This window comes from Brumimicrobium glaciale, from assembly GCF_004152935.1.
GTDB classification, from domain to species: Bacteria; Bacteroidota; Bacteroidia; order Flavobacteriales_D; family Crocinitomicaceae; genus Brumimicrobium; species Brumimicrobium glaciale.
The window spans coordinates 807,402-864,493 of record NZ_SETE01000002.1 but is presented as its reverse complement, the minus strand read 5'-3'; the positions used below and the strand labels follow the sequence as shown (position 1 = coordinate 864,493).

Here is a 57,092-nt window from a genome sequence, read left to right as displayed (position 1 = left end):
GGCCGTGGAAGACTACCACGTTGATAGGCTATAGGTGTAAAGACAGTAATGTCAAAGCCAAGTAGTACTAATAACCCGTAAACTTATAGTTATCTACTGTTACTATTTCAATCACCCAATATTTTCTAACTTAAGACATTAGAAGATAGACAAAAAGACAAAAGAGTAAACAAGCATTGCTTGTCTAACATCTTTTATCTGATAGTCTAATATCTTCGACGATTTTCGGTGTCTATTGCAGCAGGGTCCACCTCTTCCCATTCCGAACAGAGAAGTTAAGACTGCTTGCGCTGATGGTACTGCCCTTTTAAGGGTGGGAGAGTAAGACGACGCCACTTTTAATAAAAAACCTCATACATTAACTTGTGTGAGGTTTTTTTTGGTTAATGGTTTTTTAATCTCGAGCAGATTGTTCTGTCCGTCAGGTGACGGAGGGGTTTGTCCGTCCACTGATGGAAGAGTAAGATGCCGCCACTTTTAATAAAGAACCTCATACATTAACTTGTGTGAGGTTTTTTTTGTTAAAGGTTTTTTGATGGAGCTGCGGCTTCGCTGCTTTCAAAAATTTGGTTGAACTTCGGAGGTTTTTGGATATTAAGGGCTGTTGAAACAGAGAAACCATCCAGTCGCCACCAATGAAATTTGTTAATGTTCAAATTAGTTCATTCACCAACTAGACTTTCCGCTACAAATGAAATTTGTTATTTACAATCACTATTGTTTGATTAAAACAGTTTTTACTTTACCAGAGTTCGATTTGACTCTAAACCTACTTCTCTTTTCATTTTTTATTCAATTCCTTAAGTGCCTTTTAAAGGTTTTTATGAATCAGCTTTGCGTGGTTTCTTGATGAATAACGAAATATAAATCAATTCGATTTCTTAAGTGTTTAGATAGTTATCGGAAGCAGCGTGCCATGAGATAAGCTTCGCTGCTAATTATGCTCCTTTTTTTATTATAGATTATTTATTTTCAAGAATTTCTATTAGGGCGATGCGCTTTGAACCTTTTTCAACGAAATGAAATTCTACTTGAAAACTCATGTTTAACTTAATCCCAAGCCCTCGGATTTGAGCATTTATGAAAATCAAATCTATATTTTAAAAAAAAATAATCTGTACACAGGTAAAAAACCGATTCTTGGTCGAGTTAATATTTTTAACAGGACTACAATAATTTACAATAAAAACAACTCAACTACCAAGAATATCAATTGACAAACTACAAAGGGGACCTGATAATATGTTCATTAAATTTTTATGCTATGTTTCATTCTGCAATTAGCAAGTTACTGCTTTTCCTAAACATGAACATTCTTTCTATAATGTAGTATTTGATTGATTAAACTTTTTAATTTATTTTAAAGAATTAATATAGGCCTTACAAAGCTATCTAGAGAATAATTAATTCAATTATATTTTGAATTAGAATTAAAAGTCGAGGAAGTATAGAAGTGATTTCACGAACAAGAGAAGATTCTAACAGAAGCTATATTTTCTATACAATATGTTGAGTCTGTTATTAATTGGATAATCACTCAGCTCAGTTAGAACGATTGCTTAATATGAAGGAAGGCTGAACATTTTGAGGCTGATACAAATTCATGAGAAGGTTGATTGAAGAGAATGCCACAGAAGAAGAAAAGTAAGAAGAAACTCTAGTTAAAGATTTAGTCAAATAAGAATTTACAAATGCAGTCGATTTTCTGAAACTATTGCTCTTGTTTTAAATATTTATTATCCAGATGAGGATATTTATTAGATATAGGGAAACAGTCTATGTTCATATCGTTTTGAATAGTTTGTATTTATTGTACAACTTTCATCAAAATATAATCAAAAATGCCTATCTTAAAACATGAATTAATTGTCATCCTAAGAATTATTTACATCACGATAGAATTTTGTGGCAGCCAATTTAAAGGAATACAAATCAGTATTAGTAAATATGCCGTTGTAACCGATGAATTTAATACTGAAAGAAATAGATTGAAATGATACTGATAATTTAACTTCTTCATTTAATTTGGAATGGTAATAGTTTATTCTAATATTTATGCTTAGCCGCTTGTAAACCCAAAGTAGCTTTTCAAAGAAGTGTTATCGAAAGTATTATGGTCTTTTCTTTTTATTCAAAAGTGTTTATCTTTATAGTGTCCACTAGCTAGCTTTGCGTTGGTTGGTATTGGACATTCGGCGAGCTCATTGTCCACCCAGAAAAGAAATACAAAAGTCTAGCGCCAGATATTGTTCATTCAATTCTTAAAACGTTTCATTTAGTTTCATAAACTTACTTCCCTGCGGCCCTTGACTCCACTTTAAAAAGGCGATAATATTCGCATTGAAAAATCGAGATTGACAAGTTTTTGTCTCTGCTCTATCGTTTGGTTTTCAAGATCAGTGCTTTTTCCCAACAATTAATAGCGTTATATAGCACGCTACATTTTCAAAAAAACATAAAGCATGTCCTATATCAACTTACTTTTAGGTGTCGACTATTGGTTAGTAATCTATGTCTATTCTTTTCAAATAACGATTATCTAATTAACTATTTTAAAAGAGAGATGTAATTTTATCCAAGTTGCTCTCGGTAATCTTTTAGGGTAATCATTTGGATAAGCATTTTATTATTTAACTTCGTCTTATATCCTCTAATGAAATAAATATGGCCAAAGCTGAATATTCTGTTTATGTAATAGAATTATCGAAACGTGTTTTTACCGACAATGCAAAGTTCAGAAATGCGAATCCACAGTATAACGGAAGTATGCAATGTGTTTATGTTGGAATGACAAGTAAAACGCCAGCAGAACGATTTGAACAACACAAAACTGGATATATCAGCAAGAAAGGACACAAAATTTCTGCTAACATCGTAGAGAAATATGGTAAATATCTTCGGCCTAGTTTATACAATCATTTGAATCCGATGAAAACTCAAGCTGAAGCATTGAAGATGGAGGAGCAATTGGCTTTTGAGTTAAGAAGACAGAAGTATGCTGTATGGTTCAATTGAGAGAATTAGATAATAGTCAATTACGAATTAATGTTTAGCGAGGCTTTAATATTTAAGATTGAATTGGTATGAAAATGAATTTACTAAGCAAATATATAAATCTAGTTTTTAATGAACTTTTAAGCTTTGAATACGTTAAGTATAAAACAAAATTATCGCCATGTTCGGATTATTCAAAAAGAAAACAGAGAGAGAAAAATTAGAAGAGAAGTATGATAAACTTTTGAAAGAAGCGTATACTTTATCTACCACAAATCGAAAGATGAGTGACCAAAAAACTTATGAAGCTTCGGAAGTATTGAAAGAGATAGATAAATTATAGTCAATTAATGTAATTACGAATTATCAATTACGCATTTTTAAAACTTAGTCAAGGATTAGATCTTTTGATTTATAATTAAAGGCTGCTGCCCAATTCGTAATTCGTAATTTTTGTAATTCGTAATTGACTTTCTCGAATTCGTAATTGTTTTTCTTTAATTTTAAATTAATGAAAGTCCGTTCTCATCTGTTGTCAAAACGTCAGTCATATAATCAAAGTAAGGTCTAATTGCTTTGAAGGCTTCATTTACTTCATTGATGAAGTCTGGGGATATTACCTCTTCGTCTGTGAAGTTTTTTGTGAATACAAACTGCTTCTTTCTGATTAAATCAATATTTTCATGTTCTTTATTAAAGCCTTTAGGTGCAGTTTTTAATTCTTCTCCTTCTATCTCTCCCCAAATCGATTTAAGCTTTTTACCTGCTAGAATCTCTCTGATTTCTGAAGAATCCATTTCAAACTCTTTTCTGATTCGTAGTAAGTCATCCTTTTCAGGTGCCCAAAATCCGGTTGCTATAAAACTTGCTCCTGGCTGGATATGTAAATAATAGCTTCCTCTTAAATCTGGCTTAATACGAATGTAGTTTCCACTGATATGAATTTTGTATGGTTCTTTGTTTTTAGAGAAACGAACATCTCTATAAATCCGAAACATCTTTAGTTTTTCCAGTTTGTCGTAGGATTGCATTTTTAATAAAAGTTCGTTGAAGAACTCTTTTACTTCACTTTCAATAGCTTTGTATTCAGGTTTGTTTTCATTGAACCAGTCTCTATCGTTGTTTTTCGCTAATTTATTTAAGAAAGTAAATGCTTTTTGAGGAACTGTATTTGACATGGTTTGTTTTTTTGCTAAAGATAAGAAACTTATTATTTTTGATTCAACTCAAAATGCTAATGAATCTAAAGAATTCGAGATTCACCTTGTTTAGAAATAATGTTACCTAAGACTTTTCTTTATTCATTTTATTGGTGACTAACTTCAATACGAAGAGTCCAATTGCTCCGCCAATTAAAGAAACCAACATGTTAATTGTAAAAAGTATATAGTTAACATCACCAGTCTCCATGATTGCGAATGGATTAAAACCTAACCTTCCAAATGACTTGATAAAGAATATTCCTCCAAAAACGCCAGCAAGCGTATTTCCAGTGAATCCCATAGAATATTTCTTCTTGAAGATAGCCAGTAGATTTGCACCGGCTATTCCTACAAAAATACTAATCATTGAAATTAGAGTAAGGGTCATATCAAAAATAGATTTTGAAAATAATTAATGATCTCCGTAGCCAACATCGTCCATTTTTCCTTTGAAAACGCGGTATTGAACAAACATATATATGGTTACTAAAACTATCGCTATTACAAACCAGTAAACTCCTACAGAAAGTCCATATTCTCCTGCAGCTGTATTGTAAATTGTTAATGATGGAACAACATCATTGGTTGAAGGTAGAACTTTTGGGAATATTGATGCTACAGTTGAAGTTAATCCTCCAAAAAGGAACAATGACGAGAATAAGAATCCTAATCCATCTTTTTTAAATGTTTTTACTTTAAACATTCCGAAAATTCCAATGAAAGAAATGACTGGGAAAATCCACATCCAAGGATGCGCCATGAAATTATGAAAGGGATTAGGCTCAATAATATGCCAAACCGATAGAGAGATAATTACTAAGGCTAGCAAAACAAAGTTTAAATTGAAAACTACCTTTCTCAATTTAGGATTTAATTCTGAATTTGTTTTAAAGATAATCCAGTTCGCTCCGTGCATCAATAATGCTATAACGCTAACCACTCCTAAAAACAGAGTGAACCAATCAATAACACCTAAATGTTCAGCTGTAGGGCTAAATGTTGAATTCCATAATGGTAAAAAGAAATAGGGTGCTTCGGTTGTAGCAGCTCCTTCTGTTACCATTCCCAAATTTACTCCTCTCACGACGTTTCCTAAAGCAACACCGAAAAATAAAGCCAACAATAAACTAGAGATTCCAAAAGCTTTATCCCAGATGGTTTCCCACATAGAATTTTTAATTTGTCCACGTAATTCTAATCCGATGGCTCTAAAAATAAGTAACCAAAGAATCATTATTAAGGGTAAATAAAATCCACTAAACGCAACGGCATAAAGGGTAGGGAATGCAAAGAATAAAATCCCACCTCCTGCAACTAACCATACTTCATTGGCATCCCAAAAAGGTCCAATTGCACTTGTGATTGCTTTTTTGTCCTTTTCCTTTTTAGCGAAAAATAAATGGACAATTCCTGCTCCAAAATCATATCCATCTAAAATTATGTAAATGGTTAGAATGGTCATTAAAACGATATACCAGAAGATTTCCATAATTAATTAAGTTTTATTTGTTCAGGACCTTTATTGATGATTTTACCAGCCAACAATAAGAAGAGTAAGCCTAGTAAAAAGTACAAACCAATAAATCCGAGTAAAGTGAATAAGGTGTTTCCGGATGAAACAGTTGGTGAAATTCCATCTACAGTTCTCAATAAATCATAAACTAACCAAGGTTGTCTTCCTAATTCTGCGGTGTACCAACCTGTCGTATTTGCAATGTATGGGAAAGGAATCATGAATAATAATGACCAGAGAATCCATTTTGTTGTGTAGAGTTTCTTCCTGAATAATTGAATTGTCGCCAATACCATAAGCCCAATGAATATTGTACCGAGACCAACCATGATGTGATATGCGTAATATAATCCAGGGACATTTGTTGGGTGAACGCTTTCATCAAATTCATTTAAACCTTTCACTTGTGTGTCCCAATTTTGGTAGGTTAAGAAACTCAACACATTTGGAACTGCAATTTTATTATCCAACCTTTTATTTTCCATGTCTGGCTGGCCAATTAGAATTATTTCTGCTCCACCTTCTTCTGTTTCGAAAATTCCTTCCATTCCTGCAAAAGCTGCGGGTTGATATTTAGCTACATTTTTCGCTGTCCAGTCTCCTGTTGGGAAAGCCACCAAAATACTTGAAACCAATCCGAAAATAACTCCTGTTTTCACGAAAAGCTTTCCAAATTCACTGTGTTTGTTACTCAATAAATAGAATGCTCCAATTCCAGCAACTACAAAAGAGGAAGTGATTACAGATCCCATTTGATTGTGTAAAAATGCTGGCATCAACCATGGATTGGAGAATAATGCACTGAAATTAGTCAAAACATAGCGTCCGTTTTCTAATATTTCGTATCCTACAGGATGTTGCATCCATGAGTGCGTTGCGATGATTAAGAATCCACTTGCCCAAGAGCCAAGGAAAACCAAGAATCCGGTTAAGAAATGAAGTCTTTGACCCAATAATTTTTCACCGAATAAGAAAAGTCCTAAGAATGATGATTCAAGGAAAAATGAAAACATTCCTTCCATGGCAAGGGTTTGACCAATAATTCCTCCTGTGAGTTCTGAGAATTTTGCCCAGTTGGTTCCAAATTGAAACTCCATTGGGATTCCTGTCACAACTCCCATAGCAAAATTCAAAGCGAATATCTTCATCCAGAATTTCGCAGCTTCGTTATATTTTGCAACTTTAGTTCTGAGGAATTTCCATTTGAAATAAACAATCATCAGGGAAAGTCCCATGGTTAATTGTGGAAATATATAGTGAAAAGTGATAGTAAAGGCAAATTGCATTCTATCGTAAAAGATCATTTCTTCCATCAATCAGTTTTTTGTGATTATTGGGTGAAGGTAGTCATTCCGATAGAAAAAATCGGTAACATTTGTTGCTTAGATGAGTGGTTAATAATGGTTCTAAATAGTTAGCACAGATTTAAAGTATTTCAAGCCTTTTCATGGGCATAGGGTTTAAATAAATAAGTCTTTCAGTCCAAAGGCTTAAAAATGTTTTTTTGATAATTCTTGCGAGAGCTTTAAAATTGAGGCCATAGATTTTACTCATCATAATCGGGAAAGAAAAACTTAGCTTCTGCGTTGGGATATGTTAATGTGTCTTCTGGGAGCATAAGTTTTAGACTATCGACAACATATTGATTTAAGATTTTGTAATTTCTAATTTGTTTATCAAAATAAGTTTTACGATCTCCACCGTTAATTTCTGAAATACTCAGTTTTTGTCCAATTTTATAAACTTTATCATTCATTAAAAGCGTGTCGTTCTGAATTACACCAATAACATCACCATTAAATCGACCTATAAATTTGGGTTGAGAAGCGGAAAGAATGTCTTTTGTACTTAATCCATTTCCTACCCAGTGGGTGTGTTGTGGAATTTCTTTTTGATTTAAATAAGGGGAAATCAAAGTGGTTAAACTATGAGGAATGTCTGTGTGCGCAACAATATCCTTAAAAGTTTTATTCTTTTTTAAATTTGGGCTAAAGATTGCCAACGGCACAAAATGAGAGTCAAGTTCAGATCTCAATGGCAGTGTGTTTACATTGTGATCCCCAACAAAAACGAAGATGGTATTTTCGTATTCGGGTCTCTTTTTATATTCCTCCATAAAGTTTCCTAAAGCTTCATCTTGATAGATAATTGCAGCTATTACTTCTTTATAATTTTCATAAAGCATTTCTCCATTTTTAATATTCTTCAATCTTTCTTTGGCAATAGCTCTGTACCTGTCCTCTTCTGGAATATTGAAAGGACTATGCAGGCTTAGTGTGATGAAAATATCGAGAAATGGTTCATTATAACTTGTGTCTTTAAATTTGAAATATAAATCTACCATCTTTTTATCGTGAAATCCCCACGAGAATTCATCTTCTTTCTTTTCAATTTGAGCAATATCTTTCTCTATAATGACCACTTTATCGCGAATGCTTTTAACGTAATTCATTCGCAGATATGGTTCAAAATTATCGAAATAGCCCCAACCTCCATAAGTAAACGAAGAAGAATAACCATTTGAAATTAATAGTTTGGGAATCGATAAATGTTGTGGAAATGTCGACTTTAAATTAAGCATTCCGCGGACACTACCATGAGGTAGAGAAGATAAAGCATTTGCAAAAACACCATGCGTTCTATCAGTATTACTAATTGTATTTGGCCAATAGAGGCTTTTAGCATATAATTCATCAAGGTACGGAGTGAGACTTTCCAAAACTGCATTTGGTCCAGAGAAAGTTGAGCTTAGTCCTTCACAAAATACCATTACAACATTAGGAGCTTGGTCAAATGTGTTGAAGTATTCGCTTAAATTATTTTCTTCGTTTTCAAATTTTCGTGCGAATGGATATTCAATTTGATGTGCAGAAGCTTTCCATCCCATGAAATTTCTTAATTCACTTACTGTTGTAAAAAACTCTTTTTCATTTAAATTTTCAAGTTCATTCTTCTCTCCCAAATGTGATATTATGCTTGAAAATATATATTTAGGTTTTGAAGTGACTATTGTTTTTTGCTTTTCTGTGAGTTTATCATTCTTGGTCATGAAATTTACACCCAATACTACCAATAAAATAGCGAAAATTGCTTTAGTTATTTTTAATGAAATGATCTTTGTGATGATGGCTTTGTTAAATATCAAAGCCAAAACTAAAGCTAAAATAGGAAGAAAATAATACCAGAAATATTGATTTGCTAATCTTCCCGTTTCACTTGCAGCAATTTCTAATAATTCATCTAATGTGAAAAATAAGATAACATGATCCAAAATTAAATAGGCAGTATGATAATATTGTGATGTAACAAGATAAACGAAGAGCAACAATAGGGAGGAAAGTATGGTTAAGAACCAATATACAGGTCGTGATATTAATTTGATAAAACTTAATAAAAGGCCCATCGTTAAGAGATAGATAACGATAAATATTAGCTCTTTGTAAACAATAATCGCAAAGATTCTTAGCATTTCTCCATCCGTTTTAAATGGCTCTTTTTCAAAAATAAAGAGATCGAAAAACTTGATAATTAGAATAGAGGGAAATAAAATTATAGCTTGTTCAGTTAGTGCGTTGAGAATAGGCTTTAATTTAGTGGGTAACATTTTCATAAACATAGTTTAGATGTAGAAGAGCTAAAAATAGTTATTATTTCAAGAAACGGTACAATGGAATTATAGATTACGATTTTATGAAATTGATTTTATTTTCCTATTCATAAAAAAGGCCGATAGAATTTCTTCTATCGACCATTTACAGAGATCGTCATTAAGCCCATCATAACACTACTTACTCTATTGCTTAACGATTCTCTCTATTTTTTCAATTCCATTTATTTTGTATTTGAATAAATAAACTCCACTTGCGTAAGGCAAAGGAACATATGTTGATCCGTTGATTTTATGTGATGAAATTTCTTTTCCTAGTAAGTTATAAATGAATATTTCAAACTCTTTTTCTGCGCTACTATTTAAAGAAACAAAAACACCTTCTTTTGTTGGGTTTGGATAAATGCTAATCTCAAAGTCTCCAGAACAATTAGATGAAATGGTCTTTAAGATTTCTACCGTTCCATCAAAGTCTGTTTGTGAAAGTCGGTAATAACTAATGCCCATTTGTCTATCAAAGGCATGATATTCGTAATTGCTGGCTGTGCTTTTATTACCTTGCCCATCAATTAAAGCAGAAGTTTCGAAATCATAACCATCAGTAGATTTTTCTATAGTAAAGAAATCATTGTTGGTTTCCGAAGCTGTTGTCCATTTAAGATTAACAAATCTGCTTTCACAGTTCGAACTAAATTCTGTTAATTCTACAGGAAGTGGTGTTGCACTTTTAATTGATCCAATGGTAAAAAAGCGTGTTGCATTATTAGGAATATGCGTTGTGCTAATTCCTTTAACTGAAATTGTTCCACTCGCATAGCTAATTGCAAATCCTGATGAACTTCCATGAGCATAAGCTACTGTGTTTCCATTTGCGAAATTATCATCTGTATCGACTAAGAATCTTAAATCTGAAATATCAACACTGCCAGGGATTCCACAACCAGCCAATCTGATGTCAATATTGAATGTTTCGTTCATGTTGGTGCGTGTGATTCTCCATTCTCTTTCCAGTTTAGAGAAAAGACCTAAACCTGGAGGAAGTTCTGTGTTGGAGTTATCTGTTGCACATAGTCTTCCGGTGCTAGCTCCCATTACTACAAAAGATCTATCGTTAGCAAACGTACTTGGGTTTCCTGAGTTCGGAGTGTTTAAATTACCTTTATAAATACGTACACTGTCATCAAATTGGTGTGATTGTTTTTGTAATAAATTAGAGTTTTGGTCTTTTCCTATACCGATAATATTGCGTTGGTAAGCTGAATTTCCTGCCCAAATCGTAGTTCCTAATGAAGAATTGTAGCTGATTGGTGTGGCAGTAGTTCCTAATGTTATACCATATTTTATTGCTAGGTAAGAATTAACTCTATTAATTTCTGCATCTGATAAGTCTACATTGTAGAAAATTGTCTCAGATAAATAGCCGGAGAAATATTCTCCATAAACACTAGGAGACATTTGTTTAGCGCCAAGTGTTAGGCCGGTAACCATTAAGGCGGAAGATTCAAACGTGGTGCTTTGTATTGAACCGTCTTTCATGGCGCTCATCGAAGTTGGAGATGATTTATTTCCTTTATAAGAGACTAACATTTGTTTTCTATTAATTGATGGAGTGAAGTCTCTTGCTCCATTGTGATCATCACCAGCACCAATTGCTATTCTACCCCATCCTCTCATTTGAACTCCATCTGAGCCATTCTTATATGTTATTACACCATCACTTGCGCCACTCGATGGTTGAGCATAGACAACAAAGAATGTTCCCTTATCACCAGCGTTTTGGTTTTTCAATAAGTCTATTCCTGCAGTGGTTTTTAAAATCTTTAGATTACTACCGCTATTCCCATTGAAATCTATAACTTTTCTGTAGTTAAAAATTCCATCAGCAGGGGTTTCTGTAACTTGAGAGTAAGGAGCGGCATCATCGGTGACAGAAATTATTTGGCTTCCAATTGGATGTGTAGTTGACCAAGAAGTTAAGTTCCCATTTGTTAATCCGTCAGGCTCCCACCATGCAGTAAGATTTTTAGTTCCTAGGCCTCCTGGCTTTGCACAAGCAACTATAGTTCTGTTAACTGAAGGATTAGGAATAGTTGGATCTTGAATAGGAATTACTCCACCAAATGAAATTTTATTACATCTTGCATCTATTAAATCACCAATATTTGCACTTGTATTTATATCATAAACCACCCAAAAGTAATTGGTTCCTTCAGCCAGGGTTTGCGATCCTGTTATGTCTACAGCAACCCCCGTAAATTCTGGTGGTTTATTCCCGAAATGTGTTGTTGGTGCAAAAGTTGAATTTGTACCAGTATAGTAAATATCAACATTTGATACATTAGTTAAAATACGACTATTGGTACTTCCATTTGTTTTTATTCTAAACATTGTAGCAGCAAGTGGTGAAGTTGTTCCACTAGTTACAATTTGAATACCAATTATTTCTTGATTTTCTGAACATGTGAGCACATCTGATGTGTTGTTTTGCGTTACGGTGCTGGAGGTGTAGGTCATTGGAGTTGCAGCGATAGCAATAATATTTACTGTATAATCTTCTGTTTCTCCCCATTGATAACTTCCATTACTACATGGGTCTGTAATACTAGCTTCAGAAATCGTAGTTCTCATTCTGGTTTGTCCTAATGTTGCAGTAGTTGGGACAGTGAATGTATAGGTATGCGTATATCCATCAACATTAGAAAAGGTTGTTCCAGTTCCTAACATTTCTGATGCATCAACAAAATCGTAATCCTTATTGTAGTCGATCCAAGCATTTGCAAATCTATCGAAATCTGTTCCACATGTTCCTTGGGTGATTTCAACAGTATATGCTACTCCTCTTACTAAATCAGGTATATTTTGACCTGAGGTGAAATCACTGTATCTATTACATGATGTTCCTATTGTTGAATTGTTAAGCGTAATTGAATTTGCTATGAGTTTTATGTTATCAATTTTACTGTCGATATTGCTTGAAGGGGCAGAAGAGCAATAAGGATTAGAAATTGGGTCTATAATATCAACCCAATACTCTTCGGTCTCACCAAAAGTGTAACTTATACATGGATCTGTTAGATTAGAAGAGCCTTCAATCAGAATTATCCTCATTTTTCTATTTCCTAATGTTGCTGTCATAGGAACTGTAAATATAAATGAATGAATAAAATCTGCTGTGGAGTTACTTGAAGTTCCATTGCTTAAAGCTTCATTGCCTCCAGTAAAGTCATTGTTATTATCGTAATCAATCCAAGCATTTGCATATCTATTGTATTCTCCGTTGCAAGTTCCTTGTGTAATATTTAATGTGTAGGTATTTCCTCTTATTAAATCTGGGATATCTACTCCTGTATAAAACTCAGTTCTTGTAACACATACTGAAGTTGATGAATTATTATTGAGGTTTATCGAGTTTCCGGTTAATTGAACAATGTCTATTTTACTATCAGCATCGTTACTTGCTTCTGATGTACATTGCCCCTCCACATTTAAAGAGACAAACAAAAATCCAACAAGGCAAAGTTTCTGAAAAAGTAGTGTGCTTTTCATAAAAATAGTTTTTAAAGTGTATGGTTTAACTCTTCAAAAATACGCTATTGTTGTGTAAAAGACACTATTTGCAGGGGGTACATCAAGGGTACTTAGGTAAAAAAATATTTTTATTTTAGGTTTTCCAAGAATTTTGTAATACTCTCTTTTTCAGATAATGGAAGTTTTTTTCTTAGGCGTTGTCTGGCTTTTTTGACTGCATTAGGGGTGACATTCCTAAAAGATGCAATGTCTTTTGTTGATAATTTCAATAAAAGCATTCCACATAATTCTCTTTCATTTTGTGTTAGTTCAGGGAATTGCTTTTCTAGTTTGGAAAAGAATTGGCTATTTGTTTTTTCGAAGTCTGTCTGTAAAACAGCTAAGTTTTCATCGCTATTTTTAAATCTTTTAAATTCATGAGATAAGGATATAATTTCAGACTTTATATTTTCAGGAGTAGCCTTTTGAATGTTTTTAATTTTCTCTAGCGCTTCATCAATAAACTTTCGAATAAAAGATAAGTTGCTGGCTACATTGTTTAGATCTTTCTTTTTGTTGGCTATTTCTAGCACCATTAATTCAGTGTTTAATCGCTGGATTTGACTATTTCTTCTTTGTCTATTAAAGTATGCTATAATTATTACAAGAATTAAAAGAATGAAAATGATTAGTAAGTAAGTAGAAAAGTTCACTCTTTGTTTTTTGGCTTCTATTAGTTCAATTTTGGTGTTAGAAACCTCCAAATCCTTTTGAATATTACTTAATTTATAATTTAACACCTCTTTATAGAGACTTTCATAAGTCAATTTATCCAAGGAAATACTGTCTTTTAGATTAAAGTACTTGTTCATATACTCCAAGCTTAAAGCACTTTGATTTAGTTTAGCGTAACTATCCATATAAAGCTTATACGTTTTCAAAACTGAATGAGATCCAATTTTCTTGAAATCGTTACTTTTAAATTTCTTTAGCCCATCAAGTGTTTTAATTGATGATTTGTAATCTTCTAAGAAATAATAACATTCACTTTGTGAGTTTAATGCATTATAATAGGAAGTTAAATCTCTATTCCAGTTTAATTCTGCATCAATTTTTAAATAACGCAACGCTGTTTTATAATCTTTTTTGGACATATAAACAGCACCTATATTCCCCATCGCTAAACCAATTATTCCAGAAAATCTTTCGGTATCAATATCGTATTCAACTATCTTTTTGTAGTAGTGAATAGCTGAGTCTAGCTGATTGTCTTGGTAATAAATAAATCCTATATCATTATACAATTTTAGAATTGTCAGCGTGTCTTTACTAATTCCAATACCTTGCTTTTTATAGTCAATCGCTTCCTGAAATTTACCAACTTTAATATAGTATGATGCTATCCATTTAGAATTTTGAAATTTTTCATTCTTTTCGAAAGCGCGATCCACAGTATGAATCGCATACTCGGCATATTCTAGCGCTAATGGATAATTGCTTAAAGCATCTAAATTATAGGCCAGTATTTGATAAGTGTGAAAACTGTCTATTGCAGATAATTGAATATTGGAAGCTAAAATTTCAAACCCTTTTCTTAATGATTGATCGATATATCCTTTATGGTGGAGGATTTTGGCATCTACAACATCAAGATTTGTCATTTCACCTTTGAAGGTTGTTCTGTAGTGATTTAAACTATCAGATTGCGAAATCACAGTCAAGCTGAGAAAACAAAATAAAATGCTATTTAAAATCGGATTACGAATGGTCTTTGGTTTAGTACACTTTTGTAAAGATAAATTTATTTGTGATTATAATAGATAGATTTATTATTTGGAAATATTTTATTGATCTAAAACAAAAAGTCTGCTTCAATTAAGAAGCAGACTCAGATGAATCATTAAAAAATAAAGGTTCTACCACGAATTTAATGGAAGTCTATAATGAGTAAAAGTTCCAAAAATTGTTTAAAAGAGATTCCTCGGCATTTTCATTCTTCCGAAAGAATGAAAAATTTGTCGGAATGACAGCACGTTGGGTAGGTTTTCGGAAAAAATGCTCCTCAATCTCCGCTTGAGGAGCATTTTTTCCGATTTACAAAACTAAAACCTTGTCATTCCGACAAAGTGAAACGCCGAGGAATCTCTCCTTTTTCAATGTTACAGTTTATAATCGCTTAGAAATCTCATATGATAAATACCCATTAAAATAAGGGTAGAACCAAAATAAATAATTACTCTTTGATGAATTGACTTGTAAAAGTTTTTTCACCATCCATAATGAATAAGTAGTACATTCCGTTATCAAGTGTTTCCACGTTAATAGTATTCAAATTCATTTTATCATTTTGCACCAACATTCCTGCAGCGTTAACGATTTTGTATTCTGCATTTTCAAAATTCTCAACTTTAATTAAAGAAGTTGTAGGATTTGGATAAACAGCTATTTGGTTCATCTCTAAATTCTCAACTGATGCTGTTCCAGGAACTAATATTTTATCAATAGCATGAACAACTCCATTGTCTGCATCAACATCTGCTAAAGTAACTGCAGCATCGTTAATCATTACTCCACTAGTGATGTCAACTAGTACGTCGGCACCATTTAGAGTAGTTACCAAACCGTTTGTCAAATCATTAGACATTACTTCCATTCCTAAAACGTGGTATAAAAGTATATTTGCCAGTGCAGGACTAGCTAATAAGTCAGCTTCTGAAATTCCTGAATTGGTAATATATGTTGTAAATGCCATATTAGAAGGAGCAAAAACAGTTAATTCTAAAAGAGGGTTTGTTAAAGCTGGTAATAATCTTGCTTCAACAACCGCCGTTACTAGAGTACTGAATCCATTGTCGATAGCTACATCAGCTACCGTTTCGTCCGCTAAAAGAACTGCATCAATTGAATGAACTACACCATTGGTAGCACTAATATCAGCAACATCAACCTTAGCATGATTTATAAAAACCTCTGGAGTCAACGTTACGGTTAATTTTAAAGTATTCATTGCATTTAAAGGAGTTACGATATCTCCATTCATGATGTCGGCAGCATTAACAGTACCAGCTAAAACATGATAAGTTAAAATATCGTCTAAATCTGCACTCGCTAACAATGCAGGTGCTGTTATCCCTAACGAATCTAATAATGTAGAGAAAGCATCGTTGTCAGGTGCAAAAACCGTAAAGTCACCCATAGGATCATCTAAAGTTGGTTGAAGTCCCGCTGCATCAATTGCCGCCTTAAGAGTTGTGTGATTTGGACTGTTAGAAATTACTCCATAAACCGTTTGTCCGAAGGCTGTTACACCCATCATGGCTAATGCAAGTGTTAAACTTACATTTTTCATTGTTTTTGATAAAATTGTTTTCATAATATTTAGTTTTAGTTCTATCATAAAACATTTTGTTTAACTAATTGGTTCAGGAGATTAAACAAAAAGAATTGATTTGTCTTTGTTTTGACTATGTTTTAAAGTAGTGATGCCTTTATTGGTTTCGTAAATAGTTGATAATATTAGCTTTAGTGTGTCTAGCTTTCGCTTCCAAAAACCTTTATGGCAAACATTAGATTTTAGATGTTAGAAAAAAGACAATAAGTCTAATGTCTAGTATCTAAATATTTCACTAGGTATAAAATTTTATTCTCAAATGAACCTATGGCACTATTCGTATTTATTGGTTCAGTTAAAATTTAATTTAACTACCTTAAATTGGTTTCTAATCAAATTTTCACAACTTTCTCAACATGTTCTTCTCCATCAAGAACATATTTGATTAAGTAAATTCCATCTTCGTTTGGCAATTGAAGCCACGCAGATCCATGAACTTCATTTCTCGATATTACTTTTCCTGATAAGTTATATATAGTAACTTCTAAAGATTTTTCAGAATTATTTAAGGTTAGATAAACTCCATTATTTGTAGGGTTAGGATGAATGACAACTTCTAAATCTCCTTCACAATTTGAAGAAATAGTTTTCAAAGCTGTTTCTTTTCCATCAAAATCTGTTTGTGATAAGCGATAATAGCTAATTCCAACTTGATTTGTATAATCAGTTAAGGAATATAAGGAAGCTGAATTTTTATTTCCTTGCCCTTCTAACTTGGCCAAAGTTTCAAAGTTTACGCCATCATTAGACTTTTCTATTGTGAAATAATCGTTGTTGGTTTCAGATTTAGTTTCCCAAATTAGTTCTACATTTGTGCGACTACATTCTGCAGTGAAAGATGTTAATCCTACTGGAAGAGGTGTTCCTCTGTAGTCAGAACCAATAGAAATATAACGAATATCATCATTTGGAATATGATCTATACTTATATCTTTAAATGTAACAATCCCATTGGCGTAAGAAATATCTAATCCATCATCTCCTTTGGCGTAGCATCCTTCCCAACCATTCTCAAAATTATTATCTTTATCTACAAGTAATCTTAAATCATTTACATCTATTAAATTTAGCTTTGCAAACTTATCTAACTTAATATCTATATTAAATTTATCTGGCATATTTGTGCGTTGAATTTTCCATTCTCTTTCTATTTTAGAAAATAAATGGCATGGACTTTTAGCCATTCCTTCATACATTATTGCGTTTGATTTATCTGTTGCGTAAAGCTTTTTTTCATTTGAACCCATCACAACATAAGATTTGTCTTGATAAAAAACACCAATGTTATCTTTATTTGTTTCTTTTATATCTCTTAAATAAATACGTACTGTATCATCACGTTGGTGAGATTGCTTTTGGTTTAACTCAGATACTTTATCAAAACCAATTCCTATTATGTTGTTTTGGTATACAGCTTCTGCCTTCCAGATTCTTTGTGGATTTTGCGCATTGGATGAAGCATAGTCTACCGGATTTGATTGTGAACCCATTGTTACTCCATATTTTATTGCTAAATATGATTCTGATCGGAGCCTTTCTTCATAAGAGATGTTTTTTGCAAAGACAATGACTTCGGCTATAGAACCGTTGAAGTGTTGAATGTTACCAGTTGGAACTTCCCCAACTGAAAAGTATGCAAGACCTGAATTACTTAATATTCCACCGCCGTTATTGTTATAAGAACCAGCACCGTTTGGTTTATTATTATAATAATTTTTTAATCTTCCCTCGCTGTGAGAAAATTGAGAAGTGTAAATAGATGGACTAATTCCAATTTCTATGGTGTTAATTGCATCAGCAGCATTCCAATAGTTGTTGTGTGCCCGAAAATAGGAGAGATTTTTAAGAATTGAAAATTCATCACTATTAGCTCTAAAATATCCACAAACGCCTCTATCTGCGTTTCCAGCACCAGTATATGTTGCAATAGCAATCATAGAACCATCTTTTGGGGTTAGTATGTCCGAAAGATCATCCACATAGTTTCTAAACCCTTTCTTACCAGCTGTACCATTAAATCTCAACGTAGGATTATAATTCCATAGTTCACCATTTCCTGGTCGATTTCCCGTTGTTATTTGTTTTAAATTTGTATTTGTTGCAGAGTTAAACCAATCGTAAGAACCGATAGTTTATTTATCTACTTTAAACCAGGCTTTTAAACGTGGTTGATCAACATTCCCTGGAGAATTCTGTGCAAAAGAACTTGAGACTATAAAAAATAGACAAGCAGAAAGTAGTAATATTTGTGATTTATGATTTTTCAAAATTCTTTAGTTTTCGAATAAATAATCTACAAACATAATGGATATAGTCATTTACTCCAAATGTTTGAATATCTTTTGGCTTGTAATTATTGGATTCCTATTAAGTTATTTAATGAAAACCATGCAAATTGTTAGAAACAATTCTTTTAAGGTGATTAATTCTAACACTCATCTATGATTGTATCAATCATTATATTTCTTTAATACTTCAAAACTTCAAAATCGTTTTTAAAGTTTTCTTTAGTTGTAATTTAAAATATGGATATTTGCATTCTTAAAATTATAACTATGAAATATACCCGTCTCTCTTTACAAGATTTAAAAGACCTCGAAAAGGAATTTGTTGAGTTTTTGGTTCTTAATGGAATTCCAGCGGATGATTGGGAACGCCTAAAAGTAAAGGACAGTGACAAAGTAGAGGATATAATAGATCAGTTTAGTGACGTGATTTGGGAAAGTGTTTTGAGGAAAACTGAAATGGTAGAGCACCGCAGGAGAGATAAATTGACTATTTGTCGTGTTGCCAAGGGTGAGTTAGTTACACTTCTTATTCGTTCTTCAGACCGAGATTTGGATTTCACAAAACCCGAAGATTTAGCGAAAGTTTTAAAGGATATTGACAAGCATGAAGTGAGTATTCATAACGATAAAATTGAAAAGCCAGAAACAGAACAATTGTTTGAATTGCTACAAGTTGGATTTTATATTAGTAAAGACCCTGAATATGTTAAGCTACTAGATGAAAGAAAAAAGTAATGTTTATTGAACCCGTTATTAGTTAGAAGAGCACTTTAGTGCACTCTGAATGTCTATTGTCTATTGTCTAAAGTCTAACATCTAATGTCTTCCTTTCTAATGTCTTCTTTTTAGTCTAAACAACTACAAGGATTATCAAATTCCACTGCAGTATTAGGAAAAGCCAAAGTCCATTTTTCTACAAATGATACGGCAAAGGTAGTTCCTCTAAAATCTATAAATTCCAATTGTTGAAGTTCAGCAAACGATTCATCGATTTTTGTAAATCTATTGTCCCAAACATCTAAATACTTTAAATTGGTTAAGTTTTTAATTCCCGCCGGAATGGAGCCGATTTTATTTCTGCTGATATCTAAATAGAGTAGGGAGGAAAGATGAAAAATTTCTGGAGGGAAGTGAGTAAACTTGTTTTTGTCGATATATAAGAATTCAAGTTGATTAAAGTTGGAAAAGAATTCCGGCAATTCCTCAAGTTTGTTCTTGGTTAATTTTAATCCTTTCAGATTTTTGAATTGTTCGAGTTCTTTTGGAACTTCTGTTAATCCTTCCTTATATAGATCAATTGCATAAATTGTATCGACAAAAGCGTTTTTAGCTTCCGATAAAGTATAATAGCGATTGGTATCTTTTGGAATTTGACTCCAAGCAGAACTACCAATTATAATCAACAATCCAATTGCGAAGGCGTTCTTCATCATTTTTCATTTCTGTGATTAATTCATCTAAACTATCGAATTTTTTCTCGTCTCTAATGCGTTTTAGCAGTTTTAACTGTAATTGTTCACCATATAAATCGTCCTTAAAGTCAATTAAATAAGCTTCAATTGTAATTTTTCCAGAATCATCAACTGTTGGACGTTCACCAATACTTACCAATCCAAAGTATTCTGAATCGTCTTCTCTAACCACGCGCGTTGCATAAACTCCATTTTTTGGAATGAGTTTAACGTCGTTGTTAGTTTCGATATTTGCAGTTGGAAAGCCGAGTTTTGTTCCCAGTTTCTGACCATGTCCCACAATTCCATTAATTTGAAACTCTTCACCTAAATACGTGTTTGCTAATGCAACATCACCTTGATTCAGTGCTTCACGAATTTTAGTAGAACTTACATTTACTTCATCAATATCTTTAGCTCCAATTTCAATTACTTCAAAATCATAAATAGGAGCAAGCTCTTTTAAAAGTTCTATGCTGCCTTCTCTATTTTTTCCGAATTGATGATCGTAACCAATGACAATTGTTTTGATGTTGAGTTTGTTCACTAAGTAGTCACGGACAAATTCAATAGCGGTTAAGCGAGAGAATTCCTGTGTAAAAGGGTGAACAATAATGTTCTTTAAACCCATTCTTTCGAGTTTATCTAATTTCTCAACTTGTGTTTGAATAAGCTTTAGTCCATGAGATTCTGGAAATAAAACCATTCTTGGATGCGGATAAAATGTGAAAAGAACAGATTCACCACCAATTCTTTCGGCTACTTCATTGAGTTGCTTAATTATTTTTTGGTGACCAATATGAACTCCGTCAAATGTTCCAATCGTTAGAACAGGATGTGGAATTTTAGCCATTTCATTAAATCCTTGAAAAACTTTCACTATTGCATTACTTTTTTTCAAAGATAAAGAAATCTAAGTGTTGAGCGTTTTATTTATGAATTTTCAACTTTAAATTATTAAAAATTGAAAACCATACTTTTGTATGCTTGCATAATAAAGAAAAATCTTATATATTTACAATTGAATAATAACGGAAAATCATAAAACTATATTAATATGTCAGAAACTAAAGCGATTAAAGGAGGTGAGTTTATCATTCGTGATACAAAGCCACAAGATATTTTCATTCCAGAAGAGTGGACAGAAGAGCAATTAATGATAGCCAAAATGTGCGACGATTTTATTGCAACTGAAGTTGAACCAAATCTAGATAGAATTGATGAAATGGAGGAAGGCTTAATGCAGTCTATTCTAGAAAAAGCAGGTGAACTTGGTTTATTGAGTTTATCTGTACCAGAAGATCTAGGTGGAATGGGATTGGATTTCAAAACAACTCTTTTGGCAACAGAAAGATTAGGAAAAGGATATTCATTTTCCGTAGCTTATGGTGCGCATACTGGAATCGGAACTTTACCAATTCTTTATTATGGAACGCAAGCGCAAAAAGAAAAATACATACCAAAATTAGCTTCTGGAGAATGGAAAGCTTCTTACTGTTTAACTGAACCTTCTGCTGGGTCGGATGCAAACTCAGGAAAAACAAAAGCTGAATTAACTGAAGACGGTAAGCATTATATTGTTAATGGTCAGAAAATGTGGATTACCAACGCTGGTTTTGCAGATGTGTTGACTGTTTTTGCAAAGATCGAGGACGATAAAAATTTAACTGCATTTATTATTGATGCAGATTCTGAAGGAATTACTTTAAATCCTGAGGAGAAGAAAATGGGAATTAAAGGTTCCTCTACACGTCAGGTATTCTTTAATAATGTAAAAGTACCAGTTGAAAACATGCTTTCTGAACGTGGAAACGGATTTAAGATAGCATTGAACATTCTTAACATTGGTCGTATTAAATTAGGTGGTGCAGTATTGGGTGGAGCTAAAGCTGCCATTAATTACTCTATCAAATATGCAAATGAGCGTGAGCAGTTTGGTCGTGCTATTTCTAAATATGGAGCAATTCGTCACAAAATTGCTGAGCAAGTAATTAAATGTTTTGTTGTTGAATCGGCTACTTATCGCGCTGGACAAAACATAGATGATGCAATTCTTTCTTATATTGAAGGAGGAATGGACAAAGAAGAAGCGACACTTAAAGGAATTGAGTTGTTTGCACCAGAATGTGCAATTCTAAAAGTTGCAGGTTCAGATTGTTTAGATTTCGTTGTTGATGAAGCAGTTCAAATCAATGGAGGAATGGGTTATTCTGCAGAATCTCCTGTTGAAAGAGCATACCGTGATTCAAGAATCAATAAGATATTTGAAGGAACAAACGAAATTAACAGAATGTTGATCGTAGATTTAGTGCTGAAAAGAGCAATGAAAGGTGAACTTGATTTGATGGGACCTGCGCAAGAAGTAGCGAACGAATTAATGAGTATTCCAGATTTCGGAGAGCAGCCTGAAGGGGTTTTTGCTGAAGAGTACAAAGCATTGAAAGGATTCAAGAAAGTAATTTTAATGGTTGCAGGTTCTGCAGTTCAGAAATTAATGGCGACGCTTGCTAAAGAGCAAGAAGTATTAATGAATATTGCAGATTTATCAATTGACACTTATCAAGCGGAATCAGTATTGTTGAGAGTAGACAAAATGATTTCTATGCGAGGTGAAGAAGCTTGTAAAGATGAAATCGCAATTGTAAAGACTTATTTCTATGATGTTGCAGACAAAATCAACAAATATGGTAAAGATGCTATTAACGCATTTGCTGGAGGAGACGAAGCGAAAATGATGTTAATGGGATTAAGAAGATTTACGAAAATTGAAGGATTCAATTCTAAAGAAGCGCGTCAGCAAATTGCTTTACGTGTTATTGAAAAAGGAGAATATAATTTTTAGGCATGCACGTAGGCTTGCCCTACTAGGCATGCATACAGCATGCACACAAAAAAAAACAAAAAAAAGGGCGCAATTTGCGCCCTTTTTATATTTCATAAAAACAAAGATTATTTTACCAACTCAATTCCGTCAGCAATAAAAGTCATTCCATATTTTACTTTTGTAATTGCATCTATATCTTTTTGAGGTGCATTTGCATCTTCTAAAAAGTGTCGTTGCATTTCTACAGAAACAGTATCTTGAATGGCTTTCCCGGACATGTATGCATAAGTTCCAACTTTCGTATCAACAGGAATAGTGAAATGATCCTTAAATCGAACCATGAAAGTTTCGCCATTTTCTTTTTCAATGTTTATCCAACATCCAGCTTTAGAGCATGTTTCATTGATTTTCGCTTTGAAAGTAGCGTCCATTTCTGTTTTCCCTTTGAATTGAGCCAATAACTCCTTCGTAGAAAGTGCATTTGTCGTATCTACTTTGTTTGGTCCAAAAGAAGTTTGGTTAGGATCAACCATTTCTTCTTCATTTTCCTCAACTACAACTTCTGTTGTGTCCATTTCGTTAGTAGGTGCTTCATTGGTTTCAGATGAATTTGTACAGCTAGTAAAAAATCCTGCTGCAATCAATCCAATCATTAAGTGTTTCTTATTCATGTTTTTAATTTTTCGCTAAACTACGGATTTTGTATTTGAAATGGGAAAAAAATATTTTTTTCCCATTTCAAATACAAAATAGTAAAGAGTTTTGAGTAGGGAGTAATGAGGCGCTTCGAATTAGAATTTTTCACTTTCCCTCTGTTTTCCCTCTCCTTTCCCAGCATCTTTATCATCGGAAACTCTGTTTTAGCAATCACTCCAGCGCTTTCTTCTCTCATTCTCATTCTATATTTTGAAATTTATTTTAAAATATACAGTACCTTGTATTGCATAGTACTATATTATTTATATATTTGTCAAAATAATTAATGAATCATGAAAGTAGAAAACACAAAAGCACAAATGAGAAAAGGAATTTTGGAGTATTGTGTATTGTCTATACTCTCGAAAAAGGAATGTTATCCTTCTGAAATCATTGAACAATTAAAAGCAGTAGAATTGATTGTTGTGGAAGGAACGCTTTATCCATTGCTCACACGATTAAAAAATTCAGACTTATTAGATTACCGATGGGAGGAATCCAATGCCGGGCCACCACGGAAATATTATGAACTCACAAAAGCGGGTGTTTCTTTTTTAACAGAATTAAAGACAACATGGGGCTTATTAAGTAAAGCAGTTAACCAATTAGAAAATAAATCACTATGAAAAAGACAACAACAATAAATTTGGCAGGTATGGTTTACCATATTGAGGAAGACGCTTTCCAAGTTTTAAATCAATACATCGCCGATATTAAACGCGTTTTTTCAAACCAAGAAGGTGTTGAAGAAATGGTTGCCGATATTCAATTTAGAATTGCTGAATTGTTTCAGGAACGTTTGAATAAAAATAAGGAGGTTGTTACCTATTCTGATGTTCAGGAAGTCATGGCAATTATGGGTTCTCCTAATCAATTTGATGAAGATTTTGAAGGAAATGAGGAGGAACAAACCTATCAAGAAACTTCTTATGAAGAAATTCCAAAACGTTTGTACAGAGATACAGACGAAGGAATGTTGGGTGGAGTTTCAGCTGGAATGGCAAACTATTTCAATATAGATCCAGTGATTATTCGTGTTTTGTGGATTGTCTTAGTTCTCGCTGGTGGTTCCGGAGTTTTGATTTACATTATTGCATGGATTGCGATTCCAGAAGCGAAAACAACTGCTCAGAAATTGCAAATGAAAGGTCAATCGGCTAATATCGATAATATAAGAGCTTTTGCAGATTCAGTAAAAAACGAAGCTAAAACGGGTTTTAAACGTGCTTCAAAATCTGTTAAAAATACTTTTAAAAAAAAAGATAATCCTATCTCAAATGTTGCAAAAGCGATAGGACGTGTTATAGGTTTTGGATTATTCCTTGGAGGAATTTTAGGTTTGGTGTTTTTAGTATTGTTTTTTCTAGCTGACTTTAATTTCTTCTTTATAAATAACGAGTTTATCGATGGAGATGTTAATTCATTAATTGGATTGTTTTTCACTACAACGGTGCTGGCTTCATGGTTAATTTTCGCAGTTTCTATAATTCCTCTGATCTTTTTAATTATTGCTGGCGGAATGTTATTGTTTAATCAAAAACCTAAATCTAGGGCGCTAATTTTAACTTTATTAATCTTATGGTTTGTCGCTATTGTTGGTTTATCATTCATCGGAATTAGAACTGGTTTAGACTTTAAGGAGACTTATAAATCACAAGAAAAAACGTATGTCGAAGGAAATTATCCTGAATTACAAGTCAATATTTTCGAAGATGAAATGATGATTACCAATGCGATGGATTATGATTTCGATCGCTATTTGTCAATTTCGGAAAATGAAGTAAAGCTGGGTTATGCTAGAATTGAGATTTTACCAGCTTCGGATTCTTTGTTTTATTATTCAGTTGAAAAAAGGAGTAATGGAGGTACACTAAAATCTGCCAAAGAAAACTCTGAGGAGATCAACTTTGACATTGAACAAGTTGGAAATGTTTTGAATGTTTCAGCAAAGTATGGTTTCCCGAAGAAAAGTAAAATCCGAGGTCAAAAAGTAGATGTCAAAATTTATGTTCCAGTAGGAAGGAGAATTATTCTGAATGGAAATTTAGAAGACTATCCAATTAGATTACAAACTAAAGCAAGATTTAATGATGATTTATTGGAGCAATCTTCAATTTGGGAATCTTCAAATTTAGGAATGGAGTATAAAGGATTTTTGGAGTAAACAGCTTTGAGTAATAAGATACATCGAGTTGTAAGTTTTTGATATGCTGAGAATGCTCTATTTCTGCCTTTATTTTAATGAGTGTTCTTGCTAATATTAGAGGGTTAATCTTTTCAAGTATGATCAAACCTCACAAATCTGAACTGTTACTTATATTGAAGTTTTTTAATTCAAATAGTATCTTTCAATTCAAAAAGTGAGGATGATTAGAACTAAGTCCTTGTGAGTAATCTTGGTGGTATTGAGGTTGAAATCTTATTTGTATTAGATAACTAAATTCAATAAATGGTTCCTTTGAAATTCAGGGCAGAACGTGATCGTTTTAATAGCAATCCATTAAAATCCTGCCCTTTTCAATAAACTTCTCAAGTGGTTCCATTTTTTCTTCTTCGAGAATATTTTTCAATTCCTCTAAAACTCCGTCTCTCATTTTAATAGAACCGCAAATCATAATACTGCCTTTGTTCTGGAGTAAGTGGACAACTTCTTCCTTATTTTCGTTCACTAAATCCTGAACATAACGATTATTGTCTTTCTCTTTGGACAATGCGAAATGCAAGGTATTGAACAAGTCTGTTGATTTATTTTGCTGGATTATTTTATGGTATAATTTGAAGCTTAGTGGATTTCTTCCTCCCAGAAAAAATGTTTTCTTTTGCTTGGAATACATAGATGTCATTCCTAAGAAAGGCGCTATTCCTGTTCCGTTGGCAATCATTAAAACATCTCCTTTTTTAGGCAGATGGAAAGATTTATTTTCTTTAACGTAAGCTGAAAGATCATCACCAACTTCTTGAGCTAATAAATAGGAAGAACATTCTCCTAAATCATGCTTTTTGATGCTGAGAAGTATATTTCCTCCTTCTGTTTTACCAATCGAATAATAGCGGGCCAAATCATCTCCTGGTGGTGCGACTGCTAATAAATCACCTGATTGGAAGTTTATATTTCCTTGTGGACTTAATTCTAAAGTGAAAGTTAAAACATATCCATCATCGACTAATTGCTTTTGTTCGACTTTAAAAGTCGATAAAATAGCGGGTCTCTTTTGATCTTCGTTGGGAAGTTCCAAATCTATAGAATGACGCTTTTTCCATTCTTCAATCGATAACCCAAAACTAATGTATGAGCGTCCATCAATCAATGTTGGCAGTGCTTTTAGTATAAATTCTTTATTCTGATTTAGCATTTCATAAACATCAATAGCAAACTGACAAAACTTTGGATAAATCATAGAACCGAACCCAATAACATGCGTTTCCAGCGTATTCAATTGCTTTAATTCATTTACTTTTGAAAGAAAGTTCCTCGCTTTAAATGGCGCTTCTCCATCGCCATAAGTTGAGGTCATGATTATTAAATGTTTCGCTTTTGGAAATACTTGATAGTAATTCATGTCGGTAGTAAAAACAGATTTTCCTGATTTCAATAATGCGTTATGAAGAATATTAGCGAATTTTCGTGTTGAACCGTTCTCAGAACCTACCAAAATGATAAACTCAGCTACTTCTGGACCCACTTTGTTCCGCGTTTTAGAAGACAGTCTTTTCCATGTAATCTTAGTTCCTGAATACATGAAATAAAGCAGATTTATTGAAATCAATCCCAATACGATAGACCAAACCCACTGTCCTTTTCCAGTATGCAGCGTCATGGATAAGGCAGTTAAATTTTGAATCCAAGTGGTATTTTGTTCACTTACCACTTCTCCAGTAAATTGATGAATTTTCAATTTTTGTTCCAGTAATTCCAAATGATAATAATCTTCTTCATCTTCAGAAAAAGGGAATTCCAATTTTATAACTTCTGATAATATAGTTTCTTGAAATATGGGAAAGGACGCTGGGTTGATTGTTTCTTTTTGCAGCGCAGTATATTCTATTTCTGGATTTAAACTTGTTTCAAATTGGGTATTTAAGAATAGAATTGTTCCAGAAAGCGACATTATTGCAATTGGGATAAAGGTCAATCTTCCCAGTAAAGTATGATAGTATTGCGCGTTACTTTGTTTTTTAATCCAGGTAAAAATATGTCGTAAACCATTGGTACGTTTTATAACCAATGCAATTCCAGAAGCCGCCATCAAGAAAAGCAGGAAAATTGTTATTCCCATAAGTATTCGACCAGTATTGTGCAAGAAAAGTGAACGGTGTAAAGTGGTTACCCAAGTGTACAATTCATTTTTAGGTGGAATATCCGCTAGTTTTTCTAGAGTGCTTGGATGAATGTAAAATTCTCCATCTTTATTTTCTTCAAATCCAATAACATCAATTCTCACCGCTTTTTCTCTATCGACTGACAAAGAAAAGACCTCAATGTATTCCTCTTTTAAATGAGGAACAAGTTGCGCTAAATTAATGGTGTCTGCGGCAAGTTTATCACTTGGAGAATTAAGGTGTTCGGCAACTGGCTCAGTAGAAAGGATAATTCCAGTTACTGAAGCGATGAGTAAAAAAATACTAGAAAACACTGCCAAAAACAAGTGACTATACCTCCAAAAATGAGTCAACATAGAATGCCGTGCGTTTATTTATTGACAGGAATTAGTCTTACTTGACGAATATATCCTTCTGTTCCTTCATATTTACCAAGCTTTAATTGTTCGCTTGTCAATTGAACAACAACATCTTTAGCATGATAACTTTTGTCTTCAACTGCCGATTCAAAACGAAGCGTATAAGCTTGATCAATGTACTTTTTGTTAATTTCGAACGCAACAACTGAGCGTTCTCCACTTCCAATTGTAGCGCCAGTTACACCGTCTAATCTCGGTTGATGTCTAGCCTTTTCTCTACACGCATACCAAGATTTCAAATCTGGATACCATTCATGGTCGTCTCCTAAAACGCGCAATGTTTCAATGTAATCTCCTTTTGAATTTACTATAGAAACAATCACATAAGCGCCTTCACCTTGGTAGTTTTTCAGCTGAATTAAACATTTATATTCTCCACCAACGGATTGTGCATTAGCATTATGCGTAGTCAACGTTAATGCTGAAATCAATAATCCAAATACTAATATATTTTTCATTTCTGTAGTTTTAAAAATTCTAAATCACCTTCTAAAAGCTCATTACTTCTAGCCAAATCATAAACAGTTTCATCGAAATCAGTTTTCACACCTTTTTCAGCTCCTTTACTGATTAAGAATTTAAGGAATTCTGTATGGTTACCTTTCATAGCAGCCAATTGCAAAGCTGTGATTCCATCTTTATTCTTAGCGTTAATATTAATACCAGATTTTAGCAAAATATTTACTAAGTATTCGCTTTCAACAGCTGTAGCTAAATGGATTGTCTTATTCTGAATTTCTACTTTCTTTCCATTTAAAACCATAAAGTAATGTTCGAAAAACTCCCTGTCTTTGTCATCAAAGGTGTCAACCAAATGTGTTATTAAATTATCTCCAGATTTATCTACTATTTCAAAGTCTAAACCTGCTTTCAAAACACGTTCGGCCAATCCTGAATTCCTTGCTCTCAAAGCATAGGTCAGTAAACTATATCCTTCTTCGTTAACCAATGCTTTGTCCTTCGTTAATTCATAAAGTGAAGACAATGCAACAGTATTATTTCTTTCTGCTGCATTCATTAAAGGCGTATTTCCTTCATTATTTATCTTTTGAACATCAATATTCTGCTTAATTAAATAAGAAAATACCTCAGCACTTTTATTTCCTAATGCCACATAATGCAGCAAATTATTTTCTGAATTATTGCTCATTTTTGTATCTAATCCTAGCTTCATTAAATATTCAAAAACAGGAAGGTCATTATAAAACCTGCGTTTTCCTTTAGCTGCAAAGAACAATGCATTTTCATTGTTTTCATTGCGTGCTTTTGGATCTAAACCTGCTGCAATAAGTTGATTAAGCAATTCGATATTCCCTTGCGCGCTAGCATAATGAAAGACTGAACTTCCTTCGTTGTCTACTGACATTATATTCAATCCGTTATTAATGAAGTAATCAAATGCCTTGATATCGTTCGCTTGTTGTGCCAAATAATGAATTACAGTTCCTCCATCTCGGTTGGGCGCTTCAAGTTTCAATTCATATTTCTTATACAATTCATAGATTCGGCGATCTGTAATACCTCCCATTGCTGTGAAAGTCTGTAGATTGTTTCCTTTATCATCAATTATATGAATATCAGAACCAGATTCCATTAGAATTTTCACCAATTCATAATTCCCTTTATATCCAGCCCACATGAGGTAGTTCCTCGCATCATGGGTGATTTTACTTACTTCATTTCCTTCAATATTCAACAGAAATTGAATTGTTGCTAAAGGAGTGTTGTTTAAAATAGCATAAGCCGTCGCATCAAAATTAAAAGTAGAGAATTCAGTTGGACTGTTTCCGTTCTTTATTTCATTTTTGACTTGCGCTATAGTTGTTGTTTCATTCCAAAATGATCCCTCAAGAAATACGTTTTTTTGAGCGCTTATATTTATAATTCCGATCAAGAAAAGAGTACATATTATTGTCTTCATACTAATTAGATTAATTCTAAATAAGGCAAAAGTAGATAAATTATCAGAGCGAAATCAATTAACTATAAAAATACCCTGAACTAGGTATTTTGACCTCAAACCTAGTGAATACCTAGTTTCTGGTATTGGCACTTCAATATCCTGCCTATACCTTTGTAATCGTTATTTATAATTAATCTAAATAAAAACAATGAAAAAATATTTACTTTTTACGTCACTTCTTTTCGCAGGAAGTCAATTTACAAACGCACAATCAGTTTCAGAAACTGTAAGTATTGGTGCAGGATATGCAAATGAAACTTGGTACAGTTTAGAAAACGGTGATCAAGGAACAAAAGCAGCTGCAGATTGGGATTTAACTTTCGATTTATCAGGGTTCGGAACATCAATTAGAATAAATTCTGGAAATGGAATATTGCTTTATCCGTATCCCAATGGAGACATTAGCGATTGGGCAACTGCCGACACAACTGGTTTATTTAACTGGACAGCAGTTTACAATTCTGAAAAGACCTGGTTTAACGGTGCATTAGACCAAAATATCAACCCAAATGACCCTTTTGATGTGGGTTGGGGAATTTACAATATGAATACACACATCATTTCAGGAGATTCAATTTTTATTATCAAATTAATGGATGATTCTTACAGAAAACTCCGCATTGATAACATGGCAAATGGAGCTTTCAACTTTACTTATGCAAACATTGATGGAACAAATGAAATCGGAGCTTCCATTGTAAAAGCGGATTATACAGACAAATTGTTTGGCTATTATTCTATTCAAAATGAGTCAGCAGTTGACCACGAACCTGTAACTATTGAAAACTGGGATTTATTCTTCGGAAAATACACTGGTTTTATTCCAACACCATACAATCTAACTGGAATTATAGCTGGTCCGAACACTGAAGTAGTGCAGATTGATGGCGTTTCAGATGTTGCCAATTACAACGATTGGTCAACAGAAACATTCACTAATGACATAAGTACTATTGGCGCAGATTGGAAAGAATTTCAATTTTCTACAATGAGTTATAGTATAGCAGATGACGTTGTTTATTTTGTGAAAACGCAAACTGGAGACATCTGGAAAGTTATTCCTACTGGTTTTAGTGGAAATACAGACGGAAATTTTGTATTCACAAAAGAGAAGCTTTCCGCGTTATCAATTGATGAAAACGGAATTCAAAAATCAGAAGTTGTTGTATATCCAAATCCTGCAACAAATAATGTCTCTTTGATTTTAAACAACATGAATTCTAATGCTACAACAGTTCAAATCATGAACATGGAAGGACAAATAATGTATGAGCAAGTATTTGTTGGAGATTCTAGTTTTGATGTAAAAAATGTTCCTGTACATTCTTTTAGAAGCGGGATTTACATTGTAAATGTTCGTTCTGGAAGTCAACAGTTTAATCAGAAATTGATAATTAAATAAAATACGCATCGGGAACTTTACTCGTAAATTACTTCTCCCATCACTTTAGCATGGCGCCATGTCGGAACTTCGACAGGCTCAGTCACCGAAGGGTAATCCGTTGGCTGAGCCTGTCGAAGGCAACGAAAGAGTTGGAAGAAAACAGCAAACGATTTACGAAGTATTCGATAAACATTTAATAAATAATTAAAACAAATAATAAACTATGAAAAAAATACTCTTTATTGCTTTAGCTTTAACAAGCACAATTGCTTTTACTCAAAAAGACAAGAAACAACAAGACCGCAAATCAATTTTAGAAATGGAAGGTTGTTATAAAGTGACTTTTGATTTCGCAGAAACGTTCTCACCAGATACTGGTTATGTGAAATACGATGATTATTCATCGCACGCAATTGAGTATGTTTTTGCAATAGAAGATGAACCAGATTTCATATCGCTTCAACATATTTTAGTGGTAAATGACACTTTTATAGTGAAGCACTGGCGCCAAGATTGGTTGTATGAAAATCAAACAATTTTGATGTTCGATAAAGACAGAACTTGGAACAATAAGAAGATTTCTAAGAAAGATGCCAAAGGAACTTGGACACAAAAAGTTTTTCAAGTTGATGATAGTCCACGTTATGAAGGGTACGGAACTTGGGTTCATGTAGACGGGAAAAACTACTGGGAATCTACAGCTGATGCACCATTGCCAAGACGTGAATTATCTGTAAGACAAGATTACAATGTTACAAAACGTCACAGCAGAATGGAAATTACTAAAAATGGTTGGAATTTGGAACAAGACAACGAGAAAATCTACCGTGACGAAAACGGAAAAGATCAACTTATTACTTGGGAAAAAGGACATGAAATTTTCACTCGTGGTGAATACAATTGTCAACCAGCAATCGATTGGTGGAAAGAAAATCATAGATTTTGGGCTGATGTTAGAACTGTCTGGGGAGAAACAATCGCTGCAAATAAAACAATGAAATTTGAGAGAAAAGTGGATAAAAAACTAATGTATGAGCACTTATTTGGAATGGGTGACGAATACACTGGTGACAATTATGACCAGGCAAAAGCGAAAAAAGAAATTCAATCTATAATCGAGGCTTACCTAAATCAAAAATAGTTTTTTCATAATTTGTTTTAATCCACCTATTCTGATTAAGGCCCGGAATGGGTGGGTTTTACACCAAAAAAAACTGGGTTGACTATTAAAAGAAAATTATCATGACAAAAGCGAATTTTAAAAGCACTTTCTATACAATCGTTTTACTTTTATTTTTTACACCATTCGTTATTGGTCAAACCATAACGGTGATTTCTCTTGAAGATAGTCAGCCCATTCCTGGTGCTAGAATTACGGTTCAATTGAATGAAAAAACATACAACTTTACGACTCCAATTAATGGTGAACTGAATATTGACAAAGCATTAACTCAAAAACCTTTGACAATGACCATTTCATTTATGAGTTATGAAACCAAGAAACTGGAACGATTGGTTATTTCAAAAGATACAGCAATTGCTTTGGCTCCTGCTGTTCGACAATTTGATGAAGTGGCAATTACAGCGCAATACAAATCGCAGTTAGTAGAGAAAGCAGTCCATAATATTAAGGTAATCGATCGTCAAAAGATTGATGCGATGGCTGCCCAAGATTTAAAAGATGTTTTGACCAATGAGTTAAATGTTCGATTGGGAGAAGATAATATCTTAGGAAGTAGCATGCAACTCCAAGGAATTGGTGGAGAAAATGTTAAAATTCTTGTGGATGGAGTTCCATTAACGGGAAGATTAAACGGAAATATTGATTTATCCCAAATTCCATTAGAAAGTATCGAACGTATTGAAATTGTTGAAGGTCCACTTTCTGTGAGTTACGGAACGGATGCTTTGGCTGGAACAATTAATATAATCACGAAAAAAAATCAAGGAAAGAAATTCGAAGTCAATTCCAACAACTATTTTGAAAGCAGTGGAAAAGTGAACAACACTGTTTCATTGGGATGGCAAATCAAAAAACACCAGATCCGATTAGAAGGAGGTCGATACTTTTTTGATGGTTGGGATCCTTCTCACGAGGCATTTCATTACAATCCAAAACCAATTGCTGACAGTTCACGTTCGTTGCAATGGAATCCAAAAGAACAGATTTTTGGAGGAATAAATTACAGATACAATAGAAAAAATACCTTGTTTAATTACAGCGGACAACTTTTTAATGAGAACATCATAAATCGGGGAATGCCGCGTCCGCCTTATCAACAAGCGGCTTATGATGATTATTACAAAACAAATAGAGTCAATCAACGCGCGAATTTCCAATACCGTTTCAAAGACAATTACCGTCTTTCATTTATTGCAGCTTATAATGGCTATTTCAGACAAAAGAATACTAAAGTTCGAGATTTAACGGATATTTCTGATGTAATTTCAGGAAATCCAAGTGATCATGATACTTCACAATACCATAGTTTTATTTCACGAGGAAGTTTGATTCAAACCAAGTCGAATAAAAAGATAAATTATGAAATTGGATATGATATTCTCTATGAAATTGCGCGAGGAGAAAGAATTTTAGATGGACAACAAGCGATTGGAGATTATGCGATTTATGCAACTGCAGAATATTCGCCTTTTAAATCATTGATTATTCGTCCGGGAATTAGATACGGTTACAATTCCGAATACACTTCTCCTGTCACGCCATCTTTAAATATTAAATATGATTTGTTGCAAAATGATAAACAACAATTGAGTTTACGCGCATCTTATGCCAGAGGTTTCCGCGCTCCTTCAATAAAGGAATTGCATTATGTTTTTGTGGATATCAATCACAATATTGTTGGAAACCCAGATTTAGAAGCTGAATATGCGAATCATTTCAACTTGTCATTACATCAAAATATTCAATTAAAAGATGTGAAATTGAAAAACAAAGCAGTTTTATTCTACAATGATATTCACCAATTGATCACGCTGGCACAAGCTTCAGCAACGGAATATTCTTACTTCAACTTGGACCGATATACGACAACTGGAATTCAATTAGAAAGTAACTTGAATTATAAAAACATTACCGCAGGTGCTGGAGTTGGATACATTGGGAGATACAATGATTTGGCAGAAGAAAATTCAAATTCAACAGACTTCCTATTCTCTCCTGAAGTGAAATTTAACTTACAATACAATTGGGAGAAAATCGGTTTGCAAACTGCTGTTTTCTATAAATACACAGGTGTTTTGCCAAATATCCGCATGAATGCAGACGGAGAATTATACGAATCTAAAATTAGCGATTATCACATGGCGGATTTAACGGTTTCGAAATTTGCTTGGAACAAAAAACTAAAATTTACAATGGGAGTTAAAAACCTTTTCAATGTGACTTCAATCACTGGTTCTGCAAGTGGCGAGGGAGCACATTCAGTAAGTTCTGGAAGTGTGAGCATTGGAATGGGACGTGTTTATCATTTTGGAATTCGACTTAACATTAATTCAAAATAAATTTAAAAGAGATGAGATTTATAATATTATTAATTACCGCTGTTTTACTGAGTTCATGCTTAAAAGAAGAACTTCCTGTTCCGAAAAGAGAAGCTGGAGACATTAAAGTCGGTGAAGTCAGCATGGGAGGAAACTACGAATATCAGATTTACTTTGATTTCTCGACCAACCAAATGACAGGAAAGAATTCTAAAAACATTTGGGATATCGGATTTGAAACAGGTGAAAATGGAAGCCATGTCATCATCAATACTGCAAGAAATATGATGGTTTACACGACAGATAAAATGAATTTATCACATGTAATGAGTAAAGATGGATACATCGTGAATCCGAAATTTGACAATGCAACTGGGGATTTAGATTCTACAGGAATTGGAAATTGGGAAGATGGATTTGTGAGAATTCTGGACATGGGTTATTCTTCCACAGGAAACCCTCTTGGATTTTATAAACTAAAAATCATTGAAGTTACTCCAACAACTTACACTTTTGAATTTGGTAGTTTAGAAGCTTCTTCATCTTCTACCCGCACAATTCTTAAGAAAGACGAATACAATTTTACTTATTTCAGCATGATGAGCGATGCTGAACAAGATGTCTCGCCAAAAACGAAAGATTGGGATATCGTTTTCACCCAATACGTTCACCAGTTTTATGAACCCGTTGTAACACCTTATTTATTGACAGGATGTTTAACAAATCGTATTGAAACGAAGGTTAGCGTCGTTACAGAAGTTGACTTTGAAGCCATCGATTTAAACTATGTTGCTGGTTTGGAATTATCAGAAAATACAAACACAATAGGGTTTAGTTGGAAAATATTAGTCGGAAATGATTACGAAATTAATATGAATATTTCTTACGTAATTCAAGACCACGAAGGAATTTATTACAAAATGAGATTTATTGATTTCTATTCAGCAACAGGAGAAAAAGGTAATCCTATTTGGGAGTTTGTGGAGTTGTAATACTGCGCCTCAAAAAAAGTATTATTAAAGAAACTCTTGCAAGGTTTTTAGTGTCATTTTCCAACCTCGGACTGTAAATCCACGTTATGGAGAAAAGAATTAAAAACCCGCACTATGAAAAATTATATTCTAGTACTCCTGTTTTTTACTGTAAATATGATAAATGCTCAGACTACTAACTGGGCTAATTTTACGAACAATGATAAAATTTATGATTTAGCTGAAGCAGGCGATAAATTATGGGTGGCTACAGAAGGAGGTGGAGTCACTATTGATCAAACTACAGGCGAAATTAAACATTATTTAAGTTCCAATACAGATTTGCCAGGTGTGCATTTAACCGGTCTGAGCAGGGCAGGAAATGGGAATTTATGGTTTGATGTCTATGAAAAAGGCATCTCTAAATTTGATGGCACGCAGTGGACAAGTTTCACCCGTTCAAATTCAGCAATTCCAGATTCTAATGTTGCTTTTGTTAGAGAGAGTGAGAATGGAGATGTTTGGATGGTTTCTTCAGATCTTAAAAATCTAATAAAGTATGATGGACTCAACTGGAATGTCTATAATTCTTCCAATACATCATTGCCAGATTACCTAGGGGAATTTGTTTTTGATAGTAATGGAAGTATCTGGATGAGATCTTATAATCTTGGATTATTAAATTTTGACGGGACAAATGTTGCCTACTATCTTACAAATAATTCACCGATTCTTAATAATGAAATTACAGACATAGTAATAGATACTAATGACAATATATGGTTGTCATCATATAATGGAATTTCTAAATTTGATGGACAAACTTGGATAACCTATACTGTTTTTAATTCTTCACTTCCTAGGAGTAGGATTAAGCAGTTGATGATTCATAACGATGAAATCTGGGCTATTTGGCTCGAGGATACAGGTTTAGGTGGTGGTTTGATTAAGTTTGATGGAACAAATTGGAGTGAATATAATTCAACAAACTCAAGTTTACCATCCAGTTTACAAGGGAATTTACAAATTACTTCCAACGGAGATAAATGGATGCTCACTGGAACGTGGCCTAACTCACAGATTATTCAATTTAATGGTTCAACAACTGTTTATCATGATATTTCAAATTCTCCTTTGCCGTCAAATAGAATTAAAGATATAGCCCTTGATTTTGATAGAAAGTTGTGGTTGATAGATAATGAAAGTAACTCTTCGAATGGTTATCTGTTGTCTTATAAAGACTATGAATGGGAAACCTATCTTCAGAACTCAAATACTAGGTGGGTGAGCATTCAAAATGATTCAATTATTTGGATGGGACTGCATGGAGGAGTAAGTAAGCTTGAAAATGGAAACACAACATTTTATAATACAGCAAACTCGGGTGTACCCATAAATTCTGTTACTGCAGCAACCGTCGATTCCTTGGGGAATATGTGGTTTGCATCGTTTTATGGACTGGTGAAATATGATGGATTAAATTGGATAGTTTATGATGCATCAAATTCAATGATGCCCCAAACCTTAATAAATGATATTGCTGTTGATGCATCAAATAATATTTGGCTGGGAACTCACAATCATGGATTGTTTAAGTTTGATGGCATCAATTGGGAGAATTACACCACTTCGAGCACTGGGAGTCCTTTAGATCAGATTTGGAATTTGGAACTTGACCAACTAGGAAACTTGTGGGTTGGAACAATGTATTATGGTATTGCAAAATTTGATGGTACAAATTGGACGACATATAATTCAGTAAATTCAAATTTACCCTCTGATAATATTTCAGCTCTAGGAGTTGATAATCAGAATGATTTGTGGATTGGGACAAGGGAAGGAGTTGCTCGTTTTGATGGTGCGAATTGGGATTTCTTGACAACTGAGAATTCAGGACTTCCACATAGCGTAGTATATGATTTTGAATTTGATGATCTAGACAACGTTTGGATGGCAACTGGAGGAGGTGGTCTAGCAGTTTATAACCCAAATGGTGTAAACTTAAGTACCTTTGAAAATTCACTAAAAACAAATGATTTTAAGTTTAATATTTACCCAGTTCCGTTTAATGATAAATTAAATGTTGACATTGAAAAACGTCTTGTTGGTTCGTCATTTGTGTTATATGATATTAACGGGAGAAAAGTAGGGATTTTTGAATTAAATGAAATTAGCACCCAAATAACGCCTAAGTTAAATGAAAAAGGGATGTATTTTTATAATATCGTCAACGATAATAGGGTTATTGGAACGGGGAAAGTGATACGGAATTGAATTGATTGAGACGGGTATTTGTATTTGGTTAATAGGTTGAATTGGTCAGACAGTGACTGACCAATTGGGTTGAAGCTTAAAATGTAATTCGTCCTCAAGTTGGGGACTAATTTGATGACATTCAAAAAAGGATAGGTGAGAAAGGAATTTTTAGTCCTTAAAATTGAGTTTAAAAAGTACTATAATCTTTCTATTAATTATTGCTTTTCTTGTCCTTTAATCTTTGAAGAAATAGAATTCCTCTTTGTGTCCTTTTTATATAGCTGTTTAGACCTTTTTGGTTTGTCTGGAATAGTCCATTCAATGAGCCTATCTTTTATAAGTTTTGCTAGCACTAGTCTAAGTTGCCCAGAAATTCTTTTTTGCTTTAATATAGCCAAGTACTCAATATATTTTTGTAATTAGTTTTGACAAACACTGCTATGAAAGCGATTCCCGATTCTTTCCAGATCAATTGAATTTCTGGATATATCTTGTTATTCTGTGTCTTGTAGTTGGTCAGAATTCTGATGATCATTTGAATTCAATAAAGCTATATCCGTAAAAAAAAAACACCTTATATTTCTAATTTTATTTCTTTAGACCACAATCCAAAGTAAGTATGCCGATAAAATCAATAGTAAATTTAAGTAGGGGTAAAATGCGAATTTGATATTAGTTTAGGTGGAATTGAAAATGTAAGGAAGTTGTGATTTTCCAATTATAAGTCTATTTTTGAAAGGAGTATCACTAACGCAACTTTACCGATATATGCAAATTATTCAAAAAACAATAAATTCAAAAAAGTACTTTCTATTATTTATTTCAGCATTATTTTTCAGTCTGAATGGAATTTCACAAATTATATGCAATCAATTAATTGATAGAACCGGTGAGCCAATTGCTTATGTGAAAGTCATTAATCACACTACCAAGACAGGCAGTTATTCAGATAAAGATGGTAAGTTTTGCATCGATTATTTAACAGAAAACGATTCTGTAATAATATTTTCTGGTGGAGAATATGAAACGATCTCGACCTCCATTAGAGATATGAGATTGATGGAGATTTTGTTAGTAAAAGCGGGGAGTGTGCTAGAATTTTCTGAAGTGTCAATTGTTTCGCCTAAAACATTTTTTTTAAACGAGTTTGATCATAGTCAAGCTGGAGTTTCTCTTACAAATGGTGGAGTTTTGAGCAGTTATATTTTCGCAAGTGAAAATTATAGAGGATTAATAAAAAGTATTTCGGTTTATGTTTTAAATTTTGAAGATGATTACATAATTATTCCAGCAATTTATGAGTACGATCTTAAGACAGGTTCTGTGGGTCGAAAAATTTCGATAAAGAATTTCCAATTGGATAGTATTAAAAAACAAAGTTGGAATAAGATCGAAATTTTAGATACCATTTATGCCCCAGAGAATGGATTTTGTGTTGGATTTGAATGTATTCCAAAAAGTAGAGAAATCTCATTGGCTGAAGTTTGTCAAAATTCATCCATCACTTTCGGAGCTTATTCGCAGAAGAAAAGAGAAGAAGATCGAACATATTATGTCATTGGTGCAGGTACTGGTAGATGGATTCAGTTGGCAAAAGCGGCTTGGGGTGTCCGTAATATTCTAAACCTTGCGGTAAAAGTAGAATTGTCGGGTAGTGAAATTGAAACTAATGCAAAGAGTTTTGTACGCCAGAAAAAGTTATTGAGAAAAGTAAAGTCTGAGGAATTAGATTTAAGTCAAGAAACTATTAATGATTTGTTTTTATCAACTATAAAAGTGATGGAATTAAATGATTTTAAAGGACTAAATCAGCTAATTAAAATTGAAAAGAAAAATGAAGATGTTTACATGGATTTTCTGAAAAAGAAGCAAAATAACATAATTTTTGATTATGACCAATTGGTATTCTGGAAAAGCTGTGTCAGTGAATTGCCAACTGCCGAAGTAATCTTGCTTGAAGAGAATTATTATTCCATCACTTTTTCAAATTTAGAAACCATTTATTTATTTTTCGAAAATGAAAAGTGGTATATAGATTACATGAAATGCAATAAGCTTGATGTTTTGGTTGCTCAATAAGTTTTGAGAATTAACTTGAAAAGTTATTGAATAGAAGGCTGTTGACGATGATTTTATACTCAAAAGGATTTTCCTCATTTTTCATGCATTAGTCTAAATTATTTAAATAATCAGCCAACTCCTCTTTGCTGGGTAGATTTATCATATATTTTTGTACAAATATTTTCTCTTTTATTCCTGCTGTAGCATACTTTACAGTGGTTTCTCCTTTTTCTGTACATAATAGTATTCCAACTGGCGGATTGTCGTCCTTTTGAGTTATTTCCTCTTTAAAGTAATTCAGGTAGAAATTTAATTGGCTTGCATGGTTGTGTTTGAACTTTTCGGTTTTGAGCTCAATGATAACGTGACATTTTAATATTCGGTTATAGAAAACTAAGTCTACAAAGTAATACTCATCATCTATCAAAATGCGTTTTTGTCTTGATTCAAAGCAAAATCCATTGCCCATCTCTAAAAGGAAGTGCTGTAAGTTTTCTATTAATGCTTGTTCTAAATCAGATTCTGTAACTATTGCTCTGTCACTCAATCCTAGAAATTCTACACTAAATGGAGAGTTAATAATATGATGCGGCTTTAAATGCGTGGCTTTTTCATTTACGTACTCCGATAATTTCGCTTTATCTTTTGAAATGCCAGATCGTTCAAAGTAAAGTGATTCTATCTGTCTTTTTAATTCGCGAACAGACCAAACCCCTTTTGTACACTCTAATTCGTAGAAAGCACGCTTTAAATCATCCTCTATTTTTAGTAATTCCACTAAATGAGAAAATGATAACTTGCTTATTATTTTATTCGGTCCAATTCCTATTTTGTCGAAGGATTTGAATTCATCAGTTAATGACTTTATTATTGGTAGTTTGAATTGGTCAGACAGTGTCTGACCAATTGATAAATTGAATTGGTCAGACACTGTCTGACCAATTGGGTTTTCTTTAAAAAAGTCACTAATGGATTGGCTTATAGATGGATATATCTTATAGAATTGTCTAAATGTTTTTAGATTAGTAACAGACAAACCATTAATCTTAGTTGATTTAGAAATCTCAATAAGAAGTTGGTCACCATAATTTGCTCTGTCTTGCCCTTTTTGTTCAAATTCAACAATATAGAAACCAATAAGCCAGTTTCTAACAGTCAGTCCTCTGTTAATCGCTTTAGCAACAGAAGACTGCAACACGTTATGTGTCATTTCTATATTTTGAATAAGATTATTATAATTCATAATTTAATTGGTTAATGATCAAATCTGCTATGAATGAATTTGAATAAACAGAAAAGTACAATTACTTGTCAGATTTCCATCCACAATATAGCAACTTTCTCTAAACCTCAAACCTACCCAAACCCACATTCCAAAAAAAAATATCATTCACAATTACCCTAACAACATTTATTCTCCCCAACCCACTACCAATTCCTACTGATTAATTATCTTTGTCTCAAACAAGAAAATAAGCATGGAAATTCCTAAAACATACGAGTCACAGAAGTCTGAAGAGAAATGGTACAAACACTGGATGGATAAAAATTATTTCCACAGTGAGCCAGATGACAGAGAACCATATACCATTGTAATTCCACCGCCGAACGTGACGGGAGTTTTGCACATGGGACACATGTTGAACAACACGATTCAAGATGTTTTGATTCGTCGTGCACGTATGCAAGGTAAAAACGCTTGTTGGGTACCAGGAACAGACCACGCATCTATTGCTACAGAAGCAAAAGTGGTGAATAAATTACGTGGAGAAGGAATTAAGAAATCCGACTTAACGCGTGATGAATTCATGGAACATGCATGGGAATGGAAAGAAAAACACGGAGGAATCATCTTGGACCAATTGAAGAAATTAGGTGCTTCATGTGACTGGGAACGTACTTCTTTTACCATGGACGAAAGCTATGCTGAATCTGTGAAAGATGTTTTTATTGATTTATATAAAAAAGGAAAAATATACCGTGGCGTAAGAATGGTGAATTGGGATCCATCTGCAAAAACGGCGCTTTCTGATGAGGAGGTAATCCACAAAGAAGTGAATTCGAAATTATACAACGTTCGTTACCAAATTGAAGGAACGGACCAATGGTTAACAGTTGCTACAACGCGTCCTGAAACTATTTTAGGAGATACAGCAATTTGTGTGAATCCAAACGATGTGCGTTATGTAAATTTAGTTGGTAAAAAAGCAATTGTCCCTATCTCAAACCGCGCTATTCCGATTATCCAAGACGATTATGTGGATATGGAATTTGGAACAGGTTGTTTGAAAATTACTCCAGCACATGACATCAATGACCACGAAATGGGTGAGCGTCACAACTTGGAAGTAATCGATATTTTAAACTCTGACGGTTCGTTGAATGAAAAAGGATTGCATTATAAAGGAATGGATCGTTTCGAAGCGCGTAAAGCAATTGTTGTTGAGTTGGAAGAAAAAGGTTTCATGGTAAAAGTGGAAGACCACATCAACAAACTTGGTTTTTCTGAAAGAACTGATGCTGTTATTGAGCCGCGTCTTTCTTTGCAGTGGTTTGTGGACATGAAAAACATCTCTGAACCAGCATTGGAACATGTTATGAATGGAGACATTAAATTCTATCCAGACAACATGAAAAATACGTATCGTCACTGGATGGAAAATATCAAAGATTGGTGTATTTCTAGACAATTGTGGTGGGGACACAGAATCCCAGCTTGGTATTATGGTGAAGGAGAAAACGAATTTGTAGTTGCTAAAACGAAAGAAGAAGCAATTGAATTAGCGAATGAAAAAGCCGGAAGAACAATCACAGATGTTGAGTTAAATCAAGACGAAGATGTTTTGGATACTTGGTTCTCGAGCTGGTTGTGGCCAATTTCTGTTTTCGATGGATTAACGAAGCCAAACAATAAAGAAATAGAATATTATTATCCAACGAATGATATCGTTACCGCTCCAGAAATTATGTTCTTTTGGGTAGCGCGAATGATTATTGCGGGATATGAATACATGGGTGAAAAGCCATTCAAAAACGTTTACTATACTGGAATTGTTCGTGATAAATTAGGCCGTAAAATGTCTAAATCATTGGGGAATTCTCCAGATCCAATTAAGTTGATTGAAGATTTCGGAGCAGATGGTGTACGTATTGGAATGTTGGTTTCTTCACCTGCAGGAAATGATTTGCCGTTTGATACAAGTCAATGTGAGCAAGGAAGAAACTTTACAAATAAGGTTTGGAATGCTTTCCGTTTGGTGAGTTCATGGGAAGTTCAAGAAATTGAACAACCAAAATCTTCTGCAATTGCAGTGGAATGGTTCGAAAGTAAATTGAACGAAACGTTGATTCACATCAATGATCAATTCGATAAATTTAGAATTTCTGATGCATTGATGGCTTCTTACAAATTGGTTTGGGATGATTTCTGTTCTTGGTATTTAGAGATGATTAAACCAGCGTATCAACAACCAATTGATGCGAAAACAAAAGAGCAAACGATTGCTTTCTTTGAAAAGTTAATGAAAATCATTCATCCATTTACGCCATTTATTTCTGAAGAAATTTGGCATTTGTTGAGAGACAGAAAAGATGGAGAAGATATCATTGTTGCTACTTGGCCAGAAACTGGAAAAGTGGATGAAACATTGATTGCTAACTTTAAAGATACAGCAGATATAATTTCTAACATTCGTAACATCCGAAAGCAAAATAACATTGCCAATAAGATAGAAATTGAACTGGGAATTGTAAAAAGCAGTAATCACCACGAACAAATGGACCCTGTTCTTGTTAAAATGGGGAACGTTGCAGCACTTTCATATATCACGGATAAATTAGCGAATTCATTCTCATTTATCGTAAAAAATTCATCTTACTACATTCCATTTGGAGATACAGTAGATATTGAAGGAGAGATTGAGAAAGTGAAAGAAGAGTTAGAATACACGAAAGGATTTATGAAATCTGTTCAAAAGAAATTGGGTAACGAAAGATTCGTAAATAGCGCACCAGAACAGGTCGTTAATATCGAAAAGAAAAAGTTAGCCGATGCCCAAGAAAAGATTAAAATCTTAGAAGAGAAAATTAATAACTTAGGTTAGAGATATTCTCCAAAACAATATTTAATTACTACCGAAATCCTGAAGGGATGAAGTATGTTAGCCAAGGATAAAATCCTTGGCTATGAAATAATAAATATTGGTTGAAACCCTGAAGGGGTGGTGTAATTTTTATGTTCGAATTGGTTATTAAATAATATAATTAAAACAAAAATACATGGTTTTAGAAGATATTCAAAAAGACATTCAGGAAGGAATCCCATCAGTACTTCCTCCTGCTCAACCGTATGATTCATCTGTAAATCATGCTCCAAAAAGAAAACATATTCTTTCCGAAGTGGAAGAGAAATTAGCGTTGAAAAATGCTTTGCGTTATTTTCCCTCAGAACAACATGCAGAACTGTTGCCTGAATTTAAAGCGGAATTAAAGACTTACGGTAGAATTTATATGTACCGTTTCCGTCCAAATTATAAGTTACACGCCAGAGATATTAAAGAATATCCTGGGAAATGTGACCAAGCAAAAGCAATAATGTTGATGATCCATAATAACTTGGATTACGCAGTAGCACAGCATCCGCATGAATTAATTACGTATGGAGGAAATGGTGCGGTGTTCCAAAACTGGGCACAATACCGTTTAACGATGAAGTACTTGTCTGAAATGACAGATATGCAAACTTTAGCGATGTATTCTGGACATCCGATGGGACTTTTTCCATCGCATAAAGATGCACCGCGTGTTGTGGTAACCAATGGAATGATGATTCCAAATTATTCGAAACCGGATGATTGGGAGAAATTCAATGCATTGGGCGTAACGCAATACGGACAAATGACAGCAGGTTCTTTTATGTACATCGGACCGCAAGGAATTGTACATGGAACAACGATTACTGTATTAAACGCAGGAAGAAAAATCGCAGTTGACGGAGAAGATTTAGCTGGTAAATTGTTCGTGACCTCTGGATTAGGTGGAATGTCAGGAGCGCAACCAAAAGCTGGAAATATCGCTGGTTGTATAACCGTTTGTGGAGAAATAAACGAAAAAGCTACAACTACTCGTCATTCTCAAGGTTGGGTAGATGAGGTGATTTCTGATTTGGATGAATTAGTTACCCGAGTTAAAGTTGCCAAAGCGAATAAGGAAGTTGTTTCCATCGCTTATCAAGGAAATATAGTTGACGTTTGGGAGAAATTCGATGAGGCCAATGTTAAAATTGACTTAGGATCTGACCAAACTTCATTGCATAATCCATGGGCGGGAGGATATTACCCTGTTGGATTCAGTTTAGAAGAATCGAATAAGATGATGGCTGAAGATCCAGCACAATTTAAAATAGAAATTCAGAAAACATTGGTTCGTCATGCTGATGCTGTAAATAAACACACAGCCAAAGGAACCTATTTCTTCGATTACGGAAATGCATTTTTATTAGAAGCATCCAGAGCCGGAGCAGATATCATGGCAGAAAACGGAATTGATTTCAAATATTCATCTTATGTGCAGGACATAATGGGTCCCATGTGTTTCGATTATGGATTTGGACCATTCCGTTGGGTTTGTGCTTCGAACGATCCAGCAGATTTATTGAAAACTGACGAAATCGCTTGTCAAGTTTTAGAAGAATTACAGAAAGATAGTCCAGTTGAAATTCAGCAACAAATGGCCGACAATATCCAATGGATAAAAGGCGCGCAAGAAAATAAATTAGTTGTTGGTTCACAAGCGAGAATCTTATATGCAGATGCATTGGGAAGAATGAAAATCGCTGAAGCATTCAACAAAGCCGTTGAAAGAGGAGAAATTGGACCAATTGTTTTAGGAAGAGATCACCATGATGTTTCAGGAACAGATTCTCCATACAGAGAAACTTCTAACATTTACGATGGTTCACAATTCACTGCTGACATGGCAATTCAAAACGTAATCGGGGATTCATTCCGTGGTGCAACTTGGGTTTCTATTCACAATGGTGGTGGAGTAGGTTGGGGAGAAGTAATCAACGGAGGTTTCGGAATGTTACTCGATGGTACAGCAGACGCGGATAGACGCCTGAAAATGATGTTGCATTGGGATGTGAATAACGGAATCGCAAGAAGAAACTGGGCTAGGAACGAAGGAGCTACTTTTGCTATTAAAAGAGCTATGGAAATGGAGCCGTTGTTGAAGGTTACGGTTCCGAATTTGGTGGATGAAAAATTATTTAATTAGAAATTACGAATTACGAATTTGGGATGGAACAAAATCCACGCAAAACAATAATTTAAAATGGAATACGCAGGGACGGTTTGCAACCGTCCTTTTCCATTTTTAAATTATTGTGTTTTAAAATATATAGGGTTAATCGATAGGTTGACCCTTTTTTGGTTGCTTTTGTTAATTAAATGAAAGGATGTTCTAAGAAATTTGTCTTTAATGATTGTTGCCTTCGATAGGCTCAGTCAACGAGGTAACGCTCCGGTGACTGAGCTTGCCGAAGGCACTGGAATTTGAAGGCTATTTTTGAAGTTAGCTTTTAAATTTAAATTGCTTTCGAGCTTCTTCCCACGGAATTAAATCTTCCTTTTTGTTCTTTTTAACTCTCTCTAGAACAACCTCTTTCTGCCATTCAGGAATTACAAAATCATCATCGGAAACCTCCAATCCCAATTGATTAAAAACTTCCATAAAAAAGTCAAACTTATCTTCTGGTATTTTTAATGTAATCTCTTTAATATTATAAATTTACAAACTTATTACTAAAGCTAACTTTTAGCTTGTACGATAACGCTAATTCGAATCCTGCGAAGTAATTGTGAAAAATAGATATTGAATCGTATTCTATTAAAAATCCGCCTTAATCCGCGTTGCTTGCATCCGCGTTATCCGCGTTCCGTCATCCCTATTTCCCCTAAACCAACTAGTGGTCTTCGAATACCTAGATTTTCCTTATCTTTGCCTAATTCAAAAAAGAGAGAATTATGTTTAAAAAACTATTAGTTATACCTATCCTTGGTAGTTTGCTCATCGGATGTAATCAAGGTAATCAAGAAAAAGAAGAAATGAAAACAAGTTTGACTTATCCAGAAACGGAGCAGCGCAGTGACGCTGATACAATTTTTGATAAAGTAATTGCAGATCCATACCGTTGGTTAGAGGATGACATGAGTGATGAAACTGCTTCTTGGGTAAAGGCGCAAAATAAAGTGACTTTTGATTACTTGAGTGAGATTCCTTATCGCAAGCAATTGAAAGATCGTTTGTCGGAATTGTGGAACTACGAAAAAGTTTCTGCTCCAACGAAAAAGGGAGATTATGTTTACTATTATAAGAATGATGGTTTACAAAATCAATATGTTGTTTACAGAAAAGACAGCGCTGGAAAAGAAGAAGTATTTCTAGATCCAAATACATTTTCAGAAGACGGAACAACATCTTTAGGTGATTTATCATTTACGGAAGATGGATCTTTAGCAGCTTATGCTATTTCTGAAGGTGGAAGTGACTGGAGAAAAGTAATCATTATGGATGCTTTGAAAATGGAGATTTTAGAGGATACTTTAATCGACGTTAAATTCTCTGGACTTTCTTGGAAAAACAACGATGGTTTCTTCTACAGTAGTTATGACAAGCCAAAAGGAAGTGAATTGTCTGCGAAAACAGATCAACACAAATTGTACTACCATAAATTAGGAACAACTCAAAAAGAGGACAAAGTAATTTATGGAGCTTCAGCAGAAGAGAAAAGAAGATATGTTGGAGGAAGCGTTTCTAAAGATGGAAAATACTTATTCATTTCTGGATCTGTATCAACTTCAGGAAATGAATTGAGCGTTTTAGATTTAACGAAAGAAAATGCGGAAATCAAGACAATAGTATCAGGTTACGATCAAGATGCTGGCGTTGTAACGACGAAAGATGAAACTTTCTACATTTCAACAAACTTAAATGCGCCAAATAAAAGATTGGTAAAAGCAACTTTTGCTAATCCAACAACTGACAAGTGGATAGATGTTATTCCAGAAACAAAAAATGTACTTTCTATTTCTAAAGGAGCTGGATATTTCTTCGCTCAATATATGGTAGATGCAATTTCTGAAGTAAAACAATATGATTACAATGGAAAATTAATTCGTTCAATCGAACTTCCAGGAATTGGTACAGCTGGTGGATTTGGTGGAAAAGAAGAAGACGAAGTTTTGTATTATTCTTTCACAAATTACGTAACTCCTTCAAGCATTTTTGAATTTAATCCTGAATCAGGTGAATCAGCAGATTACTGGAAACCAGAAATTGATTACAATCCAGAAGATTATGTTTCAGAACAAATTTTCTACGCTTCAAAAGACGGAACGAAAGTTCCGATGATTATTACACACAAAAAAGGATTAAAAAAGGACGGTAAAAATCCAACGATTCTTTATGGATACGGTGGATTTAACGTAAGTCTTACTCCTGCATTTTCTGTAGCAAACATTGTTTGGATGGAAAACGGGGGGATTTATGCAGTTCCAAACCTTCGTGGAGGTGGAGAATATGGTAAAGAATGGCACAACGCAGGAATCAAAATGAAAAAGCAAAATGTATTTGACGATTTCATTTCTGCAGCTCATTACTTAATTGATGAAAAATATACAACATCTGATTTTCTTGCAATTCGCGGTGGATCAAATGGAGGTTTATTAGTTGGAGCAACAATGACACAAGAGCCAGGTTTAGCGAAAGTAGCTTTGCCAGCAGTTGGAGTTTTAGACATGATTCGTTACCATACATTTACTTCAGGAGCGGGTTGGGCTTATGATTACGGAACATCAGAAGATTCTCCAGAAATGTTAGATTACTTGTTGGGTTATTCTCCAGTTCACAATGTGAAAGAAGGAGTTTCCTATCCAGCAACAATGATCACAACAGGAGATCACGATGATAGAGTAGTGCCAGCACATTCTTATAAATTCGCAGCGGAATTACAAAAGAAAAACGCTGGGGATGCACCAATGTTGATCAGAATTGAAGTTAACGCTGGTCACGGTGCAGGAACTCCAATTAGTAAAACACTAGATCAGTATGCTGATATATTTGGATTTACGCTTTATAATATGGGAGTGAAGGAATTGACAATTGATAATTAACAATTGATAATTGTTTTGATAATTTTAAAAGCCTTTCGATTGATTTCGGAAGGCTTTTCTTTTTAAAAACAACGAGCGCAGCATTTTAAGTTTCTCCAGTTTTTTAATTTCAAAGCTTTTGTGAAATTTATTTTCCTACTGTTTTATTATTTTCTTGATTATTCTCCCAGAATTGGTATTCAGAAAATAAACACCATTTATGTAACTACCAAAATCAATGCTAAAGTCTGACTGGGTTATTGTTTTTTGCTTCATTATTTGTCCAGAAGTATTGGTAATTGTTAAGGTTTTACCAATTAATTCTTGTGGAACATTAAACATTATCTTTTCGGTTGTTGGATTTGGATATAGTTTAACTTGAGCTTCTAGGTTTATGTTTGACGTTCCCAAAGTAGTGGAATTTAATCGAGCAATACGATTGCGCTCGACTCCGTTATTAAGATGGAATTCACCTCCAATAATTATTTTTCCATCATTTTGAATTTGAGTAGTTCTAATGGAACCTCCTAAAATAAAGACGGAATTAAAACTATTGTCCAAAACTCCGTCAGAATTTAACCGTGCTATGTTTTTTATGCCAGTATTACTGAATTCACTGAAATCACCTCCAACAATAATTTTATAATCATTTTGAATTGAGATTGTCCAAACATCATTATCAAAACCTTCTCCTAAATTGAAACTAGTATCAATACTACCATCTATATTTAATCGAATTATTTTTTCATTTCTAAAGTTATTATAGTAGCTAAATGCTCCTCCTACCAATATCTTTCCATCGTTTTGAATAGAAGTTGTTCGAACAACGGAATTAAATCCCGCACCTGAAATAAAATTTGGATCTAAGCTACCATCTGCATTAAGACGAGCAATTCTATTAACATTTGAACCATTATAAGAAGAGAAATTTCCACCCACAATGATTTTACCATCAGTTTGGATAGAAAAACTCATTACGTTATTGGTGTTAGTATCAAAACCACTTCCTGAGTTAAAAGTCTGGTCGATACTACCATCGGCGTTCAAGCGTGCAATGTGATTGACAATATTAGCATTCAATTCTAAGAAATTACCTCCGACAACTATTTTACCATTTTCTAATATCAATATACAATGAATAGTACCATCTAAAATTCCAGCATTAAATGAAGTATCCAAGGTGCCATTAATGTTGAGTCTTGCAATTCGATATACATTAGAACCGTTGTATGAAGAAAATTCTCCACCTACAAGTATTTTCCCATCTTCTTGTATAGAAATTGCTCTTACGATATTATCGAATCCGCCGCCAATATTAAATGAATTATCTACAGTACCATCTAAATTAAGTCGAACAATTCTATTTTTCCCGGAACTGCTGATAGATTCAAAATGCCCTCCCAGTATAATTTTACCATCATCTTGAATTGCGCTGGTATTTACAACAGAATTTAAAATAATATCAGGATCAAATGAAGTGTCTAAATTTCCGTCTTGTGCATTAATATGTAAATGAAATATAATTAGTATTGAAGTAAGTAGTATCTTTTTCATACGTTTTATTTTTTTCCCTAAAGTAAGTATTTATTTTAATGCTCCTATGGTTGCTGTTATGGGAATTGAATCATGATCCATCATCGCGTTAACAATCCGCTGGCTACCGGAAGATATTTTATCATTAACAATTAGAAAAACATAACCTTTTCATCAAGTTTATATAAATTCAATTAATTATTAAACAACGCTGAGCTACTTCCGATGGCTATGCGGGATGCTCTGTTGTGCTCGTTGTTTAAAATTGAAAAGTATCTTCATAAAGGAGTAGTGCCATCAAATAATGGATTTAATATCTTTAATAATCTATTGACTTTTAACGATTTAATCTTCTGAATATTTAGTTAGTTAACAATTTGGTAATGTCACGAATGCTTAATTCCAAGTTTATCCCGTTACATTCGCGGCACAAAAAAACTTACTTAATATTTCTCACGAAACTGTGGAAATAAATTTAAAACGCCTAAACAAGATGAAGAAATTTAACATTTTTATGTTAACCGCATTGCTAATTACTTTTTCAAGTGTAACAACTGCGCAAGACATAGTCATTACAGAAATTATGTATAACCCACCAGAGTCAGGATCTGATTCATTGGAATTTATTGAGATTTATAACAACGATGTTGTTGCAGTAGATATTACAGGCTGGACGTTTACGGATGGAATTACACATACATTTGGTTCAAGAACGATGATTCCAGGTGAATATATTGTTCTAGTGAGAAATTATTCTGCATTTCAAAGTGTATATGGATATACAGGAGCTATTCAATGGAACGGTGGAGTATTGGCAAATGGAGGAGAAGATATTGCACTTGCTACTGCTGGTGGAGCACAAACAATTGATGTCGTAGATTTTGACGATAACGCTGCATGGTCAGGAAATGAAGCCGATGGTGGCGGAGCATCACTTGTACTGTGTGATCCAAGTTCAGATAATACTGACCCAGTAAATTGGTATCCTTCAACAACTTCTTCCTCCGTTTTAATTAACGGAATAATTGCGCTTGGGAGCCCTGGATTTGCAGATGATTTTTGTGGAACACTTTGTAATACTGCTGCTACAATCACAGAAACGGGTTGCGATAATTTTACTGTGCCAAGTGGAGATGAATCTTATACTATGAGTGGATCATATATGGATACTATCGTAAATGCTGCTGGTTGTGATTCCGTGATTACAATTAATCTAACGATCATTAATTCAACAACAGGAACAGATGTACAAACTGCATGTGGAAGCTATACTTGGATTGATGGAATAGCTTATAATTCATCAAATAACACAGCAACTCATACGGTTACAGGAGGTGCGGCAAATGGTTGCGATTCAATTGTAACATTAGATTTAACAATCAAACCTGTTGCCACTGGAACAGATGTTCAGACAGCTTGTGCAAGTTATATTTGGATTGATGGAATAGCTTATACTACATCAAATAACACAGCAAATCATACAATTACAGGAGGAGCAGCAAATGGATGTGACTCAATTGTAACATTAGATTTAACAATAATCAACGGAGCAACTGGAACGGATATTCAATCAGCTTGTGGAAGTTATACTTGGATTGATGGAATGACTTATACTTCATCAAACACAACTGCAATGCACACAATAGTTGGAGGAGCAGCAAACGGATGTGATTCAATTGTAACATTAGATTTAACAATCAACAATCCAACGACAGGAACAGATGTTCAAACTGCATGTGGAAGTTATACTTGGATTGATGGAATGACTTATACTTCATCAAATAATACCGCAACTTTTACTATTGTAGCAGGAGCAGCAAACGGATGTGATTCAATTGTAACTTTAGATTTAACAATCAACTCATTGAATGATGCGGGTGTTGACTCTTCTCTTACTGTTTGTATGAATGAGCCAATAGATTTTGACACTTTAAGTAGTTTAGGAACAGCAGGAACGTGGTTAGATTTTACGAATACCGCAGTTTCTGGAGTAGTAACACTTTCTTCAATTGCAGGAGATTATGAGTTTAGATATATCATTTATACATCTAATAATTGTCCAGCAGATACAGCAACGTACACCATTACAGTTGATGGAACTTGTGATTATTTGAGTGTAAACACAGAATCAATGATTGATGTTTCGGTTTACCCAAATCCAGCTTCAAGCATTTTAACAATTCAAAACTCTTGTAATACAACTTCATTAAAAGTTGAAATGTTAGATATGAATGGAAGAATAGTATTGGTTGAAAATGATGTTTTCAATAACTCAAGTAAAGCTAATTTAGTAATCGATCACCTTAATAAAGGAATCTATACACTTCGTATTTCTGATGAAACATCACAGAAGTTATTCAAAATTGTGAAGCAATAAATAGAAGAAAATAATTGTTTTTAGAAAAGCGTTTCTCGATTGGGAAACGCTTTTTTTGGTTGTTGATTTTTGGAAGTAGTTGAATGAAAGTTTGAGAGTTCAAATGCTTTCATCAGCGTTTCATTGTGCTTGATGGAAAAATAAGGGTTTGATTTTGAGCTTATTGATTGAATAAATTATTTGCATAATTTATTCCTGAAAGCTTCCTTTTGATAATTGTAGATGTTTCCTATCCTGAATGAAGCTTCGGGAGAGAGGAATTAAGAGAGAAGACTTTTGTTCAATAAAAATACAATACCAAACTTAATGTCACTTCTACTTCCTGTATATATTAGTTTTGTGACAACCAGTAACGAATCATTATATCTGTTAATTTATTGACTTACAATACGTTATTGTTTGCAGCTTTCAGGCAGTTAATGATTTAATAATGTAGCTAATATTGAATTCTAAGTTATTCACCTTACATTCGCGGCACGAAAAAATTACTAAATATTTCTCACGAAACTGTGGAAATAAAAAAACCTATTAAACAAGATGAAGAAATTTTACTTTTTTATGCTAACTGCATTAATGATCACTTTTTCAAGTGTGACAACTGCACAAAACATTGTGATTACTGAAATAATGTATAACCCACCTGAGTCAGGAGTAGATACATTGGAATTTATTGAACTCTATAACAACGACGTTGTTGCAGTAGATTTAACCGGCTGGTATTTTACACAAGGTGTAACACATACTTTTGGAGCAGTTACGATGAATCCAGGAGAATATCTTGTTGTTGCAGTTGATGCCGCGGCAATGCAGAATGTATTTGGATATTCAACTGCAATTGAATGGACAGGAGGAGGTTTATCTAACGGTGGTGAGGACATTGTTCTCTTAGATGCCGGAGGTTTTACTATTGATATAGTTGATTATGATGATAGTGGATTCTGGCCGAGCGGTTCAGCTGCTGGACAACCAGATGGTGGCGGAGCTAGCCTTGTGTTATGTGATCCAAATTCGGATAATAATGACCCAACAAATTGGTTTGCATCTACAACATCGACGGGTGTGACTGTTAATGGAAAACTTCTTTTAGCTAGTCCTGGAGCAGCTGATGCTGTTTGTGCTTCACTTTGTAATTCCTCATCATCAATTTTAGAAACTTCTTGTGGTACTTATACTGTTCCAAGTGGTGATGAAACATATACAACGAGCGGAATTTACTTGGACACTATTCCAAATGCAGCAGGATGCGACTCTATAATTACTATTGATTTAACAATTAATGCTAATGCAACAGGAACAGATGTTCAATCTGCATGTGGAAGTTATACTTGGATTGATGGAACGACTTATATTTCATCAAATACTACAGCTACGCATACAATTACAGGAGGAGCAGCAAACGGATGCGATTCAATTGTAACTTTAGATTTAACAATTAATCCAGTTGCTACAGGAACAGATGTTCAAACAGCATGTGGAACTTATATGTGGATTGATGGAACGACTTACACTTCATCAAATACTACAGCTACGCATACAATTACAGGAGGAGCAGCAAACGGATGTGATTCAATTGTAACTTTAGATTTAACAATCAACAATTCAACAACTGGAACAGACACGCAAGTTGCTTGTGGAAGTTATATGTGGATTGATGGAATGACTTACACTTCATCAAACACAACTGCAATGCACACAATAGTTGGTGGAGCAGCAAACGGATGTGATTCAATTGTAACTTTAGATTTAACAATCAACAATTCAACAACAGGAACTGACGCGCAAGTTGCTTGTGGAAGTTATATGTGGATTGATGGAATGACTTACACTTCATCAAACACAACTGCAATGCACACAATAGTTGGTGGAGCAGCAAACGGGTGTGATTCAATTGTGACTTTAGATTTGACAATCAATAATTCAACAACAGGAACTGACACGCAAGTTGCTTGTGGAACTTATATGTGGATTGATGGAATGACTTACACTTCATCAAACACAACTGCAATGCACACAATAGTTGGTGGAGCAGCAAACGGATGTGATTCAATTGTAACTTTAGATTTAACAATCAATAATTCAACAACAGGAACTGACACGCAAGTTGCTTGTGGAACTTATATGTGGATTGATGGAATGACTTACACTTCATCAAACACAACTGCAATGCACACAATAGTTGGTGGAGCAGCAAACGGATGTGATTCAATTGTGACTTTAGATTTAACAATTAACGCTTCAAATGATGCGGGTGTTGACTCTTCTCTTACTGTTTGTATGAATGAGCCAATAGATTTTGACACTTTAAGTAGTTTAGGAACAGCAGGAACGTGGTTAGATTTTACGAATACCCCAGTTTCTGGAGTAGTAACACTTTCTTCAATTGCAGGAGATTATGAGTTTAGTTATATCGTTTATACATCTAGTAATTGTCCAGCAGATACTGCAAATTACACCATTACAGTTGATGGAACTTGTGATTATCTAGCTATAAACACAGAATCAATGATTGATGTTTCGGTTTACCCAAATCCAGCTTCAAGTATTTTAACAATTCAAAACTCTTCTAATACAACTTCATTAAAAGTTGAAATGTTAGACATGAATGGAAGAGTTGTATTGGTTGAAAATGAGGTATTCAAAAACTCAAGTAATGCGAATTTAGTAATCGATCACCTTAATAAAGGAATCTATACACTTCGTATTTATGATGAAACATCACAGAAATTATTCAAAATTGTGAAGCAATAAATAGCAGACATTTAAATATTTTTAGAAAAGCGCTTCTCGGTTGGGGAGCGCTTTTTTTGGTTGTTGATTTTTGGAAGTAGATGAATGGGCGTTCAAATGCTTTCATCAGCGTTCCTTTTAGCAAGCCACGCGCTATACTGTTAGACAGATAACGCCAATTTCCGATTTAAACCTTCAGAACATCCATTTTAGCCCCAATAATTTACTAAATCAAACTTTTCACCTTATGTTTGTTCCTTATAAGTTATACTTTGTGTTTTTTCTAAAATGACTGAAACACTACAACCTTATTTATAAGATGAAACAATTTTACTTTTTTATCCTAGCAGCATTAATGCTCGCTTTTACAAGTCTAGTAAATGCTCAAGACATTGTGATTACAGAAATTATGTATAATCCACCAGAAGCAGGAACGGATTCTTTGGAGTTTATTGAACTCTATAACAACGATGTTGTTGCAGTTGATCTTACCGGTTGGTCTTTTACGCAAGGTGTTTCACATACATTTGGTGCGGTTATTATGAATCCAGGCGATTATCTTGTTGTAGCTAAAAATGCTTCGGCAATTCAAAACGTATATGGATATTCTACTGCAATAGAATGGAACAGTGGAGCATTGTCGAATGGAGGAGAAGCCATCGTTCTTGCAACAGTTGGAGGAGCGCAAACTATTGATAGTGTGTATTATTATAACACTATTCCTTGGGCGGGTGCAGAGGCAAATGGAAATGGGGCTTCCATTGTTTTTTGTGACCCAAGTTCAGATAACACTGACCCAGTAAATTGGTATGCTTCAATTACTTCCTCTTCTGTTGTAGTAAACGGAATAACTGTATTGGGAAGTCCTGGATTTGAAGATGCAGTTTGTGCAACGCTTTGTAATTCAGTATCTACAATCTCAGTATCGGATTGTGGAAGTTACACAGTTCCAAGT

37 protein-coding genes and 2 rRNA genes (1 of these 39 only partly in view) are annotated in these 57,092 nt (G+C 33.9%); 20 read left to right on the top strand and 19 right to left on the bottom strand.

The features are described from left to right. The 4 genes from ERX46_RS07295 to ERX46_RS07280 all read left to right on the top strand — a co-directional run. Positions 1-91 (top strand): 23S ribosomal RNA (locus ERX46_RS07295); the annotation flags it as partial. A gap of 133 nt (positions 92-224) precedes the next feature. After that, positions 225-338, top strand: a 5S ribosomal RNA gene (gene rrf / locus ERX46_RS07290). 2,326 nt (positions 339-2,664) lie between these two features. Further along, positions 2,665-3,015, top strand: coding sequence for a ribose-5-phosphate isomerase (locus tag ERX46_RS07285; protein WP_130093180.1), 351 nt, complete (start codon positions 2,665-2,667; stop codon positions 3,013-3,015). A 160-nt stretch (positions 3,016-3,175) separates the two neighbouring features. Next, positions 3,176-3,337, top strand: coding sequence for a Lacal_2735 family protein (locus ERX46_RS07280; protein ID WP_130093179.1), 162 nt, complete (start codon positions 3,176-3,178; stop codon positions 3,335-3,337). A 160-nt stretch (positions 3,338-3,497) separates the two neighbouring features. Here ERX46_RS07280 and ERX46_RS07275 read toward each other — a convergent pair whose 3' ends face one another. From ERX46_RS07275 to ERX46_RS07235, 9 genes are all read right to left on the bottom strand, one after another. Then, complete coding sequence (locus ERX46_RS07275) at positions 3,498-4,172, bottom strand: DUF2461 domain-containing protein (protein ID WP_130093178.1); 675 nt, start codon at positions 4,170-4,172, stop codon at positions 3,498-3,500. Between the two features lie 106 nt (positions 4,173-4,278). Continuing rightward, on the bottom strand, positions 4,279-4,563 hold the full coding sequence (locus tag ERX46_RS07270) for a hypothetical protein (protein WP_207214133.1): 285 nt from the start codon (positions 4,561-4,563) through the stop codon (positions 4,279-4,281). Positions 4,564-4,608: 45 nt separating this feature from the next. Then, positions 4,609-5,685, bottom strand: coding sequence for a cytochrome d ubiquinol oxidase subunit II (gene cydB, locus ERX46_RS07265; RefSeq protein WP_130093176.1), 1,077 nt, complete (start codon positions 5,683-5,685; stop codon positions 4,609-4,611). Between the two features lie 2 nt (positions 5,686-5,687). After that, a complete protein-coding gene (locus tag ERX46_RS07260) occupies positions 5,688-7,022 on the bottom strand; it encodes a cytochrome ubiquinol oxidase subunit I (RefSeq protein WP_130093175.1) in 1,335 nt (444 codons plus the stop codon). A 233-nt stretch (positions 7,023-7,255) separates the two neighbouring features. Then, on the bottom strand, positions 7,256-9,319 hold the full coding sequence (locus ERX46_RS07255; RefSeq protein ID WP_165366178.1) for an LTA synthase family protein: 2,064 nt from the start codon (positions 9,317-9,319) through the stop codon (positions 7,256-7,258). A gap of 183 nt (positions 9,320-9,502) precedes the next feature. Continuing rightward, positions 9,503-12,862, bottom strand: a complete 3,360-nt coding sequence (locus tag ERX46_RS07250; RefSeq protein ID WP_130093173.1) for a GEVED domain-containing protein — start codon at positions 12,860-12,862, stop codon at positions 9,503-9,505. Positions 12,863-12,972: 110 nt separating this feature from the next. Beyond that, on the bottom strand, positions 12,973-14,538 hold the full coding sequence (locus ERX46_RS07245; RefSeq protein WP_165366177.1) for a tetratricopeptide repeat protein: 1,566 nt from the start codon (positions 14,536-14,538) through the stop codon (positions 12,973-12,975). 518 nt (positions 14,539-15,056) lie between these two features. Then, positions 15,057-16,196 (bottom strand): fasciclin domain-containing protein, encoded by a 1,140-nt coding sequence (locus ERX46_RS07240; protein WP_165366176.1) that lies wholly within the window; start codon positions 16,194-16,196, stop codon positions 15,057-15,059. A 350-nt stretch (positions 16,197-16,546) separates the two neighbouring features. After that, entirely contained in the window at positions 16,547-18,238 is a 1,692-nt protein-coding gene (locus tag ERX46_RS07235) for a T9SS type A sorting domain-containing protein (RefSeq protein WP_130093170.1), read from the bottom strand. A 531-nt stretch (positions 18,239-18,769) separates the two neighbouring features. On the opposite strand from ERX46_RS07235, the gene ERX46_RS07230 reads away from it, so the two are divergent. After that, positions 18,770-19,237: a DUF6495 family protein gene (locus tag ERX46_RS07230; protein ID WP_130093169.1), complete on the top strand. Its 468-nt coding sequence runs from the start codon at positions 18,770-18,772 to the stop codon at positions 19,235-19,237. A 110-nt stretch (positions 19,238-19,347) separates the two neighbouring features. Here the strand turns inward: ERX46_RS07230 and ERX46_RS07225 are convergent, their stop codons facing one another. Together ERX46_RS07225 and ERX46_RS07220 are read right to left on the bottom strand one after the other, a co-directional pair. After that, positions 19,348-19,935, bottom strand: coding sequence for a leucine-rich repeat domain-containing protein (locus ERX46_RS07225; protein WP_130093168.1), 588 nt, complete (start codon positions 19,933-19,935; stop codon positions 19,348-19,350). Then, positions 19,889-20,854, bottom strand: a complete 966-nt coding sequence (locus ERX46_RS07220) for a bifunctional riboflavin kinase/FAD synthetase (RefSeq protein WP_242494545.1) — start codon at positions 20,852-20,854, stop codon at positions 19,889-19,891. The genes ERX46_RS07225 and ERX46_RS07220 overlap by 47 nt, the downstream gene beginning before the upstream one ends. A gap of 156 nt (positions 20,855-21,010) precedes the next feature. Between ERX46_RS07220 and ERX46_RS07215 the strand changes: the two genes are divergently transcribed. Beyond that, the gene (locus ERX46_RS07215) at positions 21,011-22,795 is read left to right on the top strand and encodes an acyl-CoA dehydrogenase family protein (protein WP_207214132.1); all 1,785 of its coding nucleotides are present in this window, start codon (positions 21,011-21,013) and stop codon (positions 22,793-22,795) included. Positions 22,796-22,902: 107 nt separating this feature from the next. Here ERX46_RS07215 and ERX46_RS07210 read toward each other — a convergent pair whose 3' ends face one another. Together ERX46_RS07210 and ERX46_RS07205 are read right to left on the bottom strand one after the other, a co-directional pair. Next, a complete protein-coding gene (locus tag ERX46_RS07210; RefSeq protein ID WP_130093166.1) occupies positions 22,903-23,448 on the bottom strand; it encodes a DUF4920 domain-containing protein in 546 nt (181 codons plus the stop codon). 20 nt (positions 23,449-23,468) lie between these two features. Continuing rightward, a complete protein-coding gene (locus tag ERX46_RS07205; protein WP_130093165.1) occupies positions 23,469-23,669 on the bottom strand; it encodes a hypothetical protein in 201 nt (66 codons plus the stop codon). A gap of 97 nt (positions 23,670-23,766) precedes the next feature. On the opposite strand from ERX46_RS07205, the gene ERX46_RS07200 reads away from it, so the two are divergent. Then, positions 23,767-24,099 carry a PadR family transcriptional regulator gene (locus ERX46_RS07200; protein ID WP_130093164.1) on the top strand — a complete coding sequence of 111 codons (333 nt, stop codon included), beginning with the start codon at positions 23,767-23,769 and terminating at the stop codon, positions 24,097-24,099. Beyond that, positions 24,096-25,637: a PspC domain-containing protein gene (locus ERX46_RS07195; protein ID WP_130093163.1), complete on the top strand. Its 1,542-nt coding sequence runs from the start codon at positions 24,096-24,098 to the stop codon at positions 25,635-25,637. Before ERX46_RS07200 ends, ERX46_RS07195 begins: the two co-directional genes overlap by 4 nt. 322 nt (positions 25,638-25,959) lie before the next feature. Here ERX46_RS07195 and ERX46_RS07190 read toward each other — a convergent pair whose 3' ends face one another. The 3 genes from ERX46_RS07190 to ERX46_RS07180 are packed head-to-tail and all read right to left on the bottom strand — an operon-like array spanning position 25,960 to position 30,133. Continuing rightward, positions 25,960-28,149, bottom strand: coding sequence for a PepSY domain-containing protein (locus tag ERX46_RS07190; protein WP_130093162.1), 2,190 nt, complete (start codon positions 28,147-28,149; stop codon positions 25,960-25,962). Positions 28,150-28,163: 14 nt separating this feature from the next. Beyond that, on the bottom strand, positions 28,164-28,670 hold the full coding sequence (locus ERX46_RS07185; protein WP_130093161.1) for a DUF2271 domain-containing protein: 507 nt from the start codon (positions 28,668-28,670) through the stop codon (positions 28,164-28,166). Next, entirely contained in the window at positions 28,667-30,133 is a 1,467-nt protein-coding gene (locus tag ERX46_RS07180) for an ankyrin repeat domain-containing protein (protein ID WP_130093160.1), read from the bottom strand. The genes ERX46_RS07185 and ERX46_RS07180 overlap by 4 nt, the downstream gene beginning before the upstream one ends. 190 nt (positions 30,134-30,323) lie before the next feature. On the opposite strand from ERX46_RS07180, the gene ERX46_RS07175 reads away from it, so the two are divergent. The 6 genes from ERX46_RS07175 (at position 30,324) to ERX46_RS07150 (ending at position 40,366) form a co-directional block, all read left to right on the top strand. After that, positions 30,324-31,577 (top strand): T9SS type A sorting domain-containing protein, encoded by a 1,254-nt coding sequence (locus ERX46_RS07175; RefSeq protein WP_130093159.1) that lies wholly within the window; start codon positions 30,324-30,326, stop codon positions 31,575-31,577. Between the two features lie 205 nt (positions 31,578-31,782). Continuing rightward, positions 31,783-32,700: a DUF6607 family protein gene (locus ERX46_RS07170; protein ID WP_207214131.1), complete on the top strand. Its 918-nt coding sequence runs from the start codon at positions 31,783-31,785 to the stop codon at positions 32,698-32,700. A 101-nt stretch (positions 32,701-32,801) separates the two neighbouring features. Next, a complete protein-coding gene (locus ERX46_RS07165; RefSeq protein ID WP_130093158.1) occupies positions 32,802-35,081 on the top strand; it encodes a TonB-dependent receptor in 2,280 nt (759 codons plus the stop codon). A gap of 11 nt (positions 35,082-35,092) precedes the next feature. Continuing rightward, a complete protein-coding gene (locus ERX46_RS07160) occupies positions 35,093-36,052 on the top strand; it encodes an HmuY family protein (protein ID WP_130093157.1) in 960 nt (319 codons plus the stop codon). A 114-nt stretch (positions 36,053-36,166) separates the two neighbouring features. Beyond that, a complete protein-coding gene (locus ERX46_RS07155; protein ID WP_130093156.1) occupies positions 36,167-38,305 on the top strand; it encodes a two-component regulator propeller domain-containing protein in 2,139 nt (712 codons plus the stop codon). Positions 38,306-39,019: 714 nt separating this feature from the next. After that, on the top strand, positions 39,020-40,366 hold the full coding sequence (locus tag ERX46_RS07150) for a carboxypeptidase-like regulatory domain-containing protein (protein WP_130093155.1): 1,347 nt from the start codon (positions 39,020-39,022) through the stop codon (positions 40,364-40,366). An 88-nt stretch (positions 40,367-40,454) separates the two neighbouring features. Here the strand turns inward: ERX46_RS07150 and ERX46_RS07145 are convergent, their stop codons facing one another. Then, entirely contained in the window at positions 40,455-41,591 is a 1,137-nt protein-coding gene (locus ERX46_RS07145; protein ID WP_130093154.1) for a PDDEXK nuclease domain-containing protein, read from the bottom strand. A 235-nt stretch (positions 41,592-41,826) separates the two neighbouring features. Between ERX46_RS07145 and ERX46_RS07140 the strand changes: the two genes are divergently transcribed. Next, on the top strand, positions 41,827-44,451 hold the full coding sequence (locus ERX46_RS07140) for a valine--tRNA ligase (RefSeq protein WP_130093153.1): 2,625 nt from the start codon (positions 41,827-41,829) through the stop codon (positions 44,449-44,451). 175 nt (positions 44,452-44,626) lie between these two features. Further along, positions 44,627-46,624, top strand: coding sequence for a urocanate hydratase (locus tag ERX46_RS07135; protein ID WP_130093152.1), 1,998 nt, complete (start codon positions 44,627-44,629; stop codon positions 46,622-46,624). A 297-nt stretch (positions 46,625-46,921) separates the two neighbouring features. Here ERX46_RS07135 and ERX46_RS07130 read toward each other — a convergent pair whose 3' ends face one another. Beyond that, the gene (locus ERX46_RS07130) at positions 46,922-47,080 is read right to left on the bottom strand and encodes a hypothetical protein (RefSeq protein WP_207214130.1); all 159 of its coding nucleotides are present in this window, start codon (positions 47,078-47,080) and stop codon (positions 46,922-46,924) included. A gap of 293 nt (positions 47,081-47,373) precedes the next feature. On the opposite strand from ERX46_RS07130, the gene ERX46_RS07125 reads away from it, so the two are divergent. Beyond that, on the top strand, positions 47,374-49,521 hold the full coding sequence (locus ERX46_RS07125) for a prolyl oligopeptidase family serine peptidase (RefSeq protein ID WP_130093150.1): 2,148 nt from the start codon (positions 47,374-47,376) through the stop codon (positions 49,519-49,521). 135 nt (positions 49,522-49,656) lie between these two features. Here ERX46_RS07125 and ERX46_RS07120 read toward each other — a convergent pair whose 3' ends face one another. After that, positions 49,657-51,054, bottom strand: coding sequence for a T9SS type A sorting domain-containing protein (locus ERX46_RS07120; protein ID WP_130093149.1), 1,398 nt, complete (start codon positions 51,052-51,054; stop codon positions 49,657-49,659). 472 nt (positions 51,055-51,526) lie between these two features. Here ERX46_RS07120 and ERX46_RS07115 point away from each other — a divergent pair, with 472 nt between their 5' ends. The 3 genes from ERX46_RS07115 to ERX46_RS07105 form a co-directional block, all read left to right on the top strand. Beyond that, a complete protein-coding gene (locus ERX46_RS07115) occupies positions 51,527-53,410 on the top strand; it encodes a lamin tail domain-containing protein (protein ID WP_130093148.1) in 1,884 nt (627 codons plus the stop codon). 537 nt (positions 53,411-53,947) lie between these two features. Then, positions 53,948-56,158: a lamin tail domain-containing protein gene (locus tag ERX46_RS07110; protein ID WP_130093147.1), complete on the top strand. Its 2,211-nt coding sequence runs from the start codon at positions 53,948-53,950 to the stop codon at positions 56,156-56,158. A gap of 298 nt (positions 56,159-56,456) precedes the next feature. Then, a protein-coding gene (locus tag ERX46_RS07105; protein ID WP_130093146.1) for a lamin tail domain-containing protein crosses the window boundary here: on the top strand, positions 56,457-57,092 show its start. Its footprint extends 930 nt past the window's final position; the window shows 636 of its 1,566 coding nt (coding positions 1-636); it begins with the start codon at positions 56,457-56,459; its stop codon lies beyond the right edge, outside the window.

Excerpts from the sequence above, each read along its gene's own strand:
- ERX46_RS07275 (WP_130093178.1), bottom strand. The coding sequence starts at position 4,172 with ATGTCAAATACAGTTCCTCAAAAAGCATTTACTTTCTTAAATAAATTA.
- ERX46_RS07270 (WP_207214133.1), bottom strand. The coding sequence starts at position 4,563 with ATGATTAGTATTTTTGTAGGAATAGCCGGTGCAAATCTACTGGCTATC.
- cydB (WP_130093176.1), bottom strand. The coding sequence starts at position 5,685 with ATGGAAATCTTCTGGTATATCGTTTTAATGACCATTCTAACCATTTAC.
- ERX46_RS07280 (WP_130093179.1), top strand. The coding sequence starts at position 3,176 with ATGTTCGGATTATTCAAAAAGAAAACAGAGAGAGAAAAATTAGAAGAG.
- ERX46_RS07195 (WP_130093163.1), top strand. The coding sequence starts at position 24,096 with ATGAAAAAGACAACAACAATAAATTTGGCAGGTATGGTTTACCATATT.
- ERX46_RS07120 (WP_130093149.1), bottom strand. The coding sequence starts at position 51,054 with ATGAAAAAGATACTACTTACTTCAATACTAATTATATTTCATTTACAT.
- ERX46_RS07125 (WP_130093150.1), top strand. The coding sequence starts at position 47,374 with ATGTTTAAAAAACTATTAGTTATACCTATCCTTGGTAGTTTGCTCATC.
- ERX46_RS07210 (WP_130093166.1), bottom strand. The coding sequence starts at position 23,448 with ATGAATAAGAAACACTTAATGATTGGATTGATTGCAGCAGGATTTTTT.
- ERX46_RS07190 (WP_130093162.1), bottom strand. The coding sequence starts at position 28,149 with ATGTTGACTCATTTTTGGAGGTATAGTCACTTGTTTTTGGCAGTGTTT.
- ERX46_RS07140 (WP_130093153.1), top strand. The coding sequence starts at position 41,827 with ATGGAAATTCCTAAAACATACGAGTCACAGAAGTCTGAAGAGAAATGG.
- ERX46_RS07155 (WP_130093156.1), top strand. The coding sequence starts at position 36,167 with ATGAAAAATTATATTCTAGTACTCCTGTTTTTTACTGTAAATATGATA.
- ERX46_RS07170 (WP_207214131.1), top strand. The coding sequence starts at position 31,783 with ATGAAAAAAATACTCTTTATTGCTTTAGCTTTAACAAGCACAATTGCT.
- ERX46_RS07135 (WP_130093152.1), top strand. The coding sequence starts at position 44,627 with ATGGTTTTAGAAGATATTCAAAAAGACATTCAGGAAGGAATCCCATCA.
- ERX46_RS07115 (WP_130093148.1), top strand. The coding sequence starts at position 51,527 with ATGAAGAAATTTAACATTTTTATGTTAACCGCATTGCTAATTACTTTT.
- ERX46_RS07250 (WP_130093173.1), bottom strand. The coding sequence starts at position 12,862 with ATGAAAAGCACACTACTTTTTCAGAAACTTTGCCTTGTTGGATTTTTG.
- ERX46_RS07110 (WP_130093147.1), top strand. The coding sequence starts at position 53,948 with ATGAAGAAATTTTACTTTTTTATGCTAACTGCATTAATGATCACTTTT.
- ERX46_RS07165 (WP_130093158.1), top strand. The coding sequence starts at position 32,802 with ATGACAAAAGCGAATTTTAAAAGCACTTTCTATACAATCGTTTTACTT.
- ERX46_RS07160 (WP_130093157.1), top strand. The coding sequence starts at position 35,093 with ATGAGATTTATAATATTATTAATTACCGCTGTTTTACTGAGTTCATGC.
- ERX46_RS07200 (WP_130093164.1), top strand. The coding sequence starts at position 23,767 with ATGAAAGTAGAAAACACAAAAGCACAAATGAGAAAAGGAATTTTGGAG.
- ERX46_RS07255 (WP_165366178.1), bottom strand. The coding sequence starts at position 9,319 with ATGAAAATGTTACCCACTAAATTAAAGCCTATTCTCAACGCACTAACT.
- ERX46_RS07205 (WP_130093165.1), bottom strand. The coding sequence starts at position 23,669 with ATGAGAGAAGAAAGCGCTGGAGTGATTGCTAAAACAGAGTTTCCGATG.
- ERX46_RS07180 (WP_130093160.1), bottom strand. The coding sequence starts at position 30,133 with ATGAAGACAATAATATGTACTCTTTTCTTGATCGGAATTATAAATATA.
- ERX46_RS07185 (WP_130093161.1), bottom strand. The coding sequence starts at position 28,670 with ATGAAAAATATATTAGTATTTGGATTATTGATTTCAGCATTAACGTTG.
- ERX46_RS07225 (WP_130093168.1), bottom strand. The coding sequence starts at position 19,935 with ATGATGAAGAACGCCTTCGCAATTGGATTGTTGATTATAATTGGTAGT.
- ERX46_RS07260 (WP_130093175.1), bottom strand. The coding sequence starts at position 7,022 with ATGGAAGAAATGATCTTTTACGATAGAATGCAATTTGCCTTTACTATC.
- ERX46_RS07175 (WP_130093159.1), top strand. The coding sequence starts at position 30,324 with ATGAAAAAATATTTACTTTTTACGTCACTTCTTTTCGCAGGAAGTCAA.
- ERX46_RS07240 (WP_165366176.1), bottom strand. The coding sequence starts at position 16,196 with ATGAAAACAATTTTATCAAAAACAATGAAAAATGTAAGTTTAACACTT.
- ERX46_RS07130 (WP_207214130.1), bottom strand. The coding sequence starts at position 47,080 with ATGGAAGTTTTTAATCAATTGGGATTGGAGGTTTCCGATGATGATTTT.
- ERX46_RS07215 (WP_207214132.1), top strand. The coding sequence starts at position 21,011 with ATGTCAGAAACTAAAGCGATTAAAGGAGGTGAGTTTATCATTCGTGAT.
- ERX46_RS07230 (WP_130093169.1), top strand. The coding sequence starts at position 18,770 with ATGAAATATACCCGTCTCTCTTTACAAGATTTAAAAGACCTCGAAAAG.
- ERX46_RS07145 (WP_130093154.1), bottom strand. The coding sequence starts at position 41,591 with ATGAATTATAATAATCTTATTCAAAATATAGAAATGACACATAACGTG.
- ERX46_RS07285 (WP_130093180.1), top strand. The coding sequence starts at position 2,665 with ATGGCCAAAGCTGAATATTCTGTTTATGTAATAGAATTATCGAAACGT.